Source organism: Nocardia sp. alder85J, from assembly GCF_020176955.2.
GTDB lineage: Bacteria > Actinomycetota > Actinomycetes > Mycobacteriales > Mycobacteriaceae > Nocardia.
In genome coordinates, this window is sequence record NZ_JAIUCZ020000009.1 from 1 (window position 1) to 57029 (window position 57029).

General features: G+C 67.2%; 53 protein-coding genes, 1 tRNA gene and 4 pseudogenes (1 of these 58 running past the window's edge). 27 read left to right on the forward strand and 31 right to left on the reverse strand.

The window, feature by feature from the left end; translation table 11 throughout:
• Nucleotides 1–12: 12 nt before the first annotated feature.
• Genes LBW94_RS30270 through LBW94_RS30285 form a run of 4 tightly spaced genes read right to left on the reverse strand, consistent with a single transcriptional unit; the run spans nt 13 to nt 2355 of the window.
• Nucleotides 13–366 (reverse strand): hypothetical protein, encoded by a 354-nt coding sequence (locus LBW94_RS30270; RefSeq protein ID WP_225062742.1) that lies wholly within the window; start codon nt 364–366, stop codon nt 13–15.
• Entirely contained in the window at nt 363–1721 is a 1359-nt protein-coding gene (locus tag LBW94_RS30275; protein WP_225062741.1) for a hypothetical protein, read from the reverse strand. Before LBW94_RS30275 ends, LBW94_RS30270 begins: the two co-directional genes overlap by 4 nt.
• Nucleotides 1722–1726: 5 nt before the next feature.
• Nucleotides 1727–2026 (reverse strand): WXG100 family type VII secretion target, encoded by a 300-nt coding sequence (locus tag LBW94_RS30280; protein WP_225062740.1) that lies wholly within the window; start codon nt 2024–2026, stop codon nt 1727–1729.
• Complete coding sequence (locus LBW94_RS30285; RefSeq protein WP_225062739.1) at nt 2023–2355, reverse strand: WXG100 family type VII secretion target; 333 nt, start codon at nt 2353–2355, stop codon at nt 2023–2025. Before LBW94_RS30285 ends, LBW94_RS30280 begins: the two co-directional genes overlap by 4 nt.
• A 722-nt stretch (nt 2356–3077) precedes the next feature.
• On the opposite strand from LBW94_RS30285, the gene LBW94_RS30290 reads away from it, so the two are divergent.
• Nucleotides 3078–3542: a transposase gene (locus LBW94_RS30290; protein ID WP_266272523.1), complete on the forward strand. Its 465-nt coding sequence runs from the start codon at nt 3078–3080 to the stop codon at nt 3540–3542.
• Between the two features lie 172 nt (nt 3543–3714).
• Complete coding sequence (locus LBW94_RS30295; protein WP_266272526.1) at nt 3715–4011, forward strand: DDE-type integrase/transposase/recombinase; 297 nt, start codon at nt 3715–3717, stop codon at nt 4009–4011.
• Here the strand turns inward: LBW94_RS30295 and LBW94_RS30300 are convergent.
• A pseudogene (locus tag LBW94_RS30300) lies at nt 3987–5342 on the reverse strand (IS30 family transposase). The gene LBW94_RS30295 and the pseudogene LBW94_RS30300 sit on opposite strands and share 25 nt — an antisense overlap.
• A 68-nt stretch (nt 5343–5410) precedes the next feature.
• On the opposite strand from LBW94_RS30300, the pseudogene LBW94_RS30305 reads away from it, so the two are divergent.
• Nucleotides 5411–5701: pseudogene (locus LBW94_RS30305) on the forward strand (IS3 family transposase); the annotation flags it as partial.
• On the opposite strand, the pseudogene LBW94_RS30310 reads toward LBW94_RS30305, so the two are convergent.
• Both LBW94_RS30310 and LBW94_RS44485 read right to left on the reverse strand, forming a co-directional pair.
• Nucleotides 5698–6099, reverse strand: a pseudogene (locus LBW94_RS30310) (transposase); the annotation flags it as partial. The pseudogenes LBW94_RS30305 and LBW94_RS30310 overlap by 4 nt on opposite strands.
• Nucleotides 6100–6472: 373 nt before the next feature.
• Nucleotides 6473–6661: pseudogene (locus tag LBW94_RS44485) on the reverse strand (helix-turn-helix domain-containing protein); the annotation flags it as partial.
• Nucleotides 6662–6729: 68 nt separating this feature from the next.
• Here LBW94_RS44485 and LBW94_RS30315 point away from each other — a divergent pair.
• On the forward strand, nt 6730–6852 hold the full coding sequence (locus LBW94_RS30315; RefSeq protein ID WP_266272528.1) for a hypothetical protein: 123 nt from the start codon (nt 6730–6732) through the stop codon (nt 6850–6852).
• A 145-nt stretch (nt 6853–6997) separates the two neighbouring features.
• A complete protein-coding gene (locus LBW94_RS30320) occupies nt 6998–7618 on the forward strand; it encodes a TetR/AcrR family transcriptional regulator (RefSeq protein WP_225062646.1) in 621 nt (206 codons plus the stop codon).
• A 37-nt stretch (nt 7619–7655) separates the two neighbouring features.
• Here the strand turns inward: LBW94_RS30320 and LBW94_RS30325 are convergent, their stop codons facing one another.
• From LBW94_RS30325 to LBW94_RS30350, 6 genes are read right to left on the reverse strand one after another with little or no spacing between them, the layout of a single operon-like run.
• Complete coding sequence (locus LBW94_RS30325; RefSeq protein WP_225062647.1) at nt 7656–8825, reverse strand: hypothetical protein; 1170 nt, start codon at nt 8823–8825, stop codon at nt 7656–7658.
• 11 nt (nt 8826–8836) lie between these two features.
• Complete coding sequence (locus LBW94_RS30330) at nt 8837–10384, reverse strand: hypothetical protein (RefSeq protein ID WP_225062648.1); 1548 nt, start codon at nt 10382–10384, stop codon at nt 8837–8839.
• Complete coding sequence (locus tag LBW94_RS30335) at nt 10381–14289, reverse strand: hypothetical protein (RefSeq protein ID WP_225062649.1); 3909 nt, start codon at nt 14287–14289, stop codon at nt 10381–10383. The genes LBW94_RS30330 and LBW94_RS30335 overlap by 4 nt, the downstream gene beginning before the upstream one ends.
• Before the next feature lie 29 nt (nt 14290–14318).
• The gene (locus LBW94_RS30340) at nt 14319–16655 is read right to left on the reverse strand and encodes a hypothetical protein (RefSeq protein WP_225062650.1); all 2337 of its coding nucleotides are present in this window, start codon (nt 16653–16655) and stop codon (nt 14319–14321) included.
• A gap of 24 nt (nt 16656–16679) precedes the next feature.
• Nucleotides 16680–19541, reverse strand: coding sequence for a DUF6603 domain-containing protein (locus LBW94_RS30345; protein WP_225062651.1), 2862 nt, complete (start codon nt 19539–19541; stop codon nt 16680–16682).
• 12 nt (nt 19542–19553) lie between these two features.
• Nucleotides 19554–21128 (reverse strand): hypothetical protein, encoded by a 1575-nt coding sequence (locus LBW94_RS30350; RefSeq protein ID WP_266272531.1) that lies wholly within the window; start codon nt 21126–21128, stop codon nt 19554–19556.
• Nucleotides 21129–21715: 587 nt separating this feature from the next.
• On the opposite strand from LBW94_RS30350, the gene LBW94_RS30355 reads away from it, so the two are divergent.
• Nucleotides 21716–22855, forward strand: a complete 1140-nt coding sequence (locus LBW94_RS30355) for an IS630 family transposase (RefSeq protein ID WP_266272672.1) — start codon at nt 21716–21718, stop codon at nt 22853–22855.
• Complete coding sequence (locus LBW94_RS30360; RefSeq protein ID WP_416276990.1) at nt 22767–24299, forward strand: ISL3 family transposase; 1533 nt, start codon at nt 22767–22769, stop codon at nt 24297–24299. Before LBW94_RS30355 ends, LBW94_RS30360 begins: the two co-directional genes overlap by 89 nt.
• Here LBW94_RS30360 and LBW94_RS30365 read toward each other — a convergent pair.
• The 10 genes from LBW94_RS30365 to LBW94_RS30410 all read right to left on the reverse strand — a co-directional run bounded on the left by LBW94_RS30365 (nt 24235) and on the right by LBW94_RS30410 (nt 29677).
• Nucleotides 24235–24795, reverse strand: a complete 561-nt coding sequence (locus tag LBW94_RS30365; RefSeq protein WP_225058997.1) for a hypothetical protein — start codon at nt 24793–24795, stop codon at nt 24235–24237. The two genes, LBW94_RS30360 and LBW94_RS30365, sit on opposite strands and share 65 nt — an antisense overlap.
• Before the next feature lie 40 nt (nt 24796–24835).
• Nucleotides 24836–25060: a helix-turn-helix domain-containing protein gene (locus tag LBW94_RS30370; RefSeq protein ID WP_323137963.1), complete on the reverse strand. Its 225-nt coding sequence runs from the start codon at nt 25058–25060 to the stop codon at nt 24836–24838.
• Nucleotides 25061–25516: 456 nt separating this feature from the next.
• Nucleotides 25517–25593: transfer RNA gene (locus tag LBW94_RS30375), tRNA-Pro, on the reverse strand.
• Between the two features lie 192 nt (nt 25594–25785).
• On the reverse strand, nt 25786–26064 hold the full coding sequence (locus LBW94_RS30380) for a hypothetical protein (protein WP_225058996.1): 279 nt from the start codon (nt 26062–26064) through the stop codon (nt 25786–25788).
• Between the two features lie 52 nt (nt 26065–26116).
• Nucleotides 26117–27226, reverse strand: coding sequence for an alkene reductase (locus tag LBW94_RS30385; protein WP_225058995.1), 1110 nt, complete (start codon nt 27224–27226; stop codon nt 26117–26119).
• Nucleotides 27227–27235: 9 nt separating this feature from the next.
• Nucleotides 27236–27607: a DMT family transporter gene (locus LBW94_RS30390; RefSeq protein ID WP_225058994.1), complete on the reverse strand. Its 372-nt coding sequence runs from the start codon at nt 27605–27607 to the stop codon at nt 27236–27238.
• Nucleotides 27608–27651: 44 nt separating this feature from the next.
• Nucleotides 27652–27972, reverse strand: a complete 321-nt coding sequence (locus tag LBW94_RS30395) for a DMT family transporter (RefSeq protein WP_225058993.1) — start codon at nt 27970–27972, stop codon at nt 27652–27654.
• Between the two features lie 23 nt (nt 27973–27995).
• Nucleotides 27996–28481, reverse strand: a complete 486-nt coding sequence (locus tag LBW94_RS30400) for a nucleoside deaminase (protein WP_225058992.1) — start codon at nt 28479–28481, stop codon at nt 27996–27998.
• The gene (locus LBW94_RS30405; protein ID WP_225058991.1) at nt 28478–29089 is read right to left on the reverse strand and encodes a DsbA family oxidoreductase; all 612 of its coding nucleotides are present in this window, start codon (nt 29087–29089) and stop codon (nt 28478–28480) included. The genes LBW94_RS30400 and LBW94_RS30405 overlap by 4 nt, the downstream gene beginning before the upstream one ends.
• 93 nt (nt 29090–29182) lie before the next feature.
• Nucleotides 29183–29677 carry a MarR family winged helix-turn-helix transcriptional regulator gene (locus LBW94_RS30410; protein WP_225058990.1) on the reverse strand — a complete coding sequence of 165 codons (495 nt, stop codon included), beginning with the start codon at nt 29675–29677 and terminating at the stop codon, nt 29183–29185.
• Between the two features lie 292 nt (nt 29678–29969).
• On the opposite strand from LBW94_RS30410, the gene LBW94_RS30415 reads away from it, so the two are divergent.
• The 7 genes from LBW94_RS30415 (at nt 29970) to LBW94_RS30445 (ending at nt 35263) form a co-directional block, all read left to right on the forward strand.
• Nucleotides 29970–31385 carry an AMP-binding protein gene (locus tag LBW94_RS30415; RefSeq protein ID WP_416276987.1) on the forward strand — a complete coding sequence of 472 codons (1416 nt, stop codon included), beginning with the start codon at nt 29970–29972 and terminating at the stop codon, nt 31383–31385.
• A gap of 28 nt (nt 31386–31413) precedes the next feature.
• Nucleotides 31414–31662 carry an acyl carrier protein gene (locus LBW94_RS30420; RefSeq protein WP_225058988.1) on the forward strand — a complete coding sequence of 83 codons (249 nt, stop codon included), beginning with the start codon at nt 31414–31416 and terminating at the stop codon, nt 31660–31662.
• Nucleotides 31663–31697: 35 nt separating this feature from the next.
• Nucleotides 31698–32075 carry an ectoine synthase gene (locus LBW94_RS30425; RefSeq protein WP_225058987.1) on the forward strand — a complete coding sequence of 126 codons (378 nt, stop codon included), beginning with the start codon at nt 31698–31700 and terminating at the stop codon, nt 32073–32075.
• Between the two features lie 15 nt (nt 32076–32090).
• Nucleotides 32091–33221: an acyl-CoA dehydrogenase family protein gene (locus tag LBW94_RS30430; RefSeq protein ID WP_225058986.1), complete on the forward strand. Its 1131-nt coding sequence runs from the start codon at nt 32091–32093 to the stop codon at nt 33219–33221.
• Nucleotides 33222–33226: 5 nt separating this feature from the next.
• Nucleotides 33227–33886, forward strand: a complete 660-nt coding sequence (locus tag LBW94_RS30435; RefSeq protein WP_225058985.1) for a transglutaminase-like domain-containing protein — start codon at nt 33227–33229, stop codon at nt 33884–33886.
• 89 nt (nt 33887–33975) lie between these two features.
• On the forward strand, nt 33976–34752 hold the full coding sequence (locus tag LBW94_RS30440) for a maleate cis-trans isomerase (protein WP_225058984.1): 777 nt from the start codon (nt 33976–33978) through the stop codon (nt 34750–34752).
• Between the two features lie 82 nt (nt 34753–34834).
• Nucleotides 34835–35263 (forward strand): MarR family winged helix-turn-helix transcriptional regulator, encoded by a 429-nt coding sequence (locus LBW94_RS30445; protein ID WP_225058983.1) that lies wholly within the window; start codon nt 34835–34837, stop codon nt 35261–35263.
• Here the strand turns inward: LBW94_RS30445 and LBW94_RS30450 are convergent.
• Nucleotides 35216–35551 carry a hypothetical protein gene (locus tag LBW94_RS30450; protein ID WP_225058982.1) on the reverse strand — a complete coding sequence of 112 codons (336 nt, stop codon included), beginning with the start codon at nt 35549–35551 and terminating at the stop codon, nt 35216–35218. The genes LBW94_RS30445 and LBW94_RS30450 overlap by 48 nt on opposite strands.
• Nucleotides 35552–35682: 131 nt before the next feature.
• On the opposite strand from LBW94_RS30450, the gene LBW94_RS30455 reads away from it, so the two are divergent.
• Together LBW94_RS30455 and LBW94_RS30460 are read left to right on the forward strand one after the other, a co-directional pair.
• Nucleotides 35683–36840, forward strand: coding sequence for a hypothetical protein (locus LBW94_RS30455; RefSeq protein ID WP_266272540.1), 1158 nt, complete (start codon nt 35683–35685; stop codon nt 36838–36840).
• A complete protein-coding gene (locus LBW94_RS30460) occupies nt 36807–36947 on the forward strand; it encodes a hypothetical protein (protein ID WP_225058980.1) in 141 nt (46 codons plus the stop codon). The genes LBW94_RS30455 and LBW94_RS30460 overlap by 34 nt, the downstream gene beginning before the upstream one ends.
• 66 nt (nt 36948–37013) lie before the next feature.
• Here LBW94_RS30460 and LBW94_RS30465 read toward each other — a convergent pair whose 3' ends face one another.
• From LBW94_RS30465 to LBW94_RS30480, 4 genes are read right to left on the reverse strand one after another with little or no spacing between them, the layout of a single operon-like run.
• Entirely contained in the window at nt 37014–38453 is a 1440-nt protein-coding gene (locus LBW94_RS30465; RefSeq protein ID WP_225058979.1) for an aldehyde dehydrogenase, read from the reverse strand.
• A 25-nt stretch (nt 38454–38478) separates the two neighbouring features.
• Complete coding sequence (locus LBW94_RS30470; RefSeq protein ID WP_225058978.1) at nt 38479–39582, reverse strand: NAD(P)-dependent alcohol dehydrogenase; 1104 nt, start codon at nt 39580–39582, stop codon at nt 38479–38481.
• A 20-nt stretch (nt 39583–39602) separates the two neighbouring features.
• The gene (locus LBW94_RS30475; protein ID WP_225058977.1) at nt 39603–40874 is read right to left on the reverse strand and encodes an NAD(P)/FAD-dependent oxidoreductase; all 1272 of its coding nucleotides are present in this window, start codon (nt 40872–40874) and stop codon (nt 39603–39605) included.
• 5 nt (nt 40875–40879) lie between these two features.
• A complete protein-coding gene (locus LBW94_RS30480; protein WP_225058976.1) occupies nt 40880–42190 on the reverse strand; it encodes a cytochrome P450 in 1311 nt (436 codons plus the stop codon).
• A gap of 220 nt (nt 42191–42410) precedes the next feature.
• Here LBW94_RS30480 and LBW94_RS30485 point away from each other — a divergent pair, with 220 nt between their 5' ends.
• Entirely contained in the window at nt 42411–42734 is a 324-nt protein-coding gene (locus LBW94_RS30485) for a 2Fe-2S iron-sulfur cluster-binding protein (RefSeq protein ID WP_225058975.1), read from the forward strand.
• Here the strand turns inward: LBW94_RS30485 and LBW94_RS30490 are convergent.
• The 3 genes from LBW94_RS30490 to LBW94_RS30500 all read right to left on the reverse strand — a co-directional run bounded on the left by LBW94_RS30490 (nt 42700) and on the right by LBW94_RS30500 (nt 45771).
• Complete coding sequence (locus LBW94_RS30490) at nt 42700–43623, reverse strand: helix-turn-helix transcriptional regulator (RefSeq protein WP_225058974.1); 924 nt, start codon at nt 43621–43623, stop codon at nt 42700–42702. The two genes, LBW94_RS30485 and LBW94_RS30490, sit on opposite strands and share 35 nt — an antisense overlap.
• Nucleotides 43620–44762 (reverse strand): helix-turn-helix transcriptional regulator, encoded by a 1143-nt coding sequence (locus LBW94_RS30495; protein ID WP_225058973.1) that lies wholly within the window; start codon nt 44760–44762, stop codon nt 43620–43622. The genes LBW94_RS30490 and LBW94_RS30495 overlap by 4 nt, the downstream gene beginning before the upstream one ends.
• Before the next feature lie 169 nt (nt 44763–44931).
• On the reverse strand, nt 44932–45771 hold the full coding sequence (locus LBW94_RS30500) for a PaaX family transcriptional regulator C-terminal domain-containing protein (protein ID WP_225058972.1): 840 nt from the start codon (nt 45769–45771) through the stop codon (nt 44932–44934).
• A 292-nt stretch (nt 45772–46063) separates the two neighbouring features.
• Between LBW94_RS30500 and LBW94_RS30505 the strand changes: the two genes are divergently transcribed.
• The 10 genes from LBW94_RS30505 to LBW94_RS30550 form a co-directional block, all read left to right on the forward strand.
• Nucleotides 46064–47236 (forward strand): 2-hydroxyacyl-CoA dehydratase subunit D, encoded by a 1173-nt coding sequence (locus LBW94_RS30505; protein ID WP_225058971.1) that lies wholly within the window; start codon nt 46064–46066, stop codon nt 47234–47236.
• Between the two features lie 28 nt (nt 47237–47264).
• Complete coding sequence (locus LBW94_RS30510; protein ID WP_225058970.1) at nt 47265–48605, forward strand: 2-hydroxyacyl-CoA dehydratase subunit D; 1341 nt, start codon at nt 47265–47267, stop codon at nt 48603–48605.
• Between the two features lie 4 nt (nt 48606–48609).
• Nucleotides 48610–49566 (forward strand): acyl-CoA dehydratase activase, encoded by a 957-nt coding sequence (locus tag LBW94_RS30515; protein ID WP_225058969.1) that lies wholly within the window; start codon nt 48610–48612, stop codon nt 49564–49566.
• Between the two features lie 234 nt (nt 49567–49800).
• Nucleotides 49801–51432 carry an AMP-binding protein gene (locus tag LBW94_RS30520; RefSeq protein WP_225058968.1) on the forward strand — a complete coding sequence of 544 codons (1632 nt, stop codon included), beginning with the start codon at nt 49801–49803 and terminating at the stop codon, nt 51430–51432.
• 33 nt (nt 51433–51465) lie between these two features.
• Nucleotides 51466–52284, forward strand: coding sequence for an SDR family NAD(P)-dependent oxidoreductase (locus tag LBW94_RS30525; RefSeq protein ID WP_225058967.1), 819 nt, complete (start codon nt 51466–51468; stop codon nt 52282–52284).
• Between the two features lie 127 nt (nt 52285–52411).
• Nucleotides 52412–52864, forward strand: coding sequence for a MaoC family dehydratase (locus LBW94_RS30530; RefSeq protein ID WP_225058966.1), 453 nt, complete (start codon nt 52412–52414; stop codon nt 52862–52864).
• Nucleotides 52861–53754 carry an HpcH/HpaI aldolase/citrate lyase family protein gene (locus tag LBW94_RS30535; protein WP_225058965.1) on the forward strand — a complete coding sequence of 298 codons (894 nt, stop codon included), beginning with the start codon at nt 52861–52863 and terminating at the stop codon, nt 53752–53754. The genes LBW94_RS30530 and LBW94_RS30535 overlap by 4 nt, the downstream gene beginning before the upstream one ends.
• 326 nt (nt 53755–54080) lie before the next feature.
• Nucleotides 54081–55775 (forward strand): AMP-binding protein, encoded by a 1695-nt coding sequence (locus tag LBW94_RS30540; RefSeq protein WP_225058964.1) that lies wholly within the window; start codon nt 54081–54083, stop codon nt 55773–55775.
• A complete protein-coding gene (locus LBW94_RS30545) occupies nt 55772–56575 on the forward strand; it encodes a PaaI family thioesterase (protein WP_225058963.1) in 804 nt (267 codons plus the stop codon). The genes LBW94_RS30540 and LBW94_RS30545 overlap by 4 nt, the downstream gene beginning before the upstream one ends.
• On the forward strand, nt 56572–57029 hold the start of the coding sequence (locus LBW94_RS30550; RefSeq protein ID WP_225058962.1) for a quinone oxidoreductase family protein. It continues 520 nt past the right edge of the window; the window shows 458 of its 978 coding nt (coding positions 1–458); it begins with the start codon at nt 56572–56574; its stop codon lies off the right edge, out of view. The genes LBW94_RS30545 and LBW94_RS30550 overlap by 4 nt, the downstream gene beginning before the upstream one ends.

Genomic DNA, 57029 nt, shown 5'->3' on the forward strand with positions numbered 1-57029 from the left:
TCAGGCAGGTTTTCAGTTCTCGGTGGTGGTTTCGGTGGCGAACATGGCGATGTCGTCCAGGGCATCCTCGGCTCGTCCCACGGTGTCGGTGTTGTCTGTAAGACGTTGGAGGGCTGGGATGACGCGTTCGCTGTCGATGGCGCCGTGGATGCGCGCGATGTGGCCCAGTGCGGTGGCGGCCACCGAGCGGATGTCGGCGTTCGGGCTGTGCAGGAGCGTGAGTGCGCGGTCGGTGACCCAGGCGCCGTCAGGGTCGTGGAGAGCCAAGCGCAGGATCGCCTGGGTCACCGCGTGTGGGTCCGTGGATTCCAGCATAGCGGTCGCGTCGCCGCGGCTGATCGGGTCCAGTTTCTGGTAGGTGCTCACAGCGGTTTGCCTCTCCTGTTGACGACGCCTGCCCTGACCAGAGCATTCTGCATGTCTTGGCTGAGTTGGTCCCAAGTGCGTTGGTGTCCGTGGTAGATACCGGAATCGGGATGGGTTTCGTCGAAGACGTCGAACTCGCCGGTTTCCGGGTCATAGCCGACCCGGCGTGGTGTGGTCGGTTTGATCGGTACGGACCGGTCGAGGGTTTCCTGTCCGTGGGTCGGTTCGGGCGCGGCGTTCCCGCGCTGCTCTTTGCCGTGTTTAGGTGATCCTTCGTAGGTCCGTTTATCGTCCGGTACCGAGTCTCCGGCCACCGATACGACGGACAGTGCGGCGATGGCCGCGAGCGCTGTCGCGCTCAGCTCGGTGACACCGCCGAAAGCTGCTGTGGCGCCGGCGAGCACCGTGCCGAAGAATGCGGAGACCTCGCTGCTGATCGTGGTGCCGACCTCGGCGACCAGTGTCGCGCCCGCGGCGGTGGCCGCACCGGCTTCGGCCTCATCGCCGCCGGCCAGGCCCAGACCGAAGGAGAAAATGGTCGTCGCGATGACGACCGCGGCTGTCGCCACGCCGATAGCCGCGAGCTTGACCAGCAGGCCGTCGGTGGCTGAGTGCACATTGGTGCGTAACGTGCTGAGCCCGTCCTGGTGCACGGCGACCAATGGCGCGAGTCCGGTTGCCGCGCTGTGCAAGTTGGTTGCGCCTTGGGTCAGTGTCGTGAAGTGGTCCGAGAAGTGATCGAGATCGGGGGCCTTGAGATCTGCTGTAAGCGTCGCGGAAATCCTGTTGAGGGTGTCGGCGGCGTTCTTGATCGCATCGTGTTCCGCGAACTTCTTCCACGCGTCGGCGGCCTGTGTCAGCAGGGTGACGTCGCCATTGGGCACCGGAGTCGTGATGTGGTCGAGCAGTCCGGGGATTTTCGACACGATGATGCCGTCACCGTGGTGGCCCAGAACGGACGCGGGCGCGAGCACCGGATTTTCCGCCCCGTACAGCGGCGAAGTAACGGCAGGTTGGGGCGGGGGCGAGTTCCTCGGCGGATCGGTGCTGGCGTCGACGGTGTTGTAGTATTCGGTGACCGCGTAGTTGTAGCCGGCGTAGGCCAACAGATCGCCCATGTTCTGGATCGAGTTGGCGAGGGTCGTTGCCATGGTGACCACACCGCCCACGTGAGTGTCGTACTCGTTGGCCCAGGCTTTCACCTTGTCGTAGTCACCGACCATGCCGCCGGAGTCGAACAAGGTCTGGTAGAGCGGATTGAAGGCGGTGCTGATGTTCGTGGCCAGGCTGTAGCACTTCGCGGAGGCCGCGCCATAGGCAGAAGGATCGATGTCCAGCTGCGGATCCGATCCCATCCGGGTCAGCCCTTGAGCATCTTGGTGTTGACCTCCACCGCCGTGTTGTATCGGGCGTGGATCCGTTTCGCCGCACCTGTCGCGTCGGCGACTCCCTGTGCGAACTCCCGAGCTTCGCCGATCCACTTGTTGTGTGCATCGGCGTGAGCGCTTGCCGCGACACTGTCCCAATCACCGCTGTGCAACGCTTTCACTCGGCGATCGATCTCGTCGAAAGTGTCGGTCAGAAATCCGGCCAACCCATTCATGCGGGCGACTATCTGATCGAGATGAGCCAGATCCACGGTGAATTTGTCGCCGGTCATAAGTTCAGACTCGAGACGGCACCAGTGGTACGACTGGCCAGTTCAGAATAGTTGGACGCGGTGATGCCGAGCTTCCCAGCCAACTCGATCAACGTCTCGAAGATCTGTTTCCCGCTGGTGCAACATTCGGACCACCCCTCAGTGAACACGGAGGCAGTGGGACCGGTCCAGTTGCTCGCTGTCAACCCCGCAACGTCCTTGTCGGTCGCGTTCAAAGCGTTCTGCAACGTCTGGGCTTGAGCGTAAACGTACCGGCCGAGCCCACTCACTTCCTCGGGAACCGCCGAGAGCGACTGCCCTCCCGCACCATAACCCCCATCTGCTGCCATGACGAGCATGGTAATCGGGGACAGTCTCGAGCGTCCAGCCAACCAGTTTCATGCTCTTGCGGTCCTGCACGACCCACCCGGCGTTGGTCAACTGCTGGTCGATCAGCACCCGCGCCCGCTGTTCGGCTGCCAGCCTCGGATCGTCCGTCAACCCACCGTCTCCCTGCGCGCCGTAGCTCCCGTCATGGCCATCATGCCTCACGACCCCGACACATACTCTCGCCGGAAAGTTGCACGCGGGCAGGAACATCGGCGCACCGAGTGTCCCTTCGGTCCTGTGGACGATGAAGGCAGCCTCACCCTTCACTGATCGACATCCAGTTGCCCGCGTACGAGTTCTGCCAGTTCGCGTTTGGCCCCGGATGAGAGCCTCTTCCCGCTGACCGGTCTCGCGAGCCGTCACAAACTTGATGGGCAGCGGCTCGGCCCGTGGCGTGGACATCAGACGGTCGGGTTCATCGGATCCGCCCTGCGGCCGGATGCTGTTCTGGCGGAGAGCTTTCCCCTCCTGTCGTTTCGATTTTGGCCGCAGTCGCCGGCGCGCAACCCCGTGCGCTGCGCGGCCCTGCGAGCTTGCGGGAACTTTCCGCCGAGCCGCTCCCGGTGAGCGGTCCCCGGTGACGAGACCACCCAGAACTTGAGTCCAGGTGATGTCGGGGCTGCTGCACGGATAGGTGACATCGACATGGCTTGCCGGGAGGCTGGCCTGAGAGGATGTCACAGTGCCGAAGCCGTATCCGAAGGAGTTCCGCGACGATGTGGTGCGGGTTGCTCGCAACCGCGACGACGGAGTCACGCTGGAACAGGTAGCCGCGGATTTCGGGGTTCATCCGATGACGCTGTCGAAGTGGATGCGCCAGGCCGGGATCGACGACGGGAACCGGCCCGGGGCCACGTGTAGCGAGTCCGCGGAGTTGCGGGACGCGCGGCGGCGGATCCGGTTGCTGGAGCAGGAGAACGAGGTCCTGCGGCGTGCGGCGGCGTATCTGTCGCAGGCCCAAATACCGGGAAAAGGCTCTACCCGCTCCGTGAAAGAGCTTGCCGCCGAAGGGATTCCCGTGGCGGTGACGTGCCGGGTTCTTCAGCTCGCTCGCCAGCCTTACTATCGGTGGCTGGCCGCAACCGGTGACCGTAGCCGAGGGGATTGCGGCGTATCGGGCGAACGTGTTGTTCGATGCGCATCGTGACGATCCGGAGTTCGGGTACCGGTTCCTCGTAAGCGAAGCCAGAGCCGCGGGTGTGGCGATGGTAAACCGGACCGCGTGGCGGATCTGCTCGGGCAACCGGTGGTGGAGTGTGTTCGGGAAACGCCGGCGCGGCAAGAACGGGAAGCCCGGCCCGCCGGTCCACGACGACCCGGTGCGGCGGCACTTCACCGCCGATGCCCCGAATCGCTTGTGGCTCAGCGATATTACCGGACATCACACCGGTGAAGGGAAGCTGTATCTCTGTGCGGTCAAGGACGTGTTCTCCAACCGGATCGTCGGCTACTCGATCGATTCCCGGATGAAGTCGCAGTTGGCGGTGGCCGCGTTGGCCAACGCGGTGGCCCGCCGTGGTGATGTGGCCGGCTGTGTGCTGCACACCGACCGCGGCAGTCAGGGCGGATTCAACTGGTCGTCGCAACACAATTATTTCGAAAGCGATTGTAGGTGATGTTCCATCGCTTCGGCCGGGGTGCGCCATCCGAGGGCCTTTCGCGGACGCGTGTTGAGGGCGCCTGCGACGGCGGCGAGATCACGCTTGGTCCAACGTGATAGGTCGGTGCCTTTCGGAAAGTACTGCCGCAGAAGGCCATTGGTGTTCTCGTTGGTTCCGCGCTGCCACGGGCTGTGCGGGTCGGCGAAGAAGATCGGGACACCGGTCTTGCGTGTCAGCGCCGCATGCGCAGATAGGCTCCTTGCCGCGATCCCAGGTCAGGGACTTCAGCATTCGCTCGGGAATCTTGTTCAATGCGGCGGTCAGCGCCTTGTTCATCGACGACGCTCCGTAGCCACTGAGCGCCGGACCGTTCTTCACCGGCGCGGACCACCCCACCCGCGCTCGCGAGGCAGGTGGACGAGCACGGTGAACCGGGTGTTCCGCTCGACCAGGGTGCCGACGGCCGAGCGGCCGGTGCCGATGATCAGGTCGCCTTCCCAGTGGCCAGGGGTGGCACGATCATCGGCTTCGGCGGGACGTTCACTGATCAGCACGTCGGCAGACGTGCGCCCAGTGCCACGCGTTTCGAGCGGGCGCGGGCATGCGCAGGGCCCGGCCGGTGCGCAGGTTCAAGATGAGCTTGCGGTCGAGTGCTCCGCGGCCTTCGATGTAGAGCGCCTGGTAGATGGCTTCGTGGCTGATCCGCATCGACGGGTCGCCAGGGAAATCGATCCGCAGCCGCTGGGAGATCTGCTCCCGGACTCCACGCCTGAACAGGCCCAGGTCCGCTCGATGCGGCTTGTTCCGGCCGGTCCATTCTCTCGGTCGCCGGGCCCGCGGCAACCTGGCCTTCCGCGTCCGCGTGATCCGTCCCGCCAGGCGGTGCTGAACATATTCTCGAGTTGTTGATTACCAACAAGTTTCGCAGTCTTCGGGCGTCCAGCGAACAGTTCGGCCTTCCACTGGGCAACCGATGCGCGGTAGTCGAGCTTGCCGCCACGAGTCGCGGCGTTGCGCCGCAGCTCCCGCGAGATCGTCGACGGGCTGCGGTCCAGCACCTGTGCGATCTGCCGCACCCCCATGCCCCGAGCCTTCAGCAGCGCGATCTCTTCGCGCTCGGCGAACGACAGGTAGCGGCCGCCGGGCCGGCTCCAGGAATACGGTGACATCCCGCCAGCATCGCGGAACCATCGAGTACCCGCGACAGGCGATACCCCCACCGCCACACCGGCTTCCGTCGGCAGGACACCTTCTGCGATCTTGTCCCAGAACAAGCGCTCGACCGAACGCTGATGGCCGGGATGTCCCGGCGACTTCATCGGCGCCCGCCCGGTGACCTCCCGCATCCAGTCCGATGGCCGTCCCATAACACCCTCCATGACCTCGGGTGTTGCGACCACCGGTTGAACCTGAGCAGTTTCGTTCGAGACGATTTGTGCACGCGCTCAACAGATTTCACATGACCGGATCCATGGGCAGAGTCGGTGCCGCCGGTGACAACGCGGCCATGGAGAGCTTCTTCAGCCTCCTGCAACACAATGTCCTGGACCGGCAGCGCTGGGACACTCGCGAGCAGTTGCGGATCGCGATCGTGACCTGGATCGAACGCACCTACCACCGCCGGCGTCGGCAGACCCGCCTGGGCCGGTTGACCCCGATCGAATACGAAACCATCATGTCTCCAGCAGCCCGACAGGCTGCTTAACCACTGTCACCAGATCGTGCAGCAGCCCCGACCTCGTTTCCGAGTTGGTCGCGGGTGGTGATGGTCTTGTCGGCGAGGGTGCGTTTGAGGTCGGCGTTGACCAGTTCGCCGGGGTTGAGGTGCGGGGCGTAGGCGGGCAGGTGGTGCAGTTCGATGTGGTCGGCGTGGTCGGCGGCCCAGGTTTTCACGGTCTTGGCGCGGTGGGCGGGGTGGCCGTCGACGACCAGGTGGATCTTGGTGTCGAAGTGGTTGAGCAGCCGGGTGCAGAACGCGAGTAATCCGGCGGCGTCGAAGGTGCCGTGGAACACTGTGAAGTGCAGTTCGCCGCGGGTGGATATGGTCGACATCGCGTTGAGCGAGAAGCGGTTTCCGGTGCGTTTGACCACCGGGTCTGCCCCCGCGGCCCCAGGTGTGCCCGGACAGCTGGTCGCTGCGCACGCCGACCTGGTCGCCGAACAGGATCACCGCGCCTTCGGACCGGGCGCGTTCGCGCAGGGCGGGGTAGGTGACCTCGACCCACCCGCGCATCGCCTCCGGGTCTGCCCCGATCGCTCCGCGGTCCGGCCGCTTGAAGGTGAAAACCCATGCAGCGCAACAGCTTTCCCATCCCCCTGCTCGGTGAACGACACCCCGGACAGCCGATGCGCGAGGGCCACGACCTTCGGAGGGTCCACAGTTTGCCCCCAGATCCAGCACCTCGGGCTCGAAGTCGACGATCGCCGTTACCAGCGCCAGCGCCCGGTCCGGCGACAGCTTGGTCTGCTCACCGATCCTGCGACCGGGACGACCCGAGTTCAGCCCCTCGGCACCACCCTCGGCGAATCGGTTGCGCCAGTTACGAATCGATCCCCGCGACACCCCGAACACCCGAGTCGCCTCCGAGGTCGGCATCCCATCCCGGATCGCGCCCATCACACGCTTGCCCAACGCCTCCTGCTGCGGCGGTGAGAGCCTGCGCATGCCCACCCGAAGATCATCGCCCACACCCGACGACCGCGACGGTCAATCAACACGTTTCAGGTCAATATGTGAACGACGAGGAATACGGCCCGTTCCTGGAGACCGCGATCGGCGCGCGCGGCCCGTTCCACGGGGACGAGTACATGGAGGCACTGCGCCGACACTTCGAGAAGCACAGTCTCACACTGTGATACCGCCCGCCGGCCACGCCGTCACCGGCGTGGCCTACGACCTGGTACCTCCTACCGACCGAAGCCGTCGAGCTCCCGGCGCCGTCGTGCGACCACCCCGCGTGAGAAGCTGAGCGAGGATGTCGCCCGAGCCGAGGGGATCAGATTGGGTACCGCGCCGATTCTGGGTCGGCCCGCCGGAGCCAGCGGTGAGCAGACCCGGCAACGGGTCATCGCCGCCACCATGCGCTGCGTGGCCGAGGTCGGGTACTCGCGCGCGACCATCCGGGAGATCGCCCGCGCGGCGAACATGACCAGCGGCAGCCTGTATCACTACTTCCCGAACAAGGCGGAACTGGTCAAGGCCGCCTTCCTCGAACTCGCGGAGACCATGGTGCCGCGTCTCGGCGCCGCCGCAGCGTGCGCCGGAACCGTACCGGACAAGTTCATGGCCGTGCTGACCGAAGCCGAGCGCGTCATCGCCGACTACCCGTATGCGTCGGCCTTCGACCGGGCGATCCGAGTCGAGAGCCCGGCACACCTACAGTTGCCCGAACACAGCGACGCGGTCTTCTCCTCCCTGCGGACCATCGTCCTCGACATCGTCGAACGGGCCCAACGGGAAGGGGCGTTGGGTCCCGGTGTCGAGGTGCGCGTGGCCGCCGACGCGGTCTACGCCCTCTTCCAGGGACTGTACGAACAGGCCGCCACCACGACCCGCGAGGCCCATCACGCGACCATGGAAGCCGCCAAGATGCTGCTGTGCGGGACCCTGTTCGACTACTGACCGTATGCGGTCCGACCGGAACGGCAACATCCGGCGCTCACTGTTTCGCGAGGGTGCCGATGCCGAGGGGATACCACGCTGTTCGGTAGGTGCCGTCGCTTTCCGGTGAGCTGATGGAGACGGTGCTGTCGCGGGCGATGGGTAGGAGCATTCTGCAGCCGGTGAACTGGGTGGGGTCGTCGTAGGGGTCGACCGTACCGGTGTTGATCGCGTAGTCGACCTCTTCCGCGTCGGGGGCGGTCACCTTGACCACGATGCCGGAATTGCTGCCCCGGACGGTGCACAGCAGCAGCCCGTCGGTGGTCGCGACGTGGTTTCCGATCGTGGTGATCAGCTGGGGATCCGTCAGAATGCTCGCGGTGCGGTCGATGGACAGATTGCCGAGGTCGACATCGGTCGGTTGCACGCTCACCAGCGTGGTCAGGGTATGGGTGAGTTTCTGCTGATGGGTTTTGTCCCACAGCGTGAGGGTCAGGGCGAAGAGAGTGGTGTGGGAGAGGGCCAGGGAATGGTCTTCGTCGGGGCCGGTGTACGCGCCCGCGCCGTCGTTGTTGAGGTCGGTGATGTCCAGGGGCTCGGCCAGCTGGTCGTAATCGATGGTGAGGGTGTAATACGGCTTGCCCGCGGTCGAGCCCCGCTCGAATCCGATCGGATCGCACGACCAGCTGAGCTGGAGGTGCTCGCCCTGCTGGACCAGCACCTTGTCCGGCGGGTCGGCGCGGAAACTGTCGAAGACGGTTCCCGCGGGACTTTTCGCGAGCGGGATGTCCTGGGACGGGCGGGCGTCGCCGATATGTTCCGTGACCGTGACGACGGTTTCGGTGAGATCGTCGGATCGGAGCCCGGCGCTGACCTGGACCGTGATCGCGACATCCAGGCGATCCCCGGGGCCGAGGACCGGGTGGTGGCTGTTGTGCGGGGTGAGGGAGAGGTAGTGGACCTTCTTGGTCTTGTCGTACGCGTGCTGGAAATTCCAGCTACCGGGATGTGACGGGGTGATCACCGAATCCTGGACGGCCTCGTCGGTGCAGAGATTCTCGGGAGTATCGCCGGGATTGAGGTCGATGGCGATTTCCTGGCAGGTGATGTCGCTGTCCGTCTCGTTCTCGAACGAGAAATAGAGGGTGACCTTCGCACCGGCATTCGGTGTTTCCGGATCGGTGCTGAAACTCGCGAGAACGATGGGGAGGACATCGTCGTTGCTCATCGTGGTGCTCCTCATCGCGCGAGGTCGTCGGGACCGAGCGGGTGCCAGCTGAGCTTGTATCGCAGGCCCGCGTCGCCGGTGGTGGTGAACGTGACCTCGCTGCCCGTGCGAACGGGCAGGGTGAGGTTCTCGTTGTCCCGGCCGTGGCGGTCCTCGGCGGAGCGCGAAGCGATCGTGAAGCCTTCCGGCGGAACGGGATTCGCGGCGCCGGGGGGAGTGATCTCGACCCGGAGCGTGCCGCCGGCGACGGAGCCGAAGATGAATCCGTCCGTCGGCGCGGTGTAGTCGACGCCGGGCTCGAGCGGTGTGCGGCCGGTGTGGAGCATGCGGCTGGATCCGGTGACGCGGAGGTGGCCGGCGCGCAGGTCGCCGCCCAGGATCACACTGGCGGTGGTCAGGTCCACGGCGGCGGGGGTATCGCCGTCGGGCTGATACGTGGCGCGGAGGTGGTAGCCGACGCCGATGCCGTCGAGCGGTTCGGTGGGGACGGTGAAGTAGGCGAGTTTGTCGTTGCCGGGATCGGCGGTGCCGTACGCGCGGATCCGGTCGTTGTCCACGGACACCGTCCGGGTGTCGGGTCCGCTGGACACGTTGTAGGTGAGGGTGTACGCGAACAGTGAATCCGCGCTGTTCTCGGGTCCGTGCCAACGCAATTCGGTGGTGTCGCCGACGTGGACGGTGAGGTTCGCGGGATGGAAGTCCTCGACGGGCCGGTCTTTCGGCCATCGGGCAGCGGCCGCGTGGGCGCGCAGCGGCGCTGCGCCGGTGTTCGCCGACCGGTCGGAGAGGTTTCCGACGCCGAGCGGGTGCCAGGTCAGCCTGTACGCCTGCGGATCGGGGAGCCCGAACGCCAGGGTGCTGTGTTTGGCGATCGGAATGGTGAGGTTGTCGTTGTACGCGCCCCGGGAGTCGGTGTCGGCGACGAGCAGATGCCAGGTGGAGGGCATCCCGGCCCGCCCGCCGGTCCGGGGATCCGGCGGGCTGACCTGTATCCAGAGCCGGTCGCCGGTGATCGCGCCACACAGGAATCCGTCGGTGAGCGCGAGGTAGTGCGTGTTGTTGGCGAATCCGTCCTGGGTCTCGGTGAGGAGTTGGGCGGTTCCGGTGAGGCTGTTGATGCTGCCGGCCTTGAGATCACCGCGGTGGACGAAGGTCGCGGTGGTCAGGTCCCGGGTTTCCTCGACTCCCTGCTGCTTGCAGACGGCCTGGAGGTGATAACCCACGGCGATGCCGTCCAAGGGCTCGGTCGGGAAGGCGAAATCCAGGAGCTTGCCGGGGTCGCCCGGATTCGGCTGGGCATATTTCAGTGGGCTGTCCGGGTCGTCGGGGTCCACTTTCTGGAACAGCACCGCGTCGTCCACCGCGATCGGCCGGGCGTCTTCCCCACCGGTGTCGTAGTACAGGGAGTAGTGCACGACCGGGTTGTTCGTGCAGGTCCAGTGCAGGGTGGTGGTGTCGCCGCGCAGGATCGGGGTGTCGTCGGCGTAGAAACTCTCGAAGGTTCCGTCGTTGCCGGTCGGCCAGAACCGCACCGGCTGGGGTTCGTCGTGGCTGGTCACTGGGACTTCTCCTGGCGCGGACGAGTCGCCGCATCGAGGGGGATCTGTGCGGCGTTCGTGGTCTCCGCGCGGTCCCGCGTCGGAGACGTGACCTGGTCGAGGGTGGTGGCCAGGGTCAGATAGCCGGTGCGGGCGACGGAATTGGGCTGGTCGAGATGGGCGACGACGTCGGGGGCGGTGATGGGGTAGTGGTTCCACGGACTCGGTTCGGACCAGTCCCATACCCCGGTCCACGAGTCGGGGCGGGGCATGACCACGGCCGTCTGTGTGGTGCTCGTCCCGGTGTCCGGATCGGGCCGGCCGGTCGGCGCGGGCCGGGTGCCGGCCAGGATCGGGCCGACCCGGCAGGCGATCTGCAACCGGGACAGCGGTGTGCGGACGGCCTCGTCGGGCAGGCGGACGCTGACCGCGGGCACGACGTCGGTCACCGCGTTGATCTCCGCCCACGGGTGGGCCAGCATCGTCACGTACGCGACGACCGGCGTGACCGGGTCGTCCCCGTTGGCGTGCGGATTCTCCGGCATGGGCGCGAGGTTCACCGGCAGCGCGAGGTCCCGGGCGGTGATCCGGCGGGCGTAGCCGCTGTCCCCGCCGTCGGCGGTGCGGAAGACGGTGTAATCGGTGTCCGCATCCGGGAGGACCGGCCCGTCCGGCCCGTCGGTCCGGTGGGTGAAGTAGCCGATCAGGCCGTCGGTGGTCACGACGACGCCGTCGTCGTTCGACTGCCGGCCGCCGAGTCGGATGTTCCACCGCCACTGCCGCTTCAGGTAGTCCGGGGTGCGGAAGTCCAGCACCGGATAGGGCGCGGAGTCGCTGCCCCAGCTGGGATCGGTGCCGGGCAGCGTATAGCTCTCCAGCGTCAGCCGGGCTCGCAGCAGCGCGACGGGCATCCCGATCAGCGGCGCGACCATCGTGCCGTCGTTGCCGGGCGCCGCGGCGGTGCCCGCCGAATCGTCGATGCGCCGCATGAGGGCGTCGAAGGCGTCGGTGCCGCCGTCGCGCAGGCCGGTGAGGAAGCCGAACAGCTCGGGGCAGAGCCGGGCGAAGTCGCCGTCCGGGTCGGTCGGGTCGTCCCGGTGGGGGTAGTAGGGGAGGGTGGCCCAGTCGACGGCCGGCCCTTCGGTGTTGCCGTCGGTGCCGATTCCCTTGCGGGCCTCCACGATGCCGCGCCCGTGCTCGTCGTGCACGAGCAGGGTTCCGGAGAGGTGGTTCACGAGCAGCCACCCGAGCGCCGGGGTCGGGGCCGGTGCGCTCGCGGTGGCCACGACCGGCGGATCGTCGATGACCGCCCCGGGGACGGCGGCGGACGTGTTGACCGGAACCCAGTCGAAGCGCAGCCGCGTCGGTGCGGTGAGGCGGGGCGCCAACTGCACGTAGCAGCCGGGGTTCGTCCACTTCTCGCCGACCGTGATCGGGTGGTCGTTCTCGGCGCTGGGCGTGAGGGTGCCCGCGACCCACGGCAGGCGCTGTGCGGGGCTGAGTTCGCCGCCGATGCCGGCATCGATGTAGGTGAAGGTGCGTCCCATGGAATCCACGACACCGGCGAAGGTGACGACGAACTGGCCCGCGCAGGCGGGGAAGAACCGGATCTTCGCGGTCGGGGCCATCACGTCGGGGTCGGGCGCGGGGAAGCCGGCGTCGGGGTGGTCGTAGCCGGTGAGCATCTCACACAGGTGGCTCTCGCTCGGATCGTTCTCGTTCGGCTGCACCCCCATGCCCGGCATGCGCTGATCGAGACTGCGGTGGAAACCGTCCAGCATCTGCGAGATCTCGCCCACGCCGAGCCGATCGGCCAGCTCCTCGACGGGGGCATCGCGGTAGCGGCGCAGGTGCCGTTCGACCGCGCCGTGCACCAGCTGCTGCGGCAGGTCGGTCAGGGCGGACCGGCCGACGAACTTCCACGCCGGAATCGGTTGCGGGGCACCGGTTCTCGTCAGTCGGTACCGGCCTTCGCCGGCGTCGAAGGCCCAGTGGTAGCCGTCGGTGGCGTCGGCCGGGACCGGGTAGTAGTCCAGCTCCCACAGCAGGTAGACCGGCGACCACGGCTGATCCCACAGGCCGGTGAAATGCCCGGGGCCCGTCGGCTGCCGCGCGGCATCGTGGAATGCCGCCGAGACGCCGTCAACCAGGGTTCCGAGGTCCTCGACCAGGTCGTCGTCCGTGGCGGCGGCCCGGGACAGCAGCGTGAACTCGCGGAACAGGCCGCTGAAGCATCCCCGCACGTGGTCCGGAAGTCCGGCACTCCAGCCGGGCAGTGGCGGCGGCTCCGGGGGTGGCTGCATGCTGTCGCCGATGCGTATCGCGGCCACCAATTGGTCGTCGGAGCGGCACGGCAACACTTCCGGATACGGTTCCTGCTCGGCATTCACGCCGCCGAGCACGACGACTGGGTCATACGGCGTATAGAACGGGGGGAGCGGGACGGCCTTCAGCCTGCGGTGGATCCCGGCGGGATCGGCGCACGTCGGATCCAGCCCCCGAGCCCTGGCGTATTCGAAGGCGCTGGCCTCGAATTCCGCCGCCGAATCCCCGGACGGGATTGCGTCCGTCCCGGTGCGCAGGCCCCGCATCTCGTCCTGAATTCGGAGGAGCCCGACGGCGAGTTCGTTGATCGTCGTGGCCGGGTCGAAGTCCGCCGGGCGTCCGGCGCCACCGTACGCGACCGGCATCCTGCCGAGGCGCCACAGGTCGTACACCCTGTTCTGCAATCCGATCTCGTTGCGGGCCAGCAGGTTGTACCGATATTGCCTCTCATTGAGTTCCGCCAGCCATGCCCGCTCCTTCTCCAGCTCGTCCTCCGTCGCGGCGGTCTCGGATCCCGGCGCGTCGGCGATGGTCCAGGCGTGGCCGATGTCGTAAGGGATGAACCACGAGCTGTGTACCCGGTCGTCGAACTGGTCCGGCGCGGTGTCGAGCGTTTCGAGGCCGTCGGTGAGGAAAGCGTGCAGGAGCCGGCCGACGGCGACCTCGTCACGGTCACTGTGCAGGTCGGCGGTCTGGGCTTCGGCGGTGCTGTGGCCCACCGCGAGGTAGGCCCGGTCCGCGCTCTCGGGCAGCTTCCCCTGGGGATAGTCCCGATTCGTCCGGTCCCACGGCAGCCGCAGCGCGGTCCCGGCGTACACCGAGACCGGATCCGTCTCGAGCCGGCCGGGTGTCCAGCCCAGCGCGTCCAGTAGCGCGGCCGTCTCGGGCGCCGAACGCCGCCCCGGTGTGGCGAGAATGTCCGCGGTCGGATCCGAATACCAGCCCACCACAAGGTAATCCAGTGTCGCGCGATCGACGCCGGCGAGATCGTCGTAGAACGCGAAGACGCCGCGGTGGTACGGCAGGAAACCGCAGAAGTCCGGCAGTCCCGGGCCGATCGCGGTGAGAAAGAGATCGGTGGTCTGTTTCTCCGCCCAGGCGTCGGTATCGAACGCCCGCCCGATCGCACCCTCTTTGAGGTCTCCCCGGATGTAGTACTCGTCCGGCGCCGGCACCGTGAACGGATAGGGGGAATGGTTCCCCTGCCACGGGTAATTCCGCCACGCGTCGCGGTCCGGCGAATTCTCGACGATGTCCGGATCGACGAGACTGTCGCTTTCCACCACCCAGGCGGCGAAAGCAGGGGCCGCGTTCGCGGGCCGGCTCGAGCGCACGACGAGCCACCGATTGGGGACCAGCGGAAATGTGTCGGTGTCCTGGTGATGGGCCCGGAGCGCGTGCGGAAGCGACCAGCGCACATGCGCGCCCACCGCGGGCCGGTCATCGAGATGCGGGTCCGGATACGGCTCGGGCGGAACCGCCAGATTCGCCGGGTCGGTGAAGTCGAGGGTCCACTGCCCGTAGCCTTCTTCGCGTTCACTGGCCACGGTGTTGACGAGGTAGGTGTCGATCTGCACAGGAACGATCAACGGGTGGGTCATCGTAAGCTCCCCGGTATTCGAGTGGGCCGCTACGGCCGGAAGGTCTGCCGGACCGGGGATTGGATCAACTGCACCGCGAATCCGGCCGGGGTCAATTCACCGTCTGGTAGCTGACCGAGTTCGCGCAGGCGCTCGGTGAGTTGCGGTGCGATCCGATGGATGTCCATGGTGTCGGTCCCGGTCCGCAGGTAGGCCGGGACGTTGTCGTTGTCGCTGATCGGCGCGCCGGTCCGGCCGTTCCCGGCCAGGTATCGCAGGTCGAGAAAGAGCTCGCCGTGTTCGACCTGAGCGCCGATGTACAGATCTTGATGCGGTTCGGCGATCGTGACCCTGTCGGGAACTTCGGCGAACAGGCACAGCAGCAGGTCGGGGGCGAGGTATTCCCGGCGCACGATCTCGATCGCCCGCCCGCCCCGGTCGGCTTCGATGATCAGTCCCGGCCAGTCGCGGGCCAGCCGGGAGCGCAGCAGCAGCCCGGCCTCGGGCCACGGGACGGTGTTCGCGTCGGCCGCCGAGCGCCGCAGGACCGCCTCCTGGAGAACGGTATCCGCGGTGGTCTGGACACCGGCGTCGACGAATCCGTCGACGAGCGCGGTGATCCACGTGGGATCCACGTAGCAGAAGCGCACACTCTCCGGCGGAAGCATCCGCCGGTCGGCGACCAAATGATCGAAGGGCACCAGTTCCAGCGCCGCGAGCCCGTCGATGATGTCGCCGACCGGCCCGGCCGCGGCGGCCGAGTCGAGGGTGAGCGCCTCGCTCACCGCACTGTCCGCGAGGACGGTACGCAACCGGTGTGCCCAGGTCGGCCCGCCGGACGGCCGGTCCCGGGGCGGCGGCGCGGCGTGCCGCCGGCTCAGGCGGTTCGCCAGACCGTCGGCGAGCAGGGTGTGCAGCCGGTCGGTGGCGGGCCGCGGGTGCGCGATGGCGGCCGCGGTGGTCAGGGTGCCGGGGTCCAGGCCGCTGATCTCGGGCGGGGTCGTCAGGCGGGTGACCGCCGCCGCGAAGGCGGTGCGGGCCTTGCGCCGGAACGTCTTCTGGGCGTAGCGCGACGGTGCGTGCGACAGTGCCAGCAGCCGCCCCATCGTCCAGGCCACGGCGTAGCTCAGGTCGAACACACCCCATTGTGGGAGGTAGATCATCAGCCCGTCGGGCGTGCCGAGGACCGGTGCCGCGTCCGCCCGGGCGTGCCGGCCCCCGGAATCGGACGTTCGGGTGAAGGGTGGCAGGCCGGGCGGGAGCGGCGGCGGTGGTACCGGGATCAACGGTCCCCGGTACCAGGCGAAGGTCCGCTCGCCCTCGGCGGTCGGAGACGACACCGGCACATATCCCCACCGCAGGCGCCTGCCGACCTCCGCGGTCTCTTCCGTATCCGCGTCGGCCGGCGGCGGCAGGCGCAGGGACAGCGCACGGTCGTGATCCGGATTCGGGTGCTGCTCGTCGTCGTGCGGCTCGCCGGGCAGCGCGAGCTCGTGGACGACCTCGGAGAAGTGTCCGCCCGGATCCGGATGCGACGTGAACGACCACGACAGCAGCGACACCAGCCGCACCGATTCGATGCCGTCCGGTGTCCGAGGACCCGCCTCGGGCTTCAGGCAGTCCGCGAAGCCCTCCAGCGAGACGAGGTGGGCCGCGTAATTCCCGTAGCCGCGGGGAAACCGGTTCGCCAGCACGATGCTGTATTGCCCGGTCTCGGTGAATTCCGCCGCCGACATCTTGGCTCGCGCCGACAGTGTGGGACGCTCGGCCACCTCACGGACGTGCGTCAGATAATTCAATTCGTCGAAACGGGGAACGATCGCCGTGAACACCCCCGCCGGAACATCGATCGTCCGGCACGGGCCCTGCAACACCTCGGGGATGACCGTGCCGGGATCGATATCGGGGCCGAGCACGGTGGCGCGGGGGTCCTTGCGCAGATCGAGCACGTCCGCCACGGTGTATTCGGTATCCGCCGTGCCCTGTGCCTGCGGATCTCCGGGCAGTTCGTGCTGCGCGAAAACGAGCAGCGCCAGCCACGGGGCGCGTTCGCCGTCGTTCTCGCCGTCGGCGCCCTCGGCCAGAATCTGTTCCCACGGCAGCGTCAGCCGGGTCAGGCTCACATGCGCCAGCTGATTGTCGAAGGGACCCGTCGCGCCGGACGGCGGGTGCGTCGCGTGCACACATCCGGGCGGTAAGGCGAAACGCGGCGCATGCACCTCGAAACGCTGGGTGATCTCGGGAAATTGATCACCGTTCGCCCCGGGATTGCTCAGCGATCGCCCGTCGGCGTCGCGAACCTCCTGATGCACGGTGATCGCATACCTGCCGCCCGTCAGGAACGGCGTGTAGGAGTCGTGGAAAGTGATGAGGCGTGGAGTCGCCATGAGAGTTCTCCTCCGTCCCGGCGTTCAGAGCGTGAGGGGGTCGGCGGTGTAGAGGCCGTGCGCGACGCGTGTTTCGTAGCGGGTGAGCGCGTCGTCGGTGTGCGGGCTGTAGTCCTGGACGTCTCCCGCGAGCGTCCGGCAGTTCCGCAGGGCCGCGTCCAGGCGGGTACGTGCGGCGGCCCGCGCGGTGAGGGTGGTGGCGATGGCGGTGACGGTCGCGCCGGCGCTCGGGTGCGGCTGGTCCGGCGGTGTCGTGGCGGTGGGGTCGATCGGCAGGCTGCTGTCGGGGTCGACGGGCTCGACGTCGAGATCTTCCGAGTCGATCGCCGGGATGTGGGCGCCGAGCGCGGCGTCGGGGATCCGGACGCGCAGCCCGGTGTAGGCGTCGACGAGGCCGGGCGAGTCCAGGCCCGGTGCGGCGTCCCGGTCCAGCGGCTTGCCCCACAGCGCCTCGGGGACTCCCTGGGCGACCGGGTCCACCACCCAGCCCTGCCGGTGCAGGTCGACGAGGCCGGTGTCCTCGTGGGTGATGGTGACGGTGTGGACGGACGCGAGACCTTCGCCCGCCCCGTGCCCCATCGGCCGTACGTTCAGCCCGTCCGTCGCGTCGGAGCTCGCGCCGTTGACGACGACGCTGGTGGACGGGACCGTGCACGAGGTGGTGAAGACGAAGCCGTGGACCGACACGTGCCACACCGCGCCGGAGCCGGAGTCCGGCGGGCTCGCGGCGCCGCCGTCGGGCGTCCCCGGAACCGGCAGCAGCCCGGACTCGGCCCGCGCCAGCAGCCGCCCGTCGCCGGGTAACAGTTGCTGCACACACTCGTCCCAGGACAGCGGGGCCGGCGGTGCCGGATCGCTGCCGAACGACGGGTAGAACTTGACCCCGAAAGGCAGCCGGATCTCCGCTCTGCCGCCGAAGCGGGGCATCCAGATGGCCAGTCCCACCGATACTTCCAGTTTCACGGTCACCAGCAGTTTCACCTGGAGCCCGGCGCTGAGCCGCAGCGACGCATTGATGTAGAAGGGATGCCACTGCACCCAGAAATCGAAGGAGACGGCGAACCAGCCCTTGATACTCAGCTTCCAGATCTTCAGATCCAGCAGGGTGAACGTCAGGCTCGCGCCGACCGCCATCCCGGAGTTGGAGAACATCAGGTACGCCTGCCCCGACACGCCCTGCCACTGGTTCTTGCCGTTCGGGGTCCTGGTCGATATTCCGAGCCGTTCCCGGACGTTCGGGTAGTAACTCGGGCGGGTGTATCCGACGGGATAACCGCCCGCGGTCAGTACCCATTGGTTCCGATATTCGCCGCCGACGTACACGTAGAGGTCGATCGCGCCGGAGATGCTGAGGAAATCCTCGCTGAAGAGGTAGCTGTTGGGCGCGAGCGCGGCGCCGACGGCCACCAGACCCGCCGATACCTCGGCTTCGACGACGGCCTTGACCTTGAAGACGTTCCGGAATTCCGACATGTCCAGCGTCCCGATCAGGGCGCCGGCCCATTCTCCGCTGCGCGGGATCGAGACGATCAGCAGCGCCCAGATGTCGAACACCTCGACGATGTTCGCCGCGACGCCGACCGCGAACCAGAACGCGCCGTCCTGGGGCGTCACCCATTCGGTGTGGATGTCGCCGTCGGTGCTGGTGAGGCGGTCCATCACCTCCAGGGGACTGTTCGTGGAGGGGGCCGCCGCGGGCAGCAGCGGGGCCAGGAGCGGGAATTTCAGCACCGTGGCCGGATCGGGCACCCGGAGTTCGCAATTCATCCCGAAGCCGAAACAGAGGCCGGTGAGCATGACACCGGGAAATACCTCTATACCCTGCGGCGGCGTATTCTCCGCCTCGGCGGTGAGCCGCAGCAGCAGGAACAGGAAGACCATGGCGAAAGCCGGCGACACGTTCCCCGGATGCGCGCGCGCATAAGCGCCCAGCAGTTCGAAGTTCAGGCCGGGCATGGACAGGGTCACGCCACCCTCGGCGAGAATGTCGTATTCCGGCCGATCGTGGATCACGGCGAAACCGCCGCCGATCTCGACCGGTTTCCGCACGAAGTGCAGGCCATATCCTTCGGGCAGGCCCACGACGAGGGAATAGGTGTAGTCCGCATTGGTGGTGAACCCCAGCCGGAGGCCGATCACCTCGAGGGCGATGCCCTTGTCGCCGGTCTGCGCGTCCTTCCGTTCCGCGGGGTCCGGATCCGCCGCCTTCCCGATCGCCACCGAGCCGTCCACCCACACTTTCAGGGTGAACAGGCCGCCGTCGTGGGGTTCGTATGTGCAGCCCAGGCGGCGGACGTACAGGCTGCCAACCCCGGAGTCGACGTCCGTCCAGGCCGGGACGGCATTCTGCGTCAGATCCGGAACGAAGATCAGGTGCCCCTTGTCGAGCAGCCTGAAGTTGAGAAATGCGCACCCGGGGGTTCTGTCGATACCGGTGAATCTCGTGGGGAAACGCAACGGAAAGCTCGAATCGAGCGTGGCGAGCATCTCGTCGATCCGGGTCAGGATGTCGGACCCGAATGTACCCGTCGCCAGTCCCGTACCGCCGTAATCCAGAACGACGTCCCCGTGGTCGGGTACGCTGCCCCCCACCAGCGGCAGATGTCCCAGCCGGTAATCGGTCCGGGCGGCGGACAACGCGATATAGCTGGGTTTCTCGTTGGCCATCTGCACGCCGGCGAGCAGGAATACATAATGTTTCTCGTCGTCGTCGGACTGCCCGCAGACCACGAGCGGATCCGAGGGCGTCAGGCTACCCGTCTGCCGGGTCCTGATCCGCGGCGCGAGCGCCACCGCGGGCATGGAATCGACACCGCTGGGATGAATGTCGTAGTCCGCCAATATCTCCGCCACCGTGCGCGGGTCCGACGACTCGTTGCCGGTCATGTCCCACCCCCTTCAGCCGATTTCGACGGTGATGCGGGCGGCGCCGTTGCCTCCGGGTTCGCCGCCGTCTCGCGCGTCGCCGCCGCGGCCGCCGAATCCCGCGCTCTCGTTGAGCGGTGCGTACGGGGTGCGTGGGTCGCTGTCGGCGGACGGTTCGAAAACGGCGCTCTCGGGATAGTGGCTCGGGCCCTGGGCGCCGCCACCGCCACCGCCAGAGCCGGTGTCCCCGCCGCCCCCGCCCTCACCGCCGGTACCGCCGGTGCCCTCACCTCGATAGCCGCGGCCGCCGCCGCCCCCGCCGCCCCCACCGTCGCCCTCGTAGCCGCCGCTGCCCCCGTCACCTCGGGAGCCGCCCGCGCCGCCTTCACTGCCGCCGCCGTCGGAACCGGTGCCGTCGGCGCTGCTGCCGACACCACCGCTGCCCCCGCCGCCGCCGAGGTTGCCGCCCGAACCGTCGCCACCGTCGCCCCCGCCGCCATGACCACCGTCGCCGCCGTAGCCGTCGTAGGTGCCGTCGCCGCCCCCGCCGCCGCCACCCCCGCCACCACCGGCGACGAGGATGGGATCCTGCGCGGGGTAGCAGGTGTAATCGCCCGGTCCGCCGATGTGGACGGTGACCGGGCCGGAGGGCGCGGTAGTGAGGACATATTTGAGATAGGCGCCCGCGCCGCCGTCGCCACCGACATTGCCGGCGGCGCCGTATCCGGAGCCGCCCGTGCCACCGGTCCCGCCGGTGCCCCACAATTCGATGGTGATCCGCGATACATTCGCCGGGGTGGAAAACGGATGGTCGCCCGGTTCGGTGAAGATGACCGTGTAATTCGCCGGCTCCTGGGTGCTGGGGACGACGGCGCACACCGCAGGGCCGTTACTGATATACGCGCGGTCCAGGTAGGTGCCGTCGCCGCCGTCGATGACGGTGGCGGCCCAGGCGACCTTGTCGGTGAATTCGTGCGGCAGGTCGGGCCAGGCGTCGCGAATACTCGGCACGGTGCCGTCGCCGCCGGAATTCTTCCAATGATCCGGTTCGAATTCCAGATCGTCGACCGATTCACAATCGGTATCGTGGAAGAACCAGAGCTTGCGATCCCGGACGGAATACAGGGACGCCGTCACCGACTCGAAGGGGAATTCCTTGCCCCCACCGTCGTCGAAATCGTACCCGAATACGCTCGCGATGGTCCGGGCCTGGGTGTCGGTATCGAGTTCCTGTGAAGTGGGTTTCGCGACCGATACCCGGTAACAATTCGCGCCCTGGAACAGGTAGACCTTGGACGCGCTTTCGAAGCACAACGCGGCGTCCAGCGGTTTCGTGCCGTCGAGGCCGTGCGGGTTGTCGGGGGTGAAGATGCTCGAGCCGCCCAGCAGGTCGAACAGTGATCCGCTGTCGAGGGGCTGGTCGCCGAGCCACGGTTTCCCCTGCTCGGTGGCCCACGCATAGCGTTCGTACCGAACTCCGTCGGCGCCGTTTCCGTTGCCGGACAGGAAGTAGACGCTCGGCGGCACGGTCGCGCCGTGGGTACTGGGGTCGGCATTCTGCCAGGGGGTGTGAAAAGACGCCGAGAATGCGGCATCATAGGATTTCATATCGATACCCTCCACGAGAACTGGAGTTTCGCTTTCGCCAGGTACCGGACGATCCGCACCCGTGCGGCCTTAGGGCCGGCTGCGCGATACTGTCCGGGGAAGAATTCCGGAAAACCTGCTCGCAGGAATTCCCACATCGTCGGTGTCTTGTGCCGGGAATGGTGACCGAATCTGGAATCTATGAGTTCCGACCCTTGCTGTCCGCAATTGCATCCTACATTACACAGGCATATCGGGCGCGTCAATCCCCCTGGCGCGTCCGACATTCAGGGTACCGACCGGTCGCCATCGGTGCGCCATTCACCCCGTATTCACCGGGCAATTGATGATGAATTCGGATCGCGTTCCCGAAGTTTGAAAAATACCATATGGTTTCGATTTCGTATTCCGCGGGGCCGGTGTGACTACGGATCGTTTCTGCCGGGACACATGGCCGTCCCGCGCACCGCACCGGCGGCTCGTACCATTGTGGTAGCGGAACGATGAGGGCACAGGAATCCCTTCTCTCTTCGGAGCGGCATATTGACCTGAAACGTGTTGATTGACCGTCGCGGTCGTCGGGTGTGGGCGATGATCTTCGGGTGGGCATGCGCAGGCTCTCACCGCCGCAGCAGGAGGCGTTGGGCAAGCGTGTGATGGGCGCGATCCGGGATGGGATGCCGACCTCGGAGGCGACTCGGGTGTTCGGGGTGTCGCGGGGATCGATTCGTAACTGGCGCAACCGATTCGCCGAGGGTGGTGCCGAGGGGCTGAACTCGGGTCGTCCCGGTCGCAGGATCGGTGAGCAGACCAAGCTGTCGCCGGACCGGGCGCTGGCGCTGGTAACGGCGATCGTCGACTTCGAGCCCGAGGTGCTGGATCTGGGGGGCAAACTGTGGACCCTCCGAAAGGTCGTGGCCCTCGCGCATCGGCTGTCCGGGGTGTCGTTCACCGAGCAGGGGATGGGAAAGCTGTTGCGCTGCATGGGTTTCACCTTCCAGCGGCCGGACCGCGGAGCGATCGGGGCAGACCCGGAGGCGATGCGCGGGTGGGTCGAGGTCACCTACCCCGCCCTGCGCGAACGCGCCCGGTCCGAAGGCGCGGTGATCCTGTTCGGCGACCAGGTCGGCGTGCGCAGCGACCAGCTGTCCGGGCACACCTGGGGCCGCAAGGGGCAGACCCCGGTGGTCAAACGCACCGGAAACCGCTTCTCGCTCAACGCGATGTCGACCATATCCACCCGCGGCGAACTGCACTTCACAGTGTTCCACGGCACCTTCGACGCCGCCGGATTACTCGCGTTCTGCACCCGGCTGCTCAACCACTTCGACACCAAGATCCACCTGGTCGTCGACGGCCACCCCGCCCACCGCGCCAAGACCGTGAAAACCTGGGCCGCCGACCACGCCGACCACATCGAACTGCACCACCTGCCCGCCTACGCCCCGCACCTCAACCCCGGCGAACTGGTCAACGCCGACCTCAAACGCACCCTCGCCGACAAGACCATCACCACCCGCGACCAACTCGGAAACGAGGTCCGCTCCTTCTTCCACCGCGTCCAGAAGCTCCCCGACCACATCCGCGCCTACTTCCGGGTCTGTCCAGTTTCAGGCTCTGTCTCACTTTCGGTGGTAGCGCGTGGTGGGGTAGAACTACCTGTTCGTGGGTGTTGTGAATATCCCTGTGGGAGTGGTGTTTTCGGGTCTGTCGCCGTTGATCGTGGAGGATGTGGCGGTCGAGGATGATCGCGTTGTGGTGCAGGCGAGAACTGCGGGCGGCGTGGTCGCCTGCCCGGTCTGCGGGGCGGAATCAGGCAGGGTCCACGGGTATCACCTGCGGACGGCGACCGATCTGCCGCTGGATGGCCGGCAGGTCGTCGTCCGCGTGCGGGTCCGGCGGCTCGTCTGCCCGACACCGTTGTGCCAGAACACTTTTCGTGAGCAGATACCAGGTGTCCTCGAACGCTACCAGCGCCGCACCACACGCTTGACCGGCCAGGTGCGGGCGGTCGTGCGGGAGCTGGCCGGACGAGCCGGAACCAGGCTGCTGAAGAAGCTGGCCATCGTGTTGTCGCGGCATACCGCGATACGGGTGCTGCTGGGTATTCCGCTACCCGCGCGGCCGGTGCCGGCCGCGGTGAGCGTGGACGATTTCGCCGTGCGACGCCGGCACCGGTATTGCACCGTGGTGATCGATCCGGTCACCCACGACCGCATAGACGTGCTGGCCGACCGCAAAGCCGACACCCTGGCCGCGTGGCTGACCGAGCATCCGGAGGTTCAGGTCGTCGTCCGGGACGGCTCCACCACTTATGCCGAGGCCGTGCGCCGGGCCAATCCTGCCGCGACCCAGGTCAGCGACCGCTGGCACCTGTGGCACGGACTCGCGCAGGTGGTCGAGAAGACCGTCGTCGCCCACAGTGCCTGCTGGTCCCCGGCTGCACCGAAGTATCGGCAGCTCAAAGGCGGTGCCACCACGCTGCAACGGTGGCAGGCCGTGCACGAGCTACTCGATCAGGGGATCGGACTGCTGGACTGCTCACGGCGGCTGGGCATCTCGCTGAACACCGTCGAACGCTACGCCCGGGCGCCCGAACCGCAGCGTCTGAGGCGCCCGCCGCAATACCGTCCGTGTCTGGTCGATCCCTACCGCGACCATATGCGCGCCCGCCGTGCCGCCGATCCCGGGGTTCCCGTCCTGCAGTTGCTCGCCGAGATCAAGGCCCTCGGCTACACCGGCGGGCAGAACCTGCTCTACCGCTACGTCAGCCAAGGCCGCCTCGACGGTGACCGGATCACGATCTCACCCAAGCGCGTCGCCGGCTGGATCCTCACCCGACCGGCAGACCTTCCCGACGCACGCCGCGCCCACCTCGGCACGATCACCGCCGCGTGCCCGGAAATGACCGCCCTGGCCGAACTGGTCCATGAATTCGCCCAGCTCATGACCGAACGGCGTGGCAGCGACCTCGACAGCTGGGCCAAGCAGGTCCGCGAGGCGGGCCTGACCGAGTTCACCGGGTTCCTCACCGGCTTGGACCAGGACCACGACGCTGCCGTCGCCGGGCTGACCCTGCCCTACAGCAACGGTCCCTGCGAAGGCATCAACACGAAAACGAAGCTGATCAAACGCCAAATGTATGGTCGGGCAGGCTTTTCGCTGCTCCGACACCGAATCCTGTTGGGGTAGGACAGGTTAGATCGACTACCACCGAAAGTGAGACAGAGCCGAAAGTGAGACAGAGCCTTTTGATGGTGGAGGGTTTGCCGCCGTCCTCGATCCATTGCACGACCGCTCGATCGATCAGGCCCGCGGTCAGCGCGACGACTTCGAGGTGTCCCAGGGTTGGTACTACTCGCAATCGCCATCCGGACATGTAGGGGTCCAGGGTTTTTGCTTCCAGGCCTCGCAGTGCAAGGTCCATATGGCTGGTGCCGTAGTCGGTCAAGGTGACGGTCGCGTCGATCGGTGTGATGCCGCGCTGTGCCAGCGCGGTCATCCTTCGGGTCCAGTCCTCGGCGGTCTCCTTGGTCTCGAACGAGACCGATTTCGAGTCCCGGGCGCCGGTGACCGGATTCTTCCAGCGGGCGCGAGCGCGGAACGGCTTGCCGCTGCGAGACCGTTCGAGGACCTCGATGTCCACCGACAGTGTGATGCCGAGTGGAAGCTGCGCGGGAACGGTCATGCCGCACTCGCTTTCCCGCATGCGCTGACGGCCGCTGCGGTTACGGTCCCGGCTGAATGTGGCGGGCTGCCAGGAATGTTTCGAGATCGCTTTCGGGGTACATCACCACGCGGTCGGACAGGGGGATGAAGCCCGGGCCTCGAACCGGTTCTGCACGCCGCCAGCGACGGACTGTGGAGGCATCCACATGGAGTAGTTTCGCGACCTCGCTTGTCGTGTACATCCGTTGGGTCAGTAGGCGGGATTCGGGATCCGATGCTGTCATTGGGGGCCTCCTGACGGCCGAATGCGCGGGCACGCGCCGGACTGCCAGGCGCGCAACGGGTTCGCCGGTCCACGTCCGCTGCTTCCGGAATACCGGCCTCGATTGTCCATGGATCGTGGCGACGGCCGGTCGAGGTGGGATCGATGGTCACCGAGGCCGGCGAACCTGAACCGGTGGTCCCCACGCTATCGACACCGGAAACCGTAGGGCAATCGTTCAGCAAATTGGATTGTGGGGAGTTGTCGGCCTCGGTGACAGCCCATGTGGCGCGTTTCGGAGTTGCCTGCCGGCCAGTGCCGCACCCGGCCTGCACCCTGTGTGCCACGTCACACCTGACGTGCCCGGTGTGCCCTGGGTTTGCCGGCTGGTCCACAACTGGTCCACAGCCGAGTCCCGCGCCGCCTTCCGGGAGAGACACAGAAACCCCTCCTGACCAGGTCAGGAGGGGTTTTGCGATGGTCGGGCTGACAGGATTCGAACCTGCGACCCCTTGACCCCCAGTCAAGTGCGCTACCAAGCTGCGCCACAGCCCGCTACCCCCGCTCCGCGGGTGCTCGATGAGATTACCCCATGCCCCCAGTGCTGAACCAAATCGCCACGATATCGGGGGTGCGGGTGAGTCGGAGCGCCTGCAAGTGGTCATTACCGAACTCCGACTGGCCGACGAGGTACAGCGGGCAAAGGAGCAGTGGGCCGGGTACAACCGCTCTCGACGGTCTGGACCGCTACGGGGATCCGATGCCGATGACAGGTGGGTCGGGAACCTGCGCGCCGACGATCCCGCCGACCGCGGCGCCGGGCGGACCGGCGGCTACTCCGACTCCGACCGCGCCACCGACGCCCGTACCGACACCTGCGCCCACTCCGGTACCCGCGACACCTCCGATCATGACCGCCGGGATCGCGGCGGCCACCGCGTTGATCCGCTGGGGGATCAGCGGCCGGATCTTCGCGATCAACGGAATCGACCGTGCGCGTTTGCCTTTCGTGCGCTTGTCGAGCATCCCGCCCGGTCCCGGTGTGGTCTGGCGCCGGAGCGGTCGGGACGCTCCCACTTCACGGAATTCGGGACAGAACCGTTTTGACGGATGCGTCCGCACTCGTGGGGTAGTCGGTGTAGCCTGCGGCGCCGCCGCCGTAGAACGTCGTCGGGTCGGGTTCGTTCGGCGTGATGTTTCGGCGCAGTCGTTCGGGGAGATCGGGGTTGGCGAGGAAGCTGCGGCCGAAGGCGATGAGGTCGGCCTTGCCGGCGGCGAGGGCGGCCTCCGCGGTATCGCGGGTGTATTCGCCGGCGCTGATGATCGTGCCGCGGTAGACCGAGCGAAGCAGTGCGGTCGGGCCGGTGTCGCCCATTCCGCGGGGGCGCTCGGCCTGCGACGTCTCCACGACGTGGATGTATGCCAGTTCGTGGTCGTTGAGTGCGGCACCGACGTGGCCGAACGTCTCGATCGGGTTGTCGTCTCGCATGTCGTTGAAGGTTCCGCCCGGGGCTACGCGTACACCGACCCGACCGGGTCCCCACACGGTCACGGCAGTGGCGGTGGCCTGGAGGAGCAGGCGTGAGCGCGCGGGCGCCGAACCGCCGTAGCTGTCGGTTCGCTGATTCGTCCCCGTTTGCAGGAACTGGTCGAGCAGGTAGCCGTTCGCCGCGTGTATCTCGATACCGTCGAATTCTGCCTCTTTCGCCTGTTCGGCAGCGTGGGCGAATTCGTCGACGATGCCGGATACCTCCGCGGTGGTGCGTTCCCGTGGGGTGACGAAGTTTTCGAGGCCGTTCGTCGTGAAGATCCGGCCCGCCGGGCGAACGGCGGACGGGCCCACCGGCAGCGCACCGGCGGGCAGTGTGTGCGGGTGACTGATCCGCCCGGCGTGCATGAGTTGCGCGATGATCCGCCCGCCGTTGCGGTGGACCGCATCGGTTACCCGGGCCCAGCCGGCGACGTGCTCGGGAGTGTGCAGGTCCGGCGTCTTCGGGTAGCCCTGGCCCATGGCGCTGGGCTGGATGCCCTCGGTGATGATCAGGGCGGCCGAGGCGCGCTGCGCATAATATTCGGCGTTCATCGGCCCGGGAATCGTGCCGACCGCGCGATTGCGGGTCATCGGTGCCATCACCACGCGATGCGGGAGCGACAGCGGCCCGAGCTGATACGGGTCGAACAGGTGCACGGTCGCCTCTCAGTCGGTCTTGGTGCGGTCGGCGAGCTTGAGCCAGATCACGCCGACGATGATGACGGCGAGCCAGACGAACTTGGCGGCGGACAGCTGCTCGGTGAAGAAGACGGGACCCAGCAGTGCGGCCCCGGCGGCGCCGATTCCGGCCCAGATCGCGTAGCCGATGCCGACGTCGATGGTGCGCAGCGCCACGCTCAAGGCGAAGAGGGTCAGCAGGAAGAACACGATCGCCACGAGCGACCACCTGAGGATGGTGAATCCGTGGCTGCCGCCGACGGACAGGGCATAGCCGACTTCGAAGGCGCCGGCCAGCAGCAGGACGAGCCAGTTCCGGAGATTGGTGGTGCGGGTGGGAGCGACGGTGGAGGTGGTCATGTGAATGTCCGATCAGCTCGATGAAAGGGTTTCGTGGGTGCGCGTCAGGCTGCGCCGCTGAGTTGGAGGCCGACGACTCCCGCGATGATGACGGCGATGCCGGCGATCCGGCGCCAATCCAGGCGCTGCCCGAACAGCACCGCACCCAGCAGCACGATGCCGATACCGGAGATGGACGTCCAGATGGCGTAGCCGACGCCGACATCGAAGGTCAGCAGGGCCAGACTCAGGAAGTAGGTGGCGATCGCGCCGCTGACCAGCGTGACGGCGGTCCATCGCAGGTTGGTGAATCCGGCGGCGCGGCCGGCGGCGATGGCGACGGTGATCTCGAAGACGACGGCGACGGCGAGGTAGAGCCAGTGCACGGGAATTCCTTTCCGGATGGAGGTCAGCGCTGGGTGACGCCGCTGACCTCGTGATAACGGGTGAACGGATCGAGGGCGTGCTCGACGCGGAGGCGGTGAACGTTCTCGGCGGTGCGTAACCGGCCGACGGGGGGCTGTGCGTAACCGGCGCGGTAGTCGAAGCCCCAGCGTGCGGCGGTATTCGCATCGACTGCGTAGTAGATGGCGGAGATCCGCTGTTCAGCGGCGAAGAGGTAGCACAGGCCGCACGGTTCGCCGGTCGCGAGCAGCCGCAGTCCGTGCAGGTCGAAGGTTCCGCGCTCCAGCAGCGCCGCGCGCATCGCCACGATCTCCGCGTGCGCGGTCAGGTCGCCGGTTTCCCGGACCAGGTTGACACCGAACTCCGAGGCGTAGCCGTCGTCGGCAACGACTTGGCCGACGAAGGGGATGCCGCCCGCTTCGACGTGCCGGATACTGTGTGCGACCGCCGCGCGCATCAACCGCGTCAAGTCGACGATATCGTGGCTCATCGGGGCAGTTCCGAGCGTCCGGTAGCGCGGTCGACCGCGCGGACGAGGGTGTCGGCGTCCAGCACTCCGGGCAGGAGGTCGTCGCCGATCCGGAAGCTGGGCACCGCGGTGACACCGATCGACTCCACGGCGTCGCGCTGCGCCGCCCGTTGCCGCTCGCGCCGCTCGGTGTCGTGCAGTGCCGCAACGGCTTCGGTGGCGTCGAGCCCGACGGATGTGGCGATGTCCAGCAGGACCCCGGCCTCGCCGATGTCCCGGTTCTGCTGGAAGAAGGCGCGGAATACCGCCGTCGAGTACTCGGCCGCGACGCCGTGCTCGGCGGCGAGTTGCAGCAGGACGAACGCTGGCTCGGTCCGGGGCTGGGGAGAGACGGTCGGCAGGGTGATGTCGATGCCGAGTCCCCGAGCCATCGGGTAGACCGAGCGGTGCCACACCCGAGGGAGGTAGTCGTCCTCGGGCCGCAGGGTCGGGACGGGGTCCGGGCGCAGTTCGAACGGGCGGATGACGATCTCGACGTCACGGTCGCGGCGGAGTTGTTCGAGGGTGCTTTCGACGAGGAAGCAGTAGGGGCAGACGTAATCGACGAATACTTCGACGGTCGTCGGCATCGGCGGTCACTCCAATCAATTGTCTGTACATGCAGCTATATGGGCGTACGAAGGTGCCGGCCGGCCGATCGGCTCGACGGATGGGTCAGTCGGTCAGTCGGTCGCGCGGTTCAGCAGGTCGCCGAGCGCGGTCATGATGCGGCCGATGTGTGCCGGATCCGGCATCGGGTCGGTGGTGGGCGCCTGGTCGAGTAGTCGCCGAATGCGTTCGGCGAGTGGGCCGTTGGCGTCGCGCAGCACCGCTTCACCACGGTCGGTGACGACCGCGTAGACGCCGCGGCCGTCCTCGGTGCAGATGTCGCGGCGGGTGAGGCCCTTGGTGTCGAGCCTGTCCAGCAGCCGGGTTACCGAGCTCTGGTTCAGGCCGATGCGAGCGGCCAGCACGTTCACGCGCAGTTCCTTGTCGGGCGCAGCGGCGAGGTTCCGCAGGGCACGGTACTCCGTCAGCGAGATTCCATGGCTGGTCACGAGCCATTTGCCCGCGTCGGCGTCCACCGAGTCGACGAACGCCGCGAGCTGTAGCCAGTCGTCGAGCAGTCCGTCCGCCACGGAGGGCGCTCCGTCGTCCGGCACTCGATGAATGTGCATGTGCATGAATCTAACTCCGCCGCTCCCGGTCTGCAACCCCCGGCTCGACGGCCATCGGGCGGTCGCCGGCCGGCCTGCGGTCCGGACCGCCCCGCGGCGCCGGCCCGCAACGGGCCCGTCACCGCACGGCGCGGAGCTGGACAAACGAGTGAAATGCGCTGGTGTGGAGCAACTGTGGCGCGTTACGCCACGCAATCCGGCACGTGACGGCCGGGTGAATGACCGCAAACATGTATGCACATACCCTGTTCAAACCATGTACGTACATGTTTCGATTCGACTGAAAGGGGGAATGATCGTGAATCATTGGACAACAACAACTTTCGGCGGATCACCGGAATCGGCCGCCTTGGTCGACGCGGTCGAAACGCGGCACAGCTATGCACAACTGACCCTGCACCACATGACCCTTCGGCGTCGGCTGAACCTGGATCACCGGCGAATCGTCGCGCTGATCGCGCACAAGAGTGTGCGCACGATCGCGGCTGTCGGCGCGGTTCTGGCCGAAGGGCATTCGGCCGCGCTGATCTCGCCGGCCTTCGGTCCGGACGTTCGCCGCGCCGTACTCGACAGCGTTCGGGCGGACCTGATCTTCGACGACGCCGAATCGGACACCTTCCAGGAGATCGGTACCGCGGAACGGGTACCGGAAACGGCGCAGCGCGTCATTCTGACCACCTCCGGATCGACCGGAGTTCCGAAGCCGGTGAGTTTGCCACTCGAGCGGGTGGCCGCGTTCATCCGGTGGGGCGTGGGGCATTTCGACCTCGGGCCGGGATCGGTGGTGTGGAGTTATGCGCCGCTGAATTTCGATCTCAGTCTGCTCGAAGTGTGGGCGACATTGCATGCGGGCGGAACGGTGGTCCTGATCTCGCCGGAACAGTCGGTCGACGGTCGACGGCTGATCGCCCGCTTGCGGGAGCACCCACCGACGGTGCTTCAATCGGTTCCGCTGCTGCACCGTGTCCTGGCCGGTCACGCGACCAAACCGATCGACCGGACGCGCCATGTGATCGTCACCGGCGAGCGATTTCCGGTCGAGCTACTCCCTGCGATGCGCCGGTTGTTCCCGCACGCCGAGATCCACAATGTCTACGGATCGACCGAGACCAACGATTCGTTGATGTTCACCGTGCCGAGGACCTGGCAAGGCGCGGAGATGCCGGCCGGGCGGCCGCTGCCGGGAGTTCACGCGCACCTGATCGATCCTTCCGGAAGCCTGATCGAGGGCCCGGGCAGAGGTGAGCTGATCACGCGTACACCGTTCCAGTTCGACGAGTACATCGGGCTGCCCGGTCGCACCCGAAGCGTGCTGCTGAACGGGATCGACCCGGCCGGGGACAGCTGGTACTTCCGAACGGGGGACATCTTCCGGCGTGCGAGCGACGGATTGCTGTACCCCGTCGGGCGCGACGACCACATGGTGAAGATCCGGGGCGTCCGGACCGATCTCGCCGAGATCGAAGCCGTCCTGAAGTCACACGCCCACATCCGCGATGCGGCCGTCGTCGCGGTCGCCGAGAACGGCGATGCGCTCGTTCTCGCCGCCTATATCGTCGCCGGCGGCGACCTCGACAAATTTCAGCTCCGGCTCGAATTGAGCCGGAAACTTCCCCGCACCTCGATTCCCGAGAAATTCTCCTACGTAACGACTCTCCCGCGAACCGCGACGGGCAAGGTCGACCGCCGGGCGCTGAGCCTGAACTGACCACCACCGCACCCATGAAGGAATGGTCATGACCACCACGGACACCGTCTCCCGCTATATCGTCGACAACTTCGCACGCGATCTCGATTATGCCGCGATTCCCGCCGATGCCGACCTGCACGAGATCGGCATCGTCAACAGTCTCGGCATCGTCCGCATCGTCGCGTGGATCGGCGATGAATTCGACATTCCCGTCGCCGAACTCGATTTCGACCCGAAGACTCTCCACACCATCGCAGGTATCGCCGATTTCGTCGATGCCAACAAGACCGCCTGAAACACGCTGTCACACCGAAGATCCGAGGAGAAGAAATGTTCGTACGAGATCGTCAGAGCGTCGAGGCCGTGGACTGGGGCAACGGAACCAGTCACCGGCTGCTGGTGCAACGGGACGGGCTGGGCTTCGGGGTTGCGCACACCGTCGTCAACGCGGGCTCCGAATCGCGATTGCAGTACACCCGGCACACCGAGGCGTGCTACTGCATCGCGGGCAGTGGTGAGGTCGCCTCGGCCGACGGCTCGGTGGTCCACCGGATCAACCCCGGCATCATCTACGTCCTGGACCAGCACGACGCACACTTCCTGCGGGCGGACCCGGACGCGGACATGCACCTGATCAGCATCTTCGACCCACCGATCCTGGGCACCGAGCGGCACCGGCTGTCCGGCAACGAGTTCTCGCAGTACTGAGAGCGGACGCTGCGGATGATCGACTGGAACGAAGACGACATCGCCCTGCACCAGGTGGTCGACGGACTCGCCGACAAGCTGTCGGCCGACCATATCGCCGACGACGCGACCGGCACGTTCCGGCGCGACAAATGGCAATTACTCGCCGCGCTCGACATTTTCGGGCTCCCCGCGGATCCCACCTACGGCGGGCTCGGGCGCAGTGTGGTGTCGACCATGGGGGTCCTCGAACGCCTGGGACAGGGGTGCCGGGACGGCGGACTCGCCTTCTCGGTCGCCACACAACTCGCGAGCAGCGTCGTGGCCATCGGCCGATTCGGCTCGCCCGCCGCCAAAGCCCTGTACCTGCCGGCGTTGTGCGCGGGGGACTTCGTCGGCGCCCACGCCATCACCGAGGCGTCGGCCGGCTCGGACGCCATGGGCATGCGCACCACGGCCACGATCGAGGGGGACACCGTGGTCCTCAACGGCGCCAAGACCTTCGTCAGCAACGGCCCGATCGCCGACATCATCGTGGTCTACGCCCGCAATGCCGCGGGCGGCGGACTGACCACCACCGTGGTACCGGTCGACACCCCGGGCGTGCAACGCGGGGCGAAGATCGAGAAGATGGGATTGCGCACCTCGCCGATGTGCGAACTGTTCCTCGACGACGTCGTGGTTCCCGCCGACCATATCCTCAACTATCCGGGCAACGGGTATTTCGTACTCGACTACGTCATGAAGCGGGAGATCCTGTTCTCCTTCATCATCAATGTCGGCGAAATGAAACGTCGTGTCGACGACGTGTCCGCCTACACCACGGGCCGGATCCAGTTCGGTTCGCCGATTTCCCGGAACCAGGCGGTGGGGCATTCGATCGCGGATATGAAGATCGCGTCCGAGACCGCACGCAAGTGGCTGTACGACACCGCGGAGAAACTGATGAACAACCGGGACGTGACCATCGATATCGCGATCAGCAAGATCGTCGCGAGCGAAGCCGCCGTGGAGACCGCCCGCGCGGCGATCCAGCTGCACGGCGGATACGGGTTCATGGCCGAGTACGGGGTCGAGAAGGACCTGCGGAACGCGATCGCCGGCACGATCTACTCCGGCTCGACCGAAATTCAGAAGAACAAGATCATGGAACTACTGAACCTGTAGGGGACATGCCAGTACTCGAGACAGATCATTTCGACTACTCCCATCCCGTCGTGCGAGATTTCGTCGCCGAGCACACCCGCGGTGCGGTGACACAAACCGACAAGGTCGTCCGGCTCTACTACGCCGTTCGCGACGGCCTGCACTACGAGGTGTTCGACACCGATCTCACCGATGCCGGGCTGAAGGCGAGTGCGATCATCGCCGCGCGCCGGGGATTCTGCCTGCACAAGTCCATCGCCTATGCCGCCGCGGTCCGGTCCCTCGGGGTTCCCGCCCGGCTCGTCCACGCCCACGTCACCAATCATCTCGCCTCGCCGGAACTCCTCGAACTGGTCGGTGGTGACTTGTTCCTGCACTGGTACACCGAGATCCTGCTCGATCGGCGTTGGATCAAGGTGACTCCCGTGTTCAGCAAGCTGATGTGCAAGTTGTACGGGATGACCCCGCTGGAATTCGACGGTTCGGCCGATTCGGTCTATCAGCCTGCGACGACCGACGGCACTCGCGCCCTCCAGTTCCTCAGCGAGCCACAGTATCTGGACGACGTCGACCCCGGCCTCATCCGCGGCCTCATCGGACGATCGCATCCGCGCATGGTGACGGCGACGGGTCGCACGCCGGCCCACGGCTCACTCGCGGCACAGCGGCCGGTCACCGCGCGCTGATCACGCCGGCCTCCCGGGCACCGGCAGGCGAGCATCGCGCTCGCCTGCCGTCCGCCGAGGTACTCCACCGCTTTTCGAGAGGATCACACATGCAGCAGTACGACGGCTGGTCGGCGCCGCTACACCTCGGTGTCGTCGTGCCGGAAGCAGATATCGGACCCGAAGCGGAACTACAGGCGATGCTGGGGACACACGGGACGGTGCACGGCAGTCGCGTCGCGTTCTCGGCGATGCGCGCGGACGGCGCGATGGATACGAAGATCCCGCATCAGCCGGTGCTCGACTTCACCAGGCCACCCCACATCGACGACGCGGTGCGAGCGGTCGCGCTGGCACCGGTACACGGTGTCGGCCTGGCCTTCACCAGTTCCTCCTATGTGCACGGCGCCGCCGAGGAACAACGTCTGCTCGAGCGGCTGCGCACACCCGCCCGGGGCCTGCCGATCACCACGACCTGCCGTGCGGCGGTGGCGGCGTGCCGGGCGACGGGGATTCGCCGGCTCGCACTGTTCAACCCGCCCTGGTTCGACGATGTGCTCAACGAGGCGGGGCGCGCGTACTTCGCGGAGCACGACATCGCCGTCACCCGATCCGAGGCGGTCACGGCACCCAGCGTCCAGATGCAGGTCACGCCCGAGCGGCTCATCGATGATGTCGTCGCCAATATCGGTTCGGCGGACGCGATATTCGTCGCGGGCAACGGCCAGCGCGCGATCGCCGCGATCGAGCGGATCGAGAATCTGACCGGACGTCCGGTACTCACCGCGAACCAGGTGCTGCTGTGGAATCTGATGCCCGAACCGGTACGTCTCGACGGCTACGGCAGCCTCTTCGCGGCGACCCGGACCGCCGACCTCGCCGGGTAGGAACCCGCCCGTCGGAGCGAACCACCGATTACCATATGCAGGGATACATGACTGTTCGTTGAGCTTGCATGAAAGGTCCGCCGTGACGCACAGCAGGGGCGACCGTTGGCTCGCATTGGCGCTCGCCCAGGCGCACGTACACGCACGGATCGAACGCGATCTGCACCGCCGGCATCACATCGTGTTCTCGGAGTTCACCGCTCTGAAGGCGCTGTCCTCGGCCGAGCTCCAGGAACTGCGGATCCAGGAGCTGGCCGAGGCCACCGCACTGAACCAGTCCTCGATCTCGCGGCTGGTCGGCCGGCTGGACCGGCTCGGTCTCACCGAACGACGGAAGTGCGAATTCGACAAGCGCGGCGTTTACATCGGGCTCAGTCCCGCCGGCGCAGAGTTGCTGGCGACCGCGACGAAGACGTTCGAGACCGTCCTGAATACGGCGCTGGAGACCATTCCCGACGCCGGGTCACGGGAAGCGATCTGTATGCTGCTCGACTCTTCCCTGGTGAGATGAGCCGGCAGCCGGCGCGGCGCGCAGGGTGTCGCGGACTGCCGTGAGTTCGGCCGGTTTCGCGTCGATCTCGCCCAGTTTCGCGACCCGCGCGCCTGCAACCCGGCATCGGCGCGGCGGTGGCCGAATCGGGAGCCGCACCGCCGACCTCGCCGGAGTAGGCCGGGTGGTGGCACGCACACAGTCGGCGAAGAACTGGTCGAACTCGGCCAGCCGGGTCGGGCGATCCACGGTGGGCAGGGTGCACGCGGACAGGTTCACCAGCTGTTCGCGCAGGTCGTTCTCGGTCATGGGTTCACGGTGAGCCTGTACCCCGGTACCGGATGCAACCGTGAATTCCGGTGGGCTGTGCAGCATTGATCGGTGACATCATGGGTTGCCATGACCGCATGTCCGGGCATTGTGAGAAATGATCGTCGGCCGTGACCGAAAATGAGGCCGCGCGTCCTGTTCGGCACATCTCCGGCAAAACCGTTCGGTCCTCATTCGGATTTCCGGATTCGGCCGTCGGCGAGCGCCGATACGCTCGGCCGGGTCCATTCATTCCGCGCCGAGGAAGTCTCATGACGAGTCGCGAACAGGGCAATACCGATCGACCGGTGAAGCCGAAATCGAAAATCACCATCACGATGCGTTCGAAAGAAAGCACGAACTCCTCGAAACGAGTACCGTCGTCGGCGGTGAGCCGATCGGCTCCCACCGTGATCCGATCCGGCACGGCCGAACAGCTGCCCTCGACGCCGCAGGCCACGGCCCACCTGGAGTGGCTGATGACCTACCAGTCGCTGTTGAAGGCGGATACGGATCTCGCGGCACAGTGGTCGCCGCACCGGAAATGGTCGGCCTACGTCGACGACCGGAAATTGGACCACTTCGTCGCTTTCGATGGGGAGCCCGGACACCAGTACATCTGGCGTTTCACCAGCCTGCCGTCGAAAGAATCGGTGTCCATCGCGGCGGATACCGGCCTCTCCAGGATTATCAAGGTGATCGGGGAGCACAGTGGCGGCAATATGAAGACCGACGAGCAGGTACGCACCTCGTCGTTCTGCCGCAACATCGGCGCACTGTTCGGCATCGCCGCCTCGACCGGTGGTGACAAGAAAGTGCTGAATATTGTCAACCGCACGCCGTATCTGTGCCGCATCGACCTCGCCACCCTCCCGGCGAAGGGTGTCACCGCCGCGCCCGCGCTGTACCGGGCGATCAGCCTGTTCGAAACCGAATACGTCCTGGTGCCCACCCCGAAGACCACGTACTTCCTCACCGATACCGGTGGGAACGTCGTCGGCGATGCGGGCTGTCTCGACGCGGTGCTGTCCACAATCCGTTCTACGGATGCATCGATCCGTCTGGGACCTTCCGGAGCCTGCTGGTCGGCGACGACATGGTTCTCAACGCCGATTCCACACTGTTCATCAATCCGCCGGGGACCTTCGCCTCGGCCGGCCGGGAACTGCCGGCGATCACGCCGGAAACCGGGCTGCCGAACGTCTCCACCTTGGATCCCGGCGATATCGTCCGGATCGTGTGCTACGCCCAGGCGGTGTCCGAGGTCGCCGACGACCTGGCGCTGCTGATCGCGGACAAGGCGAAGATGATCCTGGCCACGACGACCGAGAAGGTCGCCGCCTATGCGGCTGCCGTCGAAACCCGCTACCGCCAACTGCTCTCGACGCTGTACTGACCGCGTGGGGTGCTCGAGGCCGGCCGCCCGGCGGCCGTGCTCGGTCGCCGGGCATTTCGGTCCCGGTCAGCGCATATCGAGATAGATGCTCTTGAGGTTCTGGTAGGACGACAGGCCCTCCGGGCCCAGCTCCCGGCCCATGCCGCTGTTCTTGATGCCGCCGAACGGGGCGGTCGGGTCGTTGGCATAGCCGTTGATGCCGACCGTGCCCGAGGCGATGCGGCGGGCGAAGCGGGCACCCCGCTCCGGGTCCGCGGTCCACACCGTGCCGCCGAGACCGTAGTCGGAGCTGTTGGCAACGGCCACCGCCTGGTCCTCGTCGGTGTAGGGAATCACCGACAGTACGGGTCCGAAGATCTCCTCGCGGGCGATGGTGTGGTCGGGGCGCACGCCGGCGAAGACCGTCGGCTCGACGAACCAGCCACGGTCGCCGGTCCGCCCGCCGCCCACGGTGACGCGTCCGCCGTCCTTGCGGCCGGCGGCGATGTAGCCCTCCACCCGATCACGCTGGCGGGCCGAGACCAGCGGGCCCATCAGGGTGTCGTCCGACAGTGGATCGCCGACGGTGATCGTCTTGACGAGATCCGTGACAGTGTCGACGATTTCGTCGTAGCGCGCGGCCGGGGCCAGCACCCGCGTGCACAACCAGCAGATCTGCCCGTTGTTCAACAGCGTTGCGCCGAAGAAGGATTCGAGATCGTCGGTGAGGTTCGCGTCGTCGAGCACGACGGCCGCGGATTTACCGCCCAACTCCAGGGTCACCGGTCGCAGCAGTTCGCCGCAGGCGCGTGCGATCGAGCGCCCGGCCGCGGTCGAGCCGGTGAACGAAACCTTGTCCACGCCCGGATGACTCACGAGGTAGGCGCCGAGGTCGCGGCCGCCGGGCACCACGTTGAGCACCCCGGGCGGCATGCCCGCGGCGTGCGCGGCCTCGGCCATCAGGAATGCGTCGAGGACCGTTTCCGGCGCCGGTTTGAGCACCACGGTGCAGCCGGCCGCGAGTGCCGGGGCGATCTTCAGGAAGGTGATGGCCTGCGGGACGTTCCACGGCACGATCGCGCCGACGACGCCGATCGGGGATCGCGTCACCATCGTGGAGCCGCCGAGCATCCCGGGCCGGATGTCGTCCTGCTGATCGGTGACCATTGCCCCGTAGTACTGCAAAAGCAGTGCGGGAAAGCCGCTTTCGAACTGTCGCGCGAGGCTGATCGGCATCCCGTTCTGGCTGCTGACCCGGATCGCGGTCTCCTCGCCGCGCTTCAGCAGTTCGTCGGCGAATCGTGCGAGTGCCTCCGCGCGGCGTGCGCCGTCCCAGTGCGCCCAGCCGGCCGGATCGGCGAAAGCCGTTGCGGCCGCGGCGACCGCGGCGTCGATATCGGCTGCGCTGCCCTCGGGCACCGAGCCGATGCGCTGTTCGGTGCTCGGTGAGATCACGGGGATGATCGAGGCGGTGGCCGGGGCGACCCAGCGGCCGTCGAGATAGAGATCGGTGTATTCGATGGTCATGATCGTGCTCTCCGCATTGAATCGTTCACTCGTGGACGAGGACCGGTTTGAGGACCTCGCCTCGGTGCTGCGCCGCGACGGCGTCGTTGATCTTGCTGAACGGGAAGGTCGTCACCAGCTTGTCGATGGGGAATCGTCCGGCCCGGAACAACTCGATCAGTTCGGGGATGAATTCGTCGGGGACACTGTCGCCTTCGATGATGCCGACGACGGTGATGCCCAGGACCAGCGCTTCGATGATCGTGAGCGGCAGTGCCGCTTCGGGATTCGCGGGGACGCCGATGAGCCCCAGGCCGGCGTGGAAGGTCATCGACCGGATCAGGCCCTCGATGACCGCGGGGATGCCCGAGGTATCGATGGCATAGTCGACACCCTCGGCGACGATGGCACGGACCTGATCCGCGACCGGGCCCGCGGCCGGGTCGACGGCGTGTGTCGCGCCGAGTTCCCGGGCGAGCGCTCGCCGCGACGCATGCGGTTCGACCACGATGATGGTTCGGCAGCCGCGAACCACGGCCGCCATGACGGCCGCCAGCCCGACCGAGCCGGCGCCGGCGACGAGCAGGGACGAGCCCGCTCGGCAGTCGAGCGAGCGCATGACCGCGCCGGCGCCGGTCTGGATTCCGCAGCCGATCGGCGCGACGATCTCGGCCGGAAGGTCGGCGGGCACCTTCACCACGTTGCGTTCCAGCGCCAGGCTGTGGGTGGCGAAGGAGGACTGCCCGAAGAACAGCCCGGTGATCGGCTCACCGTTCGCGGACAGCGGGCCGCTGCCGTCGGCGCGCTCGCCGTCGTAGTTGAGATGCATGAAGTTGTGGCAGTAGGAGGGGGCATCGGCACGACACGTCGGGCAGGTGCCGCAGCTGGCGAACGTGATACCGACCCGGTCGCCCGGCGCGACCTTGGTGACGCCCGCGCCCACCGCCTCGACCACACCGCAGCCCTCGTGGCCGAATACCGCGGGTAGCCGGACCGGGAGCGCACCGTCGCGGGCGGCCAGGTCCGTATGGCAGATTCCGACGGCTTCCATCCGCACCAGAACCTCGCCGGTTCCGGGACCGTCGACGGTGATGGTCTCGAGCGAGAATTCGCGCTGTGGGGCACGCGCGACCGCGGCGAGTACTTCCATGATCAGATCCTTCGTGGTGTTTACGTGCGGGCGCCGGTGGCGACCGAGGGATGATCGGGGCGCTGTGCTGCGACCTCGCGCATCGGGGTGCCGATGTCGGCCAGCGCGATCCGGTTCAAGGGCGTCCGATTTCCGACGAATTTCCTTCCCGCCATGAAATCGGCTGTGGCGTTGATGGTTTCGACGGTGCGGGGGATGTCGTCGGCGTCGAGGTGGAACAGCGCGCAGGAGCCGGTGCCGGGATCGCCGCGCAGCACCGCTTCGGTGCCGGGAGTCGGAACGCCCGCCATCTTCATCTCCAGGTCGAACTGACTGGACCAGAACCACGGCACCTCGTGCGGGGGAATCGGTGCACCCGTGATGACGGCTGCCGCCTGTTTGGCCTGTTCGGTCGCGCTGGGAATACTCTCCAGCCGCACGAGCCCGCCCAGACCGTCGTGCCACCGACGGGTGACGTCGCCGATCGCCAGGATGTGCGGGTCGCTGGTCCGGGCGGCGCCGTCGACGACGATCCCCGCCGCGCAGTCCAGGCCCGCGGACCGCGCGAGCCCGTCCTCCGGTACCGCGCCGATCCCGACGATCGCCGTGTCACAGTCGATCTCGCGACCATCGCCGAGCCGCACCGCACGGACGCGGCCGTCGCGGCCGAGGAGCTCCGCGACGGTGACCCCGGTGACGATCCGGGTGCCGCGGGCGCGATGACCATCGGTGAGAATGCGGGACAGTTCCGGGCTCGCCACCCGGGCGAGGATGCGATCCTCGCGTTCGATCACGGTGACCTCGCAGCCGCGAGCGCGCGCCGCGGCGGCGACCTCCAGCCCGACATAGCCCGCGCCGACGACGGCCAGGCGCGCCCCGGCCAGAACGGCGGTGCGCAGTTCGCCGGCGTCGCCGAGAGTGCGCAGGGCCAGCACGCCGCGCAGCTCGGCCCCCGGTGTCGGCAGTGCGCGGGGACTCGCGCCGGTCGCGATGACCAGCGTGTCGTACGACAGCGTGAACCCGGATCGGGTCGACGCCGTCCGGGCCGCGCGATCGATGCGCACGACAGGATCGGCCGGGCGAAGCTCGATATCGTTGTCGGCGTAGAAGGATTCGGGTCGCAGCCACTGGACGTGGTCCGCGCTGTCGTACTTCTTCGACAGCGGGGGCCGTTGATAGGGCAGCACGGATTCGGCACCGAACAGCACGATCCGGCCGGTGAACCGCTGCTGCCGGAGCAGGGCGGCGAGCGTGACCCCGGCCTGTCCCGCACCGGCGATCGCCACGGTATGCGTGGGATCCATCGTGTTCACGACCGCTACCGGTCGAATTCGATCACGACGGGCATGTTCTTGAGGCCGCCGACGAAATTCGTCTGGATGAACCGGCTGTCGTCGCTCGGGGTGATCGACTTCACGTGCGGCAGTAGCTCTTCGAGCATGACGCGCAGTTCGAGCTTGGCCAGGTGCTGCCCGATGCACATGTGCGGGCCGTAACCGAAGGCGATGTGCTTGTTGGGGCGGCGGGTGAGGTCGAACCGGTCCGGGTCCGGGTTGGCATCGACGTCGCGGTTGCCGGACTGGTAGAGCAGCATGAAGCGGTCGCCGGGGTGGATATCGCGCCCGCGCAGGGTGTAGTCCTGGGTGGCCGTCCGCATGAAATGCTTCACCGGAGAGGCCCAGCGCAGTGATTCGTTGACCAGGTGCGGCACCAGCGACAGATCGCCCCGGACGAGTGCGAGCTGCTCGGGGTGACGGCCCAGTTCGAGCATGCCGCCGGCCAGGGTGCTGGAGGTGGTGTCGTGACCGGCGGTCGCGATGGCGATGAAATAGCCGTAGGCGATCTCCTTCTCGTAGTACTCGCCGTTCGCGTCGCGCGCCGATGCGATGACCGTCGCCAGATCGTCGCGCGGGTTCGCGCGCCGATCCTGAAGCACGGTTTCGAAATACGCGAAGAAGTCCTGGATCGTGGCCACCCACTGCCGGGCCGCCGCGTCCGGGGTGAGTTGTTCGACGTCCGCCCGCGCGGCATCGGGGTCGGCGGTGCCGAAGAACTCCTGGGTGAGCGACATCATCCGGGGCTCATCGGATTCCGGAACGCCGAACAGGCTCATGATCACGTGCAGGGGATAGTGCAGCGCGAAATCCTGGACGAAGTCGATCTTTCCGTCGGTCTCGAGCACTCGCGCGACCGCGGACTTCGCCAGGCCGCGGATGACCGACTCCCACTGCGCCAGGTTCTGCGGCCGGAACCAGTCCAGCGCGATGTCCTTGATCTCGGTGTGCTCCGGCGGATCGAGGTAGGTGAGGGTTTCCAGGATCCGCAGGCTGCCGTTGTTGATGCTCTTGGTGAACGCGTCACCGGCCTGATTGGCGAGGATCGGGTTGACCGATCCCTTGGCCGCACCACCGGCGCTGGTGAAGATTTCCGGCTGCCGTTCGATCTCCATGATGTCGGCATGCTTGCTGACCAGCCACAGCGGGTCGTATCCCGCGACCGTCGCACGGCCCAGCGGGTTGTTCTCGCGCAGCCAGCGATACGCCTCGAACAGCGAGTCGTTGTCACGGTGGCCCTCGGGCAGCACGATCTGCCGGGCGACGGTGTCCGGGATCGTCTCGGTGGTGCCCATCATTTCTCCTCGCTCGATCGGGAAGTGGTACCCAGCGTGTCAGCGGGACGGGTGAGTCACATCACACCGATGCCGGAACACTGTCGGCAGAAAGGGGGTAATTGCCGTCCGGTCTCACCCCGATGGCCGGTGGTAATCGACCGTCGTGGGGATGTGGGGACTGCCGATCGCTTCGCAGACTGAGGTCGCTTCACCCAGTGTCGTTTCCGAGGAGGACCCCATGCCCACCGTTGTCTATCGATTGCCCGACGGCTCGGCCAGCCCGGTCGACGTCCCGGTGGGGCAGACCGTGATGGACGGCTCCGTACGCAACAACCTTCCGGGTATCGTCGCCGAATGCGGTGGTAGCTGTTCGTGCGCCACCTGCCACGTATATGTCGAAGGCGAATCCGCGGCGGCATTCGGTGAGCCGTCGGCCGAGGAACGGGATCTGCTCGAGTACCTCGACGGCGCGCGCCCCTGTTCCCGGCTGGCCTGTCAGCTGGTATTGACCGTGAACACGGGTACGGTCACCGTGACGGTGGCGCAATCGAACGGCGGGTGAGCCCGGCAGCGGAGTGGCGGGCGATCAATTCGCTGCGATTGGTCGCCCCCAGCTTTCGCAGGATGCGTTTGACGTGGGATTTCACGGTATCGACGGTGATCACGAGTTCGGTGGCGATGGCGGTGTTGGACGAGCCTCGCAGGATCAGGCGCAGGACCTCGCGCTCCCGCTCGGTCAGTGGTTCCATCCCCGGCGGTGCGGCCGGGACCGGTTCGATGCCGGCCGGCGCCGGATCGCGGTTCTCCCGCGCGATGCCGCTCGAGCGCAGGAGGTCGAGTTGCCGCGCCCGTCGCGTGGCCAGCCCGAGCCGCTGTAGGCAACCGCCGAGCACCTCGACCAGCAGGGTGGCCGAATCATGTTGTGCGGCAGCCAGTGTGCCGGATATATGAATCAGGACCACGGTGGTCTCGCCGACCCCGGCGGCCGTGATCGTGCAGCCGTCGGGAAATAGATGGCGCAACGCGCCGGCCGACCGGCCGATGACCGGTGCGCTTCCGGGAACGAGTACGGCTGACTCCGGCGATCCCGGGAGCAGGGCGTAGGCAGGCGGAGCTTCGCTCCCGGCGTGGGTGCCGTAGGTCGCGACCGGTACCGCCGTCTCCGATTCGACGAAGGAGGCGACGACCCGCTCCGCGGCGCAGATATCGGCCAGCGCTGTGCACGCGCGCCGCAACAGTTCGGTCCCGGAGGTCGCCGCCGTGAGGTCCGCGACCGCTCGATCGAGACGTCGCGCTCGGTTGCGAAGCTCGTCGATCCGGTTGTCCCGCAGCGATTTCTCGCGGTCGAGCCGGTCGGCCACGCGGCGGCCGAGTTCGGTCAGATCTCGCCCGGAAGCGTCGTGCATCGCCGCGATCAGGTCGGCGGCACTCGCCTCCTCGCCGGTGTTCATGCGGAGAGTTCCGGCGGCGACCGGTGGCCCGCGTACAGCGCGGCGGCTTCGGCCCGGGTGCTCACTCCGATCTTCTTGAAGACCCGCTGCACATGAGACTTCACCGTGCCGTCGGAGATGCACAGCCGGCGCGAGATCGCCGCATTGGTGGCGCCGGCGGCGACCAGTGTCAGCACGTCGCGCTCGCGTGCGGTCAGTGTCGCCGGGTAATCCACTGTGGGCGTGGGTAATTCGGATCGCTGCCGGGGCTCGCCAGGTCGTTCCCCGATATCGTCGAGGGTCACTCCGGTGTGTTCGAGCGCGCGCAGCGCACGGTTGAGCCGATCCAGTTCGGCGGTGGTGCGCCGGTTCTGCTCGGCGATCGCGGCCCGCAGCCGCGCCGATTCGGTGGCCAGCGCACATGCCTGGGCCAGGGTGGTGATCAGGTGGAAGTCCGCCTCGTCCAGATCGTTGTCGTGGCGGTCGACATGGATGATCGCGACGGCGCGATCCGCCACGACGACGGGGACGGCGAGATACCCGGCCGGACGGCTGAGGTCCAGCAGCGGGCGATAGGTGTGCCGCTTGACCTCGGCGGGCCCGACCGCATAAGGGCGGCGACGGCGAACCAGTTCCGCCTCGCGAGGCGCGTCGCGCAACGGGATCGGACTGCCGTCGACCGCGGCGACCAGCGGGTCGAACTCGCCGCGGAGTTCGGGACTGACGGAGACCGATACCGGAGACCAGCAGGACCCGGAGACCGCCGAATACATCGCCTTGCCGTAGCCCAGCGCGGTACACAGCTCGCGCGTCAGCACTGCTGCCAGGCGGGCGCCGCCGGCGCTGTCGATCGCACGCACCACCCGGGTCGAGCCGCTGAACTGCCTGCTGTGTACGCGCACCCGGCGCGCGATATCGGCGCGGATCGCGGTGTCGACGGTGGTCAGGATCGTCGCGACCTCGACGGTGGCCTCGGGGGACGGCAGTCCGGCGCGGAGGGCGTGACCGGCGTAGTCGCGGACCAGCGACAGGCTCGGGTTGAGCTCCTGTAGCCGCAGCAGCTCCGGATCCGGGCCGATCAGTTCCAGCAACTGCGCGAGGGCTTGTTCGGCGACATGGGTGTCGCTGTGCCGGCCGTCCCGCATCGTCGCTGACTGCACAATCACTCCTCCGCTCCTCACGCGCACGGTCACCGACATGCGGCGGCGGTTCGTCGACGGCGACGTCATGTGACCCAGAGCACAGAATAACACGTATATGGTATGTCCAAAAGAGAGGACGGTCCATACTGTGACGGAGCTGCGGCGTCCGTGCCCACGGGGCCGGTGGTCACCCGAGTCCGGCGATGCGATGCCACTGCGCGTGTGCGGCGGTTGTCCATTCGGCGCGCAGGTCGCGCAGTCGTTTGGCCGCCTGCTGTCCACGCCAGTGGGGGAGCAGGACCTCCGGCAGCCGGGGGTCCATGTAGGTCATGCGCCGCAGCGAGTCGGCGAGTTCGACGTGGGCGAACAGTTGTTCGTCGGCGGTGGTGAAGCGCTGGGAGTCGAAGCGTTCGAGTAGCTCGTCGTAGGCGGCTTCGGCCGCGGCGAGATCCCAGGATCGCCGGACCAGATCCTCCTCGGAAATGCCTGCGGCGGAAGTGGTTCCGATGAAAGACAGTGAATTCTCGGTGAGGCCCAGGGCGTCGATCGCCTGTGCCGCCTCGGCGGCGCGATGGGTGTGCGGAGTGACCCATGTGCCCGGCGTCGGATTACCGAATCCGGCCCAGCGCAGGGCCGCGTACAGCTTCTTGCGGGTCGCGCGGTGGGACTCGGGGATGGCGACGTTGAGTACCAGCCATTGCCCGTCCCACCGCGCGGGATCGATATCGGTGGAGAAGACCCGCACATCTCCCTCGGTGAAGAGGCGATGCGCTTTGTCGGTGAGGCTCCACAGTGTTTCGCGTCCGTCGCGCCGCGGCGCGATCAGGCCCGCGGATCCGGTGCGCGCCACGGCCTGCCGGCTCGCATGTGCCCCGAAGCCCAATCCCTCGAGGACGTACAGCAGCGCCGCGGTCCGGACGGGTTGCCGATACGGCTCCACGAGTTCGCCGAGCGCGGTGAGGAGCGTGGACCGGGCGCTTCGGGCCGGCCAATCCTTCGTGGGCGGTGTCGGGGCGGTGTCGGGCATGTTCCCATCGTCGCTCAGTCGCCGGGTGCGGGGCGAACCAGCCGATGTTCGACACCGTCCGATGTCCGACGCCTGCTGATGTCCGACGCCTGCTGATGTCCGACGCCTGCTGATGTCCGACGCCTGCTGATGTCCGACGCCTGCTGATGTCCGACGCCTGCTGATGTCCGACGCCTGCTGATGTTTGACACTTTCGGAAAGTAGATGTCAAATAATGTATCACTATCGGATCGGTTGCCGCGGGCGCTCGACTGCCCGCCGCGCGGCCGTCCCAGAGGCCGAGGGGCTTGACATGAGCGAACTGGACCCGGCAGTCATGTCGGCGCTGCGCGCGGTCGCCGACGATCCGGTGACCTACGCCGCGGAGTGGAAGGTGCGGTCCGGGCGGCCCGCGATCGCGTCGTTCCCGATGAACTTCCCCGCCGAGATCGTGCACGCCGCCGGTGCGCTGCCGGTCATCGTCCAGGACGACCCGACGCCGGTGACCGAGGGCCGCAGTCTGCTCGCCGAGTTCTACTGCGGCTACACCCGGAGCGTGGCCGACCAGGCCGCACTCGGGCGACTGGACGTGTTCGACGCCTTCGTCGTCGCCGACCACTGTGTCCAGCTGCTCGGCGCGGTCGACGTGATCCGCTGGGCGCGCCCGGCCAAGCCGGTGCACTTCGCCCAGTTCACCAGTGCGATGGACGATTCCTGGACGAATCCGCGGGTCATCGGCCGGATCGAGGAATGTGTCCGCGAGGTCGGAACGGCTCTGGGAGTGTCGGTCACCGACGAGGCGCTGGCGGCGAGTATCCGCGCGTTCAACGAGAATCGGCGCCGGCTGCGCGACCTCTACGATCGCCGGCGCTCGGGCCGCGCCCGGATCACCGCGAGCCAGATGCAGATCCTGGTCAAGTCGAGCATGGTCATGGATGTCGACGAGCACACCGCGCTGCTCGACCGATTGCTGGCCCGGCTCGGCCCGGCCCCGGAACCTCCCGCCGATCCGGTGCGCCTGCACCTGTCCGGGCATTTCTGTCACGGCCCGCGGCCGGAGCTGCTGGATCTGATCGAGGAATCGGGCGCGATCGTCGTCGACGACGATCTGTACACCGGATTCCGCTACATCTCCACCGACGTCCCCGAGTCCGGTGATCCGCTGGCAGCGCTGTCGCAGTGGTACACGGACCGTAACCGTGCCGCGCCCTGCCCGACCCGGGTCACCACGCAGATCGACTGGGACACCTATCTGATCGACTCGATCGAAAAGAGCCGTTCGGACGGGGTCGTCGTGCTGATGGCGAAATTCTGTGAACCGCACATGCTCTACTACCCGGAACTGCGCAAGGCGCTCGACGCCCGCGGCATTCCACTGCTGCTGCTGGAGACCGAGCACGAGGGCGTCCCGGCGGAGACGGTGCGTACCCGCACGGAGACCTTCGTCGAACGTATCCGCCGCCGCGCGGCGGCCGTCTCGCTCTGAAACCGTCTACCGTACAAGGGAGTTCATCATGACTGTGCAGCAAGAGCGCGCCGGGAAGGCCAACCGGCTGACCAGCACCCGCGTCGCCGGCCGACTGGTCGCCGACTATTGGGAGAACATCTTCACCGCCGAGGAACGAGGCAAACACGTCGTCTGGTACAACGGCGCCGCGCTGAATCCGCTGTTCCAGGCCGCCGGGCTGGAGTGGTGCCACGGCGAGGCGTTCGCCGCCCGCCTGGCCGCCCAGCACCTGGAGGTACCCGCGCAGACCGCCGGCGCCGAGTACGGCTACATCGGCGAACTCTGCTCCTACGCGCGAACCCACCTCGGCTGCGCCGTGCTGACCCACCGCACCGTCAACGAGCGGTCCAGCGGGGTGGTCGGGATGGCCGACCAGCAGGAGCTCGCCGCGAAGTTGCCGGCCCCGGACTTCCTGGTCAACGGCTATGCTGGATGCAGTACGGGCCAGCAGTGGGATGCGATGACCTATCGGGTGTTCGACCGCAAGCTCCCCCTGTTCAACGTCTCGATTCCCATGCTGTGGGGCAACAAGCCCGATGCCGGCTATCTGCGTGGCGAGGAGTGGACCGAGGTCGGCCGGTACGTGGAAGGCCAGCTGCGCGAACTGATCGAGTTCCTGGAGCATCGAACCGGGCGGCCCTTCGACTGGGATGCGTTGAGCGAGAGCATGTCCTACATCAAGCGCGCCTCCGAGCTGCGGCTCGAGGGAATGCAGTTGTGCCGGCAGGCGCCCACCCCGGCGACCTACTGGGACTGGGTGGCGAGCATCGCGCCGATCAACTTCCTGCCCGGAAACCAGGATCTGGTCGACTATTTCGCCGGTGTGAAGGCCGAGATCGAGCAGCGGCTCGCCGACGGTGTGAGCGCGGTGAGCGGCGAGCGTTACCGCGTGTACTTCGACGGCATCATGAACTGGAACAAGCTCGGCTTCCTCACCCGGAAATTCGCCGAGTACGACGTGGCGGTCGTCGCGGGCCGGTACACTCACGAATCCTTCTGGCAGGAGCCACAACTCATCGATGTCGACAATCCTCTGCTCGGGTTGGCGCAGCACTATCTGCTGTGCCCGTTGAACCACGGCCTGAAGGTCCTGCAGGAGTTGCTGCTCCGCCGCCTGGACGAATACGCCATCGACGGCATCGCGTTCCATTCGACCCGGACCTGCCGGGCGATGACGAACCCGCAGGCGATGCTGGCCCGGACCGCCGAGAGCGAGCGAGGCGTCAAATCCTTCTTCTTCGAAGGGGACGTCGCCGACGCGTCGTTCTACAACGACGAACTCTTCGACAGCCGGCTCGAGGCGATGCTGGAGGCCATCGATGTGCAGCGGATGAAGGCCGGGGTGTAGATCGATGGCTGCCGGAGAGTGGTTCGTCATGGGGGTCGACCTCGGCTCGACCACCGCGAAGGCGGCCGTCGTCGACCAGGACGGGGTCCTGCGCGGCGCGGACGTGGTGCAGATGGGCGCGGTGAGCCCGGTCGCCGTCGCCCGTGCGATCGAGGGCGCTCGGAACGCCGCGGGGGTCACCGGCGATCGGATTCGGCGGACCGTCAGCACGGGCTACGGGCGCAGATTGGTGCCCGGCGCCGATCGCAGTTTCACCGAGATCACCTGTCATGCGCGCGGTGCCGCCGTGCTGCGGCCGGGCGTCCGGCTGGTGATCGACATCGGTGGCCAGGACAGCAAGGCCATCCTCGTCGACGATGCCGGTCTGGTGGACCGGTTCGCGATGAACGACCGCTGTGCCAGCGGGACGGGCAGGTTCTTCGACGTGCTCGCCCGGGCGCTGGAGGTCGACATCGACGCGGTGGGGGAGTTGGCGCTCTCGGGCTCCGACGACCTCGAAATCAGCAGTATGTGTGCGACATTCGCCGAAACCGAAGTCATTTCCCTACTGGCACAGGGTTGTTCGAAGGCCGACGTGGCCGCGTCGGTGCACCGGGCGGTGGCCGCGCGCACCCTGGGACTCGTCGCGCAGGTGGGCCGGGCCGCGCCCGTCGTGATGACCGGCGGCGTCGCGAAGAACCCGGCCGCCCGGCACTTCGTGTCGCGTGCGCTCGACCGGCCGATCGAGCTGCTCGCGCAGCCGCAGATCGCCGGTGCCTACGGCGCGGGCCTGCTCGCCCGGGACGAATACCGCACGCGCGCCGCGGCGCCCGCCGATCGGGACGCGGTCGCGGACGAACAGGTGGCCGCGCGGGCATCGACGGGTGGCCGGCACTGCCTCGACTGCGACGGGGGCCGCGATCAGGCGGTTACCCGGGCCGTCGGCGCGGTTCCGATCGAATTGTCAAGGGGCCGGTCGTGATCGGTGGGCCTTCGGCGCGGCCGCGGCGCCGGGGGCCCGCCGTCGACGGGGTCCGGCCGGGCTCGGTGTCCGCGGGGCGACCATAAATATTCGACAGATTCGTAGATGAAGTGTCGAAATATGTACTAAATTGGTTGTGATCGGCGCCACACCTATCGGCGCCGGGGCCGGATCGGCGACATGCGAGCCACGGCTTTGTTCACTCCCCGCAGACTTTCGAAGGCGGATCTCACGATGACCTTCACGCAATCCCTCTGGCCGGCCTCCCGGAGTTCGGGAGTTCGCGACCTCACCCTGGGCGATCTGCTCAGGCAAGCCGCCGCCGCGGCGCCGGACAGGGTGGCGCTGGTCGACGGCGATCCCGGTCCGGCGCAGCGGCGCGCATGGACCTATCGCGAACTGCTCGACGATGTCGAGGCCGTGGCCCGGGCACTGCTGGCGCAGTTCGTGCCGGGTGAGCGCATCGCGGTGTGGGCGCCCAACAGCGCGGACTGGGTGATCCTCCAGCAGGCGATCGCGATGGCGGGCATGGTGGTGGTCGGAATCAATCCGGCCTATCGGGCGGACGAACTCGGGTACATCCTGCGCCAATCCCGGGCGGCGGGTGTGTTCTTCCGCGAGAGTTATCGCGGAACCGATCTCGAGCGAATTCTCGGCGAGATCGCCGACGACCTCCCCGAACTCCGCACGGTCGTCCCGACTCGGGACTGGCAGAAGTTCCGCACCACCGGTGATCCCGCGACGCCGCTGCCCGTGGTGTCGCCGACCGATCCGGTCCAGATCCAGTACACCTCCGGCACCACCGGATTTCCCAAGGGGGCGGTACTGCACCACAAGGGCATCGTCAACGAGGCGACGTTCGTCTTCGAGCGGGCCGGCCGCTCGGGATCGGTGGTGTGTGTCAACGCCATGCCGATGTACCACATCGGCGGTGGCGGGGTCACCGAACTCGGTACGTTCGCCGCGCACGGCACCTATGTGGTGCTGCCGGAGTTCGAGCCCGGACTCGTGCTTGAAACCCTCGAAACATACCGTGGCACACACTCTTTGATGGTGCCGACCATGCTGATCGCGTTGCTCGGGCATCCGGATCTGGCGACGCGAGATCTGTCGAGTCTGCACACCATCATGTCGGGCGCCGCGACCGTGCCGCAGGCGCTGGTCGAGAATGTCATCGCGCGGCTGGGTTGCCGATTCACGATTCTCTTCGGGCAGAGCGAGATGCACGGGGTGATCAGTCAGACCCGGATCACCGACGATCCGGTGGACCAGGCCGGCACCGTCGGGCAGCCGCTCCCCGAACTCGAGGTCAAGATCGTCGACCAGCTCGACGGCGAGATCGTCCCGATCGGTGCGCAGGGCGAAATCTGCTGCCGCGGTTACCAGAACATGCTCGGCTATTCCGATATGCCCGCGGAGACGGCGGCGACGATCGATGCCGAGGGCTGGTTGCACATGGGCGATCTCGGCACGATGGACGACCGCGGATTCCTGCGTATCACGGGCCGGCTCAAGGACATGATCATCAGGGGCGGGCTCAACATCTATCCCCGGGAGATCGAGGACGTGCTCTTCCGGCATCCCGCGATCGCGGAGGTGGTCGTGATCGGTGTGCCGGACGAGAAATGGGGAGAACAGATCGGGGCCGTCGTGCGCGCCGAGAATCCGGCCGATCCGCCGGATGTCGGCGCGTTGAAGGCGTGGTGCCGGGAGAGAATCGCGGCTCATAAGACGCCGTCGCTCTGGTACTTCACGACGGAACTCCCGACGACCCCGTCGGGCAAGATCCAGAAGTTCCGGATCCAGGATCAGATCGCCTCCGGCGTGCTCACCGCGGTGGCCGTGTCGGAGTCGAGCTCGAGATGAGTTCGGAAGACGAAAGGTAGTTCAGGAGAGAACATGGATGAACACGCGAACAGTGGCAACCGTCCCCCGGTGGCGACCGGCTTCGATTTCACCGACTCGAAGATCGTGGTGGTCGGCGGTACCTCCGGTGTCGGGCTGGCGACCGCGGTGGGTTTCGCGCGGTCGGGAGCCCGGCAGTTGGTTCTCGTCGGCCGCAACGAGCAACGCGGCAAACAGGCCGTCGAGACGGTCGCCGAGGCCAGTCCGGCCGGTGCGCCGGAATTCCTGTCGGCGGATGTCAACGAACCCGGCCGCGCCGACGAGGTGATCGCGGCGGCCGGGCGCCGGATGGGCGGTCTCGACGTGCTGGTCAACTCCACCGTCGCGGTCTATCAGCCCACGCTGCTGCACGACACGGAGATCGACGCGATCCCCGCCATACTCCTGCAGCAGGCGCTCGGCCCGATACTGACCAGCCGCGCGGCGGTGCGCATCATGCGAGAGCAGCGGCACGGCGTGATCATCAACATCGCTTCGGACGCGGCGAAGGTGCCCACCCCCGGCGAATGTGTCATCGGCGCGGCGATGGCCGCGATCGTGACGTTCTCCCGCACGCTGGCGGTCGAGGCGAAACGGTACGGCGTGCGGGTCAACACGATCACGCCGTCGCTGATCGCGAACACCGGCTCCTTCGACCGGGCGATGAGCCTCGAATTCAGCCGGAAGATCTTCGAAAAGATCACCGCGCAGGCGCATCTGGGCCTGACCGAGCCCGAGGACCTGGCCAACACCATCCTGTTCCTGGCCTCGTCGCTGGCGGCCAACATCACCGGCCAGGTGGTCAGCGTCAACGGCGGGATCTCGGTGGCCTGAGAGGTCCGGCCCCGGCCACAGTGCTGCCCGGCGTACCGGCGTCGGCGGCCGGAGGTGAACTATATGGGTCTGCTGGTATGTTTGGTCTTACCATAAGATGATTTGACCCGATGTGGAGGTAGGCAGCGTGGCTGGCGTATGGTTCGACGAGTTGTCGGTGGGGCAGAGGTTCGAACACCCGATCAGACGGACCGTCACCGAGACGGACAACGTGCTGTTCACCGCGATGACGCACAATCCGGCGCTGCTGCACCTCGACGAGGAGTACATGAAGGGGACGCCGTTCGGGCAGCGGGTGGTGAACAGCGCGTTCACTCTCGGGCTCATGGTCGGCATCTCGGTCGGCGACACGACGCTGGGAACGGCCGTCGCGAACCTCGGCTGGGACGAGGTGCGCTTCCCCAAGCCGCTGTTCCACGGCGACACCATCCACGTCGTGACGGAGGTGCTGGAACTGCGTGACTCCAAGTCCCGGCCCGATCAGGGCATCGTCGTGTTCCTGCATCAGGCGTTCAATCAGCACGACGAACTGGTCGCCTCGTGCAAGCGGTCGGGCCTGCAACTGCGGCGGCCGCGATGACCACGCCGATCCGCTCGTTCCTGTTCGTCCCCGGTGACAGCGAGCGGAAGCTCGCGAAGATCGCCGAGTCGTCCGCGGACGCGGTGATCCTGGATCTCGAGGATGCCGTCAGCGCGACCCGGAAACCGCTGGCGCGACAGCTCGTCACGGAATACATCGCCGCCCGTCCCGCCGTCGGCGGACGCGGCCCGCAATTGTGGGTGCGGATGAATCCGATCGGCACCGAGCACGCGCTCCCGGATCTGGCCGCGGTCGTCGCCGCGGGACCGGCCGGGATCATGATCCCCAAGATCGATGGGCCGCACGACGTTTCGCGCGTGCACCACTATCTGGAGATGCTGGAGGCCGCGCACGGTCTGCCTCCGGGGTCGGTCCGTGTGATGCCCGTGGCCACCGAGACGGCGCGGGCGCCGTTCCGGCTCGGCGAGTTCGCCGAGGCCGGCATCGATCGGTTGTACGGACTCACCTGGGGAGCGGAGGATCTGAGCGCCGCACTGGGTGCTTCGACCAATCTGGGGCCGGACGGCACCTGGGCCACCACCTACCAGCTGGTGCGTTCGTTGACACTGATCGGTGCGCGCGCCGCCGATGTCGAGGCCGTCGAGACGTTGTATGTGGACATCCGGGACGATCACGGCCTCGCGGAGTCCTCCCGTCGCGCCCGCGCCGAGGGGTTCAGCGGCCGCATCGCCATCCATCCCGGTCAGGTCGACACGATCAATGCCGCGTTCACGCCGTCGGCCGACGAGGTCGACTTCGCCGAGCGCGTCGTCGCGGCCTTCGCTGCGGATGTGGGAACCGTTGCGTTGGACGGGAAGATGCTCGATTTCCCGCATCTGCGGCAGGCCAGGCGGGTCCTGGCGCTGGCGGGCCGGGAGCGAACCGACTGAGTGCGGTCGGCCACCGCGGACGTGGCCGGCGGGTGGGCTCGGGCGATCCGCGATCGGATTGCCCGCGTCCGCCCCGGATCCCCGCCGTGCTGTGAGGAGTGCCACTCCGAAGAACGGTTCGAATGACACAACTTCAAGATAGTAAGTTTGGTCAGTCCAAATTGTGAAGGTGGTCGCTGTGAGCTGTGGATTCTGTTCACCGAGCGTCGGGTCGCCCGCTCGGCCGGCATTTCGGTGTGACCTGTATCGCTGTAGACGGTTGCGCTATTCGGTCTAACCATTCTAATCTTTGGACGAAGTGTCGCACACCGTAGAGGACGAGCACCATGACCAGCGAACGAAACCTCGGCAGATACACCCCGGAGCAGATCGAAGGGTTCTACGCGAGCGGACAATGGGTCGACGTCAACTTCACCGAGTTGCTGCGTTCCCGGGCCGAGGCCGATCCGGACAAGGTGTTCCTGACCGACGGCACCCACACGCTCACCTTCGCCGAGCTGTACGACTCGTCCCAGCGACTCGCGCTGGGGCTGCGCCGGTACGGTGTGACCGCCGGTGATCGGGTGGCCGTGCAGTTGCCCAACTGGGCCGCCTTCGTCGCCGTCGCGGCGGCGCTGGCGCGGATCGGCGCGGTGATGGTGCCGATCATGCCGATCTATCGCAAAGACGAAGTCTCGCACGTGATTTCGGATGCCTCGATCAGCATGGCCATCGCGCCGGCCGAGTTCAAGGGCTTCGACCACCTGTCCATGTTCGAGGAGATTCGCCGGAATTCGGACTCCCTGCGGGGGATCGTCGCCGTGCGCGCCTCCGAGGATCAACACGAAGCGCTGGCCCGGCGCGACATCGCGGTACTGGAGGACCTGATCGTCGACGATGTCGAGGCCGCGGACATCGATGCGCTGCTCGACATCCGGGTGCATCCGGACGATCCGTTCGTCATCGTCTACACCTCCGGTACGACATCCCGCCCGAAGGGATGTGTGCACACCTTCAACACGTACGCTTCCGGTGCACGCGCGCTGGCGATCGCCTTCGGGCACACCGAGTCCGATGTGCAATTCGGTCCTTCGCCGATCACGCACACCACGGGCCTGGTCACGAGTGTCCTGATCCCGCTGATCGCGGGAGCGGCATCGCATCTGATGGCCGAGTGGAACCCCGTCGCGGGGCTGGCCGACATCCAGAAGTTCGGATGTACCGCCGCGGTCACCGCGACGACCTTCCTGCAGACCTTGATCGCCGCGGCCGACGAGCACCCCGAGGCGGATCTGTCGTCACTGCGGGTGTGGACGTGTGCCGGGGCGCCCATCCCGGCCGCGGTGGTCGAGAACGCCAAGGCCAAGCTGCCGACGACGAGTGTGCTGTCGCTGTACGGGCGCAGCGAGAATCTCTCGACGACCACCTGCCGAGTCGAGGGTGACCCACTGCGGGCGATCGTCTCGGACGGCGCCGCCCTGCCGGGAGCCGAGGTGAAGATCGTCGACCCGGACGGCATCGAGGTCCCGCACGGCGCCGAGGGCGATATCGCCTATCGCGGTCCGTCGCACATGATCGAGTACCTCAACCGGCCGGAGGAGACCGCCGAACTGTTCACGCCCGACGGGTTCTCCCGCTCCGGCGACCTCGGCGTCATGGACGACGCCGGGTATGTCCGGGTCACCGGTCGCACCAAGGACATCGTGATTCGCGGTGGGATGAACATCAGCGTGCGCGAGGTCGAGGACAAACTCGCCGGTCATCCGGACCTGGCGGCACTCGCCGTGGTGGGCATGCCGGACGAGCGACTCGGCGAGAAGGTGTGCTGCTTCGTGGTGGCGAAGCCCGGTCACCGGGCGCCCACCGTCGAGGAACTGCGCACCTACCTGACCGATCGGGGCGTCGCGATCCAGAAGACGCCGGAGCGGGTCGTCCCGCTCGACGAGTTGCCGATGACGGCGACCGGAAAGATCCAGAAGCATCTCCTGCGCACGCAGATCGCCGCGGACCTGAACCAGCCCTCGGCGGCGGGTGTCCATTGAGCCGCGCGTCGTCGGCCGCGCCCGCCTTCGTCGGCAACGGAGCCGAGACACTGGTACGGGTGCGGCCCGTCGGACTGTCGGCGCAACGGGCCGAGTTGATCGTCGAAACGGGCCCCTGGCTCCGTGATCCGGCGGCCGGCGTCGCCCGCGGGGCCCTGGCGGTCGCACTCGACGACGTCACCGGATATGTCGTCGCGGCCGGATGTCCTCCGCGGCGGTGGCCGGTCAGTCTCGGAATTCGGCTCGACCTGGTCACGGACCCGCCGGTCGACGCCTCCGAACTGGTCGTCACCGGCGAGCTGATCGCACGTGATGCCCGGGGTGGTACGACACGGGGAATGGCCGCCGACCGCACCGGCGCGGTCGTCGCGCTGATCACCCAGCGGTCGCATCTGGTGCCGGTGGACGGCCCGCCGTCGGCCTCCGCGGTAGTGACCGACACCCCACCGGACGAGGTGTGCATCCGTGACGCGCTGCGCATCCGTGAACTCGACGCGGGAGTCATCGAGATGCCCGGTACGGCGTTCGCTGCCAATGTGATGGGCGGCGTGCACGGTGGCATCCTGATCTGCGGCGCGGAGTTCGCCGCGATGTCGGCCCTGCGCGCCGACGGCGGTCTGCGGAGTACGAGTATCGATATGACGTTCGTCCGGCCACTCGCCGCGAGCGATATCACGACGTTCCGCGCCGAGGTGACGCACACCGGCCGCTCCTTGGCCGTCGTCCGGGTGACTGCCGCGGGCGCAGCGGGGAAACCGTCGGCGATCGCGACCGTGACGGTACAGCGGAGGAACTCGTGAAAGCCATTGTGATGCCGGAATACGGTGGCCCGGAACGATTGTCGCTGCGTGAGGTCGCCGAGCCGGTCCCGCGGCCGGGCTGGGTCACCGTGGAGCTGCGAGCGAGCGCGTTGAACTGGCACGACGTGCTGGTGCGTCGCGGGCAGTACCGGTCTCCGCTGCCGCACACTCCCGGTGCGGACGGCGCCGGTGTCCGCACCGACACCGGAGCGGAGGTGATCCTGCTCCCGTCGCTGTTCTGGGGTGACCGGCAGACGGCGCCGTCGCCGGAATTCGAGATTCTGGGCGATCGGATTCCGGGGACCTATGCGCAGCGCGTCTGTGTGCCGGAAGAATGCCTGGCTCCCAAGCCTTCGGGCTATTCGTGGGAGGAGTCGGCGGCGCTGCCGCTGGTCGGTGTCACCTCCTATCGTGCGCTGGTCACCCGGGCCGGGCTGGGTGCGGGCGAATCACT

What these genes read in the sequence shown, in the direction of transcription:
- LBW94_RS30405 (WP_225058991.1), bottom strand. Translation starts at nt 29,089, where the DNA reads ATGCCGACGACCGTCGAAGTATTCGTCGATTACGTCTGCCCCTACTGC.
- LBW94_RS30515 (WP_225058969.1), top strand. Translation starts at nt 48,610, where the DNA reads ATGGCTGCCGGAGAGTGGTTCGTCATGGGGGTCGACCTCGGCTCGACC.
- LBW94_RS30435 (WP_225058985.1), top strand. Translation starts at nt 33,227, where the DNA reads ATGCCAGTACTCGAGACAGATCATTTCGACTACTCCCATCCCGTCGTG.
- LBW94_RS30335 (WP_225062649.1), bottom strand. Translation starts at nt 14,289, where the DNA reads ATGACCCACCCGTTGATCGTTCCTGTGCAGATCGACACCTACCTCGTC.
- LBW94_RS30340 (WP_225062650.1), bottom strand. Translation starts at nt 16,655, where the DNA reads ATGGCGACTCCACGCCTCATCACTTTCCACGACTCCTACACGCCGTTC.
- LBW94_RS30280 (WP_225062740.1), bottom strand. Translation starts at nt 2,026, where the DNA reads ATGACCGGCGACAAATTCACCGTGGATCTGGCTCATCTCGATCAGATA.
- LBW94_RS30420 (WP_225058988.1), top strand. Translation starts at nt 31,414, where the DNA reads ATGACCACCACGGACACCGTCTCCCGCTATATCGTCGACAACTTCGCA.
- LBW94_RS30510 (WP_225058970.1), top strand. Translation starts at nt 47,265, where the DNA reads ATGACTGTGCAGCAAGAGCGCGCCGGGAAGGCCAACCGGCTGACCAGC.
- LBW94_RS30430 (WP_225058986.1), top strand. Translation starts at nt 32,091, where the DNA reads ATGATCGACTGGAACGAAGACGACATCGCCCTGCACCAGGTGGTCGAC.
- LBW94_RS30440 (WP_225058984.1), top strand. Translation starts at nt 33,976, where the DNA reads ATGCAGCAGTACGACGGCTGGTCGGCGCCGCTACACCTCGGTGTCGTC.
- LBW94_RS30400 (WP_225058992.1), bottom strand. Translation starts at nt 28,481, where the DNA reads ATGAGCCACGATATCGTCGACTTGACGCGGTTGATGCGCGCGGCGGTC.
- LBW94_RS30415 (WP_416276987.1), top strand. Translation starts at nt 29,970, where the DNA reads ATGATCGTGAATCATTGGACAACAACAACTTTCGGCGGATCACCGGAA.
- LBW94_RS30535 (WP_225058965.1), top strand. Translation starts at nt 52,861, where the DNA reads ATGACCACGCCGATCCGCTCGTTCCTGTTCGTCCCCGGTGACAGCGAG.
- LBW94_RS30480 (WP_225058976.1), bottom strand. Translation starts at nt 42,190, where the DNA reads ATGGGCACCACCGAGACGATCCCGGACACCGTCGCCCGGCAGATCGTG.
- LBW94_RS30345 (WP_225062651.1), bottom strand. Translation starts at nt 19,541, where the DNA reads ATGACCGGCAACGAGTCGTCGGACCCGCGCACGGTGGCGGAGATATTG.
- LBW94_RS30365 (WP_225058997.1), bottom strand. Translation starts at nt 24,795, where the DNA reads ATGACCGTTCCCGCGCAGCTTCCACTCGGCATCACACTGTCGGTGGAC.
- LBW94_RS30355 (WP_266272672.1), top strand. Translation starts at nt 21,716, where the DNA reads ATGCGCAGGCTCTCACCGCCGCAGCAGGAGGCGTTGGGCAAGCGTGTG.
- LBW94_RS30500 (WP_225058972.1), bottom strand. Translation starts at nt 45,771, where the DNA reads ATGCCCGACACCGCCCCGACACCGCCCACGAAGGATTGGCCGGCCCGA.
- LBW94_RS30485 (WP_225058975.1), top strand. Translation starts at nt 42,411, where the DNA reads ATGCCCACCGTTGTCTATCGATTGCCCGACGGCTCGGCCAGCCCGGTC.
- LBW94_RS30465 (WP_225058979.1), bottom strand. Translation starts at nt 38,453, where the DNA reads ATGACCATCGAATACACCGATCTCTATCTCGACGGCCGCTGGGTCGCC.
- LBW94_RS30520 (WP_225058968.1), top strand. Translation starts at nt 49,801, where the DNA reads ATGACCTTCACGCAATCCCTCTGGCCGGCCTCCCGGAGTTCGGGAGTT.
- LBW94_RS30470 (WP_225058978.1), bottom strand. Translation starts at nt 39,582, where the DNA reads ATGGAAGTACTCGCCGCGGTCGCGCGTGCCCCACAGCGCGAATTCTCG.
- LBW94_RS30275 (WP_225062741.1), bottom strand. Translation starts at nt 1,721, where the DNA reads ATGGGATCGGATCCGCAGCTGGACATCGATCCTTCTGCCTATGGCGCG.
- LBW94_RS30490 (WP_225058974.1), bottom strand. Translation starts at nt 43,623, where the DNA reads ATGAACACCGGCGAGGAGGCGAGTGCCGCCGACCTGATCGCGGCGATG.
- LBW94_RS30350 (WP_266272531.1), bottom strand. Translation starts at nt 21,128, where the DNA reads ATGAAATCCTATGATGCCGCATTCTCGGCGTCTTTTCACACCCCCTGG.
- LBW94_RS30425 (WP_225058987.1), top strand. Translation starts at nt 31,698, where the DNA reads ATGTTCGTACGAGATCGTCAGAGCGTCGAGGCCGTGGACTGGGGCAAC.
- LBW94_RS30390 (WP_225058994.1), bottom strand. Translation starts at nt 27,607, where the DNA reads ATGACCACCTCCACCGTCGCTCCCACCCGCACCACCAATCTCCGGAAC.
- LBW94_RS30410 (WP_225058990.1), bottom strand. Translation starts at nt 29,677, where the DNA reads ATGCACATTCATCGAGTGCCGGACGACGGAGCGCCCTCCGTGGCGGAC.
- LBW94_RS30325 (WP_225062647.1), bottom strand. Translation starts at nt 8,825, where the DNA reads ATGAGCAACGACGATGTCCTCCCCATCGTTCTCGCGAGTTTCAGCACC.
- LBW94_RS30285 (WP_225062739.1), bottom strand. Translation starts at nt 2,355, where the DNA reads ATGGCAGCAGATGGGGGTTATGGTGCGGGAGGGCAGTCGCTCTCGGCG.
- LBW94_RS30525 (WP_225058967.1), top strand. Translation starts at nt 51,466, where the DNA reads ATGGATGAACACGCGAACAGTGGCAACCGTCCCCCGGTGGCGACCGGC.
- LBW94_RS30505 (WP_225058971.1), top strand. Translation starts at nt 46,064, where the DNA reads ATGAGCGAACTGGACCCGGCAGTCATGTCGGCGCTGCGCGCGGTCGCC.
- LBW94_RS30380 (WP_225058996.1), bottom strand. Translation starts at nt 26,064, where the DNA reads ATGCTCGACAAGCGCACGAAAGGCAAACGCGCACGGTCGATTCCGTTG.
- LBW94_RS30540 (WP_225058964.1), top strand. Translation starts at nt 54,081, where the DNA reads ATGACCAGCGAACGAAACCTCGGCAGATACACCCCGGAGCAGATCGAA.
- LBW94_RS30450 (WP_225058982.1), bottom strand. Translation starts at nt 35,551, where the DNA reads ATGACCGAGAACGACCTGCGCGAACAGCTGGTGAACCTGTCCGCGTGC.
- LBW94_RS30370 (WP_323137963.1), bottom strand. Translation starts at nt 25,060, where the DNA reads ATGACAGCATCGGATCCCGAATCCCGCCTACTGACCCAACGGATGTAC.